The organism is Streptomyces sp. B15, assembly GCF_018070605.1.
Taxonomy (GTDB): domain Bacteria; phylum Actinomycetota; class Actinomycetes; order Streptomycetales; family Streptomycetaceae; genus Streptomyces; species Streptomyces smyrnaeus.
Genome location: NZ_JAGPXJ010000008.1, coordinates 1 through 54,859, shown reverse-complemented (window position 1 = coordinate 54,859; position 54,859 = coordinate 1). Strand labels below are relative to the sequence as shown.

The window sequence follows — 54,859 nt, the reverse complement described above, 5'->3', positions numbered from 1 at the left end:
CCGGAACCACCATTGGCCGTCCAGGGTGTCCACGAGGTGCGGGAAGTCGGCGGCGTAGTCGGGCAGACGGGCGCCCTTCGGCACTTTCGCACCGAGGGCCGCGACGTCCTGCCGTACGAACTCCGTGATCAGCAGCACCGCCGCGCCGAGCGCCTGTGCGAGTCCCGCCGGCCAGCCGACCGTCCAGCCCCGGAGCCGGGCGCCGCCGCGCGCTATGCCGTCCGGGGCGTCATCCGGGGCCTCGCCGCTCGGAGCGTCACCGTCCGTCGCCGTCGCCGTCGTCTCTCCGGTCACCGGGTCGGCTTCCGTCGCCGCACTCCCCACGCCCGAACCGCCCCTCGCTCACCGGTCGTCCGGCCCACCCGGACCGGCCCCGCTCATGATCCGGCGCCGCGAACCCGCCCGCAAGCCCGCAAGCCCGCAAGCCCGCAGCGGCGACAACGCGGAGGCGGGCGCGGGTTCGCGCGGCGGGTCAGTCCTTCTTCGGGAAGGACACCTCGACGCGGCGGTTCTTCGCGCGGCCCTCCTCGGTCCTGTTGTCGGCGACCGGATAGTCCTCGCTGTAACCCCGCACGTTGAAGCTCACCTCGGAACCCAGCCGCTGGGACAGTTCCGTCTGGACGGCCGTGGCACGCTTCTTGGAGAGCGTCTTGCCGTGCTCGTAGGAGCCCAGGTCGTCGGTGAAGCCGAAGACGTTGACCTCGGTGCTCTGCTGCTTGTCGATCTCGTCAGCGATGGTCTTGATGCGTGCCTTCGCCCCGCTGTTGAGCTTGGCGCTGTTCTTGGGGAACAGCACCTCCACCTGGAGGGTGAACTTCGTCTTCGCCGTGCTGTCCTCGCGGCGCTCCTCGCCTCCCAGATCCTCGGTCACGAACTTGATGTCCAGCACCTTGGGCTCGGCCAGCTTCGCTCCGCCGGCCAGCCGCAGCCCGTCCGCCTTCGCGTCCACCTCCACCGGCTCCTCGGTGTCCCCGATGTTGTCCGGCGGCTCGCTGAACCCCGGATCACCCGGCCCCTTCTCCCCGGGGAGGGAGGGCGCCCGACCGGTGGGCAGGCCGGTGGGGTTGTCGGTGGGGTACTGGGTGGCGATGTCGGGGATGGAGGGCGTCGGCCCGGGGCTCGGGTCCTCCGCCCGCGCGGACGGGGCGCACACCCCGAGTACGAGCGCGGCGGAGAAGGACGAGCACGTCACGGCTCTGGTCAGCTGTCGCCTGGTGAAGCCCATCCCTCACTCCCCTCCACCGATCGTGACGTCGGCGGGAGGCATGTCCGCGATCTGGAACTCCACCTTGTCGTTGCCCTTGGGGGGCGCGGGGAACTGCGCGTACCAGGTCTTCGAGTCGCCCGCCTGGATCGGCTGGCCGAACGAGGTGCACAGACACCGGCCCTCGGTGTCCCTGAGGACGAGATAGCGCTTCTTGCCCTTCTGGTCGACGAGTTTGGCGCCGGCGACCGACAGTTTGTTGCGCAGGGCGAGCTCGGACTCGTCGCCCTCCCAGCCGGGCGCCACCCAGGCCTTGCCGCTCCCGTTGGTCACCTTTCCGGTGAGCGTCACGAAGCCGCCCGTCTCGCGGCGGGCCGAGTCGACGGTGAGGGTGATGTCATCGCCTCCTCGCACCTTTGCCAACGGTTCGCCGCCGGTGGAGCCGCCGGACTCCCCGCCGTCCCCGCCGCCCTGGAGGTCGCCTGCCTTCTCGGAGGGCCTGGGCTCCTTGGCGTCGTCGCCGTCGCCGCCCCCGCCGCAGCCCGCGGCCGTGAGGACCAGTCCGGCCGCCAGGGCCACCGCGGTCATACCCCTGCGAGCCCGCAGGACGCGCCGAAGATTCATGGAGTACTCGACTCTCGTTCGTCGTTCGCTCGTCATTCGACCAGCACCACCGAGAAGAGATCCGACGGTTTCAGGTCGCGGCCCTCGTCCTCGGGGTCGATCGTCAGCTCCTCGCCGCCGCAGACCAGCTCGATCTCCTCGGCGGCGTTCGTGGTCTTCTCGGTGCCGTCGGCCTCGCACCGTGGTCTGATCACCGCGGTGGCGGTGGCCTTGGCGGTCTTGTTGTCCGTGCCGGGGATGATCGTGTCGCCCGTGTCGAACCGCGTCTCGATGCTGACGCGGTAGCCGTCGTCGCCCTCGCGGGAGACCGGATCGCAGCTGAGCAGGTCGGAACGGTTGCGGTCGGCGAAATGTGCTGCCGCGCCGCAGCCGTCGCCGCTGAGCGGGGCGACGGCGTCCAGCCACTCCTGCCGGCCCTCCTCGTCGCCGAGTGCGTCCAGGAAGCCGTCGAAGAGCTGTTGCCGGTCGTCCTCGGCGGCGCCGAGGGCCGCCGCGTCGGCCGCCGTCTGGCCGCCGTTGCGCACCGTTCCGGCCTGGGCGACCGCGAAGAAGGCGAAGGCGAGGAAGAGCAGCCCGGCGATCACCGCGCCGTACAGCAGGACCGTCTGCCCGCCGTCACCGGACAGCCGGCGCACGGTCAGCCGCCCAGTACCGCGCTCACCGCGTTGGCGATGGCTCCGGAGATCATCGAGTCGAGCCCCAGCGCGCGGATCGCCAGGATGATGCCGGCGACGAGGATGACGATGCCGGCGTATTCGATCGAGTTGGCGCCCCGATCCCCGGGCCGCCCCCGCGTATGTCCTCGCAGGAGGGCGAGGCGGGCGCGGACGCGCCCGCGCGTGGCGTTCGACATCGGGTTCTCCTCCGTTGCTGGCTGACTCGGTACCCCCACAGGGGTACGCCCCCATGTCTTTCCGGTCGTTCCGGTTCACCCGTCCCGCGTGGCCGCCCTCTTGGGGGCGGCAGCAGCGTGGTGTCACGTCGTGCGCCCCCTCCCGTCGCCACCCCGCGGTGTAGCTAACAGTCGCTGCCCGAATGCAGACTGTGCCACAACTCATTGCGGTGGCGAAGGGGTGGACGGGAACCGGACCGGCAACCGGTGCGGCGGCCGAGGCGGGAACCGGTGCGGTCGTGCGCGTTCCGACCTGCCGTAAGGCGGGGAGTGAGCCGGACATTGACCGACGCCCCTCCTCTCGACGGGTCATGGCGACGGAGCGAGCGGTACGGCGCGTTCCCGGAACGCGCCTGTGGGGCCGGGGTGTTGGGCGGAGCCGGACGGTGGGCGGGGCGCCTCTCACCATAGCGAGCGAGGTGCCGAACGCACCCCTTCCACATCCGGACCGCAGGTGGGACAGAATCATGTATTCTCCCACCAAACGGTCAGATCTCCCGTTACTCGCATCAATCCCCCTCGCCTCCCGCTCACTTCGCAAAGGGAAAGAAGCCGGAGATGGGGTTCGCCGCCGTGAGTCGCCTCACAGGCCGGACGGAAAGAGGGCGTTTCCCCTTTCGTGCCCACCGGCTCACTCTCGGGTATTACCGCAGCGCAACCGCGGAATGCGATCAAGGAATTCGAACCGACCGTGAAATGCGTCGCATTACCGGTCCGATCTCTCGACGATCATTTTCTTGTCCCCCGGAAATATGTGTGTTTAAGGTGCCCGAGCTGTCGCGCCCGACGTGCGGCAGTGCGCAACCAGACGCCGAGTCCTGCCGCTGGTCTGCGAGAACTCCACCGTTGGCAGGAGCGGGGGAACCAGGTAAGTGCCCCGAAGGATCGGTGATCCGACGGGGCTTGGGGTGAAGCCGGGACTGCGCCCGCACAGGGCATGGCAGTTGCGGCCGGGCTACTGCTCCAGCCCGAATCCGACAGCTCACCTCGTAGGCGTAGGAGAGGAACTCCCCTATGTCCGGAAAGCATGCCCGAAAGTCCCAGCGCCGTCTCAGGCGCGGTGCTGTACTCGCGCTGACCGCCGGCGGCGCCGGTGTCGTGCTGCCACTGTTCGCGTCCGGCAACGCCCAGGCCGCCTCCGTCGACACCTGGGAGAAGGTCGCCCAGTGCGAGTCGAGCGGCAACTGGCAGACCAACACCGGCAACGGCTACTACGGCGGCCTGCAGTTCTCGCAGTCCAGCTGGCAGGCGGCCGGCGGTACGAAGTACGCGCCGCGCGCCGACCTGGCCACCAAGGACCAGCAGATCGCCGTCGCCGAGAAGCTGCTGGCCATGCAGGGCCCGGGTGCCTGGGCCTGCGCGGGTGCCGGTGGCCTGACCGCGGGCGGCCCCGCCCCGGACGTCGACCCGGACGGCGGCGGCAACAGCGCCGAGCCGCAGCAGAAGTCGGCGCCCGAGCAGGCGGCCCCCGAGAAGTCCGCTCCGCACAAGTCGCAGCCGTCGCAGAAGTCGCAGCCGTCGCAGTCGTACACCGTCGTCAGCGGCGACACCCTGTACAAGATCGCCACCGCGCACGACGTCTCCGGCGGCTGGAAGACCGTCTACGACGCGAACCGCCAGGTGATCGGTGCCGACCCGGACCTCATCCTGCCCGGGCAGAAGCTGTCGCTGAAGGCGCAGGCCGAGGCCGAGAAGAGCGGCAGCGACTCCGGTGCCGAGGCGCAGGGCAGCAGCGACGAAGGCGCCGCGGCGCAGGGCGGCGCCGAGAAGTCCGCCCCCGAGCCCGCCGCCAAGTCCGAGTCCGCCCAGGGCGGTCACGTCCGGCCGGTGCCGGGCGGCACCAGCACTCCGTACCGGGCCGCCGGTGGCAGCTGGTCGAGCGGCCACCACACCGGTGTGGACTTCTCGGCCGCCAGCGGTACGCCGGTGAAGTCCGTCGCCGCGGGCGAGGTCGTCGCCGCGGGCGACGGCGGCGCGTACGGCAACCAGGTCGTCGTCCGGCACGCCGACGGCAAGTACACCCAGTACGGCCACCTGTCCTCGCTCTCCGTCCAGGTCGGCCAGCAGGTCGGTGCGGGCACCCAGCTGGGGCTGTCCGGCAGCACCGGCAACTCGACCGGGCCGCACCTGCACTTCGAGGTGCGCACGACTCCGAACTACGGCTCGGACGTCGACCCCGTCGCCTATCTGCGGGCACACGGCGTCTCGCTCTGACCCGGCACATATGACCCGGCCACCGGTCCTGCTCCCCTCCGGGACCGGTGGCCGATGCCGGGTGTGCCGTGCAGCCGCGTCAGCCCCCCAGCACGGCGCCGAAGTCGGTGTCCGAGCCCAGGATGAACGTGGCGACGATGAGGATGAGGGTGCCGGGCAGCAGGAAGGCGATCGTCGTCATCGTCGCCTTGGGCACCGTCTTGGCCGCCTTGCGCCGCGCGTTCTGGGCGTCGGTGCGACGCATGTCGGTGGCGATCTGGATCAGCGTCTCGGCGATGGGGGCGCCGAGCTCCTCGCCCTGCTGGAGCGCCGTCACGAACTGGTCGACCTGGTCGCTGGCGTTGCGTCTGCGCAGCTCGTCGAAGGCCTGGCGGCGGCTGACGCCCATGTCCATCTGCCGCAGGGTGATGCGCAGCTCGTCGGCCCACGGCCCCCGGTAACGGTCGGCGACGCGCTCCAGGGCCTGCCGGAAGCCGAGCCCGGCGGAGACCACCACGGCCAGCACGTCGAGGAAGTCGGGCAGGGTGCGTTCGATGACGCGCCGGCGGTCCTTGATCGCCTGCCGGATCGCGAGATCGGCGGCGAACCAGCCGAAGGCCAGCACGAGTACGGTGAAGAACAGGCTGCCGGCCGACAGGCCCACCACGGCCATCAGCGCGCCGAAGATGCCGTAGACGGCGCGGCGCGCCGCGTACCGCTGGAGGGTGAGACCGCCGGGGTTGCCGGCCTGGTCGATCCTGCGGCGTTTGGCGGCGACCTGCTTGGGCCCCATCAGCCGCAGCACCAGCGGTGCCAGGCGCATGCCGAGCCGGTCGACGGCGGCCTCGCCCTTGGTGGTGCGGGTGGCGCCGACCTCCAGCGCAACGGCCAGGTCGGGCGGCAGCCGGGTCTCGGCGCGGTACATCCGGATGCCCGCGAAGGCGCCGTACACGGCCAGGGCGCAGAGGGTGGCCAGTCCGACAGCGATCATGTGCTCACACCTCGATCCGGCCGAGACGGCGGATGACGAGGAACCCCGCGGCGAACAGTCCGACGGCGACGACCATGGCGACCTGCCCCACCGGGCTGCCGGTCACCCGGGTGAGGGCGCCCGGCATCATCGAGTTCATCATCAGCATGGCGCCGAGGCCGAGCAGCGGGATGGTGAAGGCCGTCGCGTTGACCTCGGCGAGCATGGTGCGCACCTCGCGCCGGGTCTCCTTGCGCTCCTCCAGCGTGGTGGTGAGGTTGCGCAGCGAGGCGACGATGGTGCCGCCGGCGCGGTTGGCCAGGACCAGCGTGGTGACCAGGACGACGAGTTCGCGGGAGGGCAGCCGCTCGGCGAGTTCGTTCAACGCGTCGTCGATGGAGCGGCCGACGGCGAGCTGGTCGGTGACCAGCCGCAGTTCGTCCCCGGCGGGGGCCTCCAGTTCTTCGGCCGCCATGCCCAGGGCGGTGCGCAGCGCCAGTCCCGCCGAGGTCGCGTTGGCGAGGATGCGGGCGAGTTCGGGCAGTTGGTTGATGAACTGCTCGGTGCGGCGCTGCCGCTGCTGGTTGAGGAAGGCGTTGGCGGCCAGTACGCCGACGAGTCCGGCTATCGGCCCGAAGAACGGGGCCAGGACGGACGAGGCCAGCATCCACACCACCGCCACCAGGCCCGCCAGGTAGACGACGTACTCGCCGGGCGTCAGGTCGAGTCCGGTGGTGGCCAGCTTCGCCTGGAGGCGGCGGCCCGGTCCGGTGGCGCGCACCCGCCGGTCGACCCCGGTGAAGCGGCGCCGTCTGCCGCCGCTGCCGGGCGGGAGGGCGAGGGCGGGCCCCTCGCTCCGGCTGAGCCGTTCGATCAGGTCCCGGCGGCGGGCACGTCCGGAGGAGTAGAGGAGCACTCCCGCGGTGGCCAGGGCGCAGGCAGCCAGGGCGGCGCCGAGTGCGAACTGCGCAGCGGCTGCGGAGTCCAGCGCCAGGGTCGCGAACCGGTGGGGGGTCTGTGTGCTCACACCGCCTCCCGGGTGGCGAGCTGGTCGTCGGAGCGGGCGACGCCGAACGCGGCGGGCACCGGTTCGCCCGCCAGCTGGAGCCGGTCGGCGGCGCGGCGCGGCAGCGGCAGATGCTCGTAGGTGCCGTGCACCCGGCCGTCGGGGCCCATGGGCCGGGCCGCGAACCGGGAGACCGTCGCGATCTGGAAGGACTCGCGGCCGTGCGAGGCCAGCAGGGCGATCTCCACGATCTTGCGGGAGCCGTCCGCCAGTCGCGCCAGCTGGATGATCACGTCGACGGCGGAGTTGATCTGGTCCTGGAGGGCCTCGAAGGGCACGTCGACCTCGGACATGGAGGCGAGGGTCTGGAGCCGCATCAGGGCGTCCTCGGCGCTGTTGGCGTGCACCGTGGCCAGCGAGCCGTCGTGGCCGGTGGACATGGCCTGGAGCATGTCCAGCGTCTCGCCGCCCCGTACCTCGCCGACGATGATGCGGTCGGGGCGCATGCGCAGCGAGTTGCGGACCAGATCGCGGACGGTCACCTGGCCCTTGCCCTCGACGTTGGGCGGCCGGGTCTCCAGCCGGATCACATGCCGCTGCTGGAGCTGGAGTTCGGCGGCGTCCTCGACGGTGATGATGCGCTCGTGCTCGGGGATGAGCGCGGACTGCGCGTTGAGGAGGGTCGTCTTGCCGCTGCCCGTACCGCCGGAGACGATCACGTTGAAGCGGGCCCTGATGAACCCGGACAGCAGCGAGAGCATGTGTTCGTCCAGCGTGCCCAGGCCGATCAGCTCACCGAGGGTGTAGGCGCGGGGGAAGCGACGGATGGTGAGGGTGGCGCCGGTCAGCGAGAGCGGCGGGATGATGACGTTGACCCGTTCCCCGGAGGGCAGCCTCGCGTCCACCATCGGATTGGACTCGTCCACGCGGCGGTTGACGGTGGAGACGATGCGCTCGATGGTCTGCATCAGCTGCTCTTCGGAGGCGAACCGCACGGGAACCTGTTCGACGCGCCCGCCGCGCTCCACGAAGATGTTGTCGGGCCCGTTGACCATGATCTCGGTGATGGAGCCGTCCTCCAGGAGCGGTTCGAGCACCCCGAGGCCGAGCGCCTCGTCCACCACCCGCCGGATCAGCAGCGCCCGGTCGCCGGTGGCCAGGACGGGACCCTCGCGGCTGATGAGATGGCCGAGTACGCGTTCGAGGCGGGCACGGCGTTCGGCGAGGTCGAGCGCCGACATCTCGGCGAGGTCGATCTCCTCCAGCAGCTTGGTGCGGTAGGCCGCCACCAGGTGCCCGGTGCTGTCGGCGGCGGATCCGGGCGCCCGGGGGTCGCCCGGCGCGGTGCCGCTCTCGTGCGCGGTGATACGGGAGCGCAGGCTCATGGACCGACCTCGCTCATTCGTCTCCCCCTCGTTCGGCGCTGTCGCTGGGCATGGTCGCGGAGCGGGAAGCGGTGCCCATGCTGTCGAGTCCGGGCAGCAGGGAGGGGATGGTCACGGTCGTGGTCACCGTCACCTCGTCACCGCCGTCCGCGAGCGCGAAACTGCTGCGGCGCGCCGTCCAGTCGGACATGGCGGCGCGCCCGCTCGCCGCGTACCGGTCCGCGATCTCCTCCTGGGAGGCCACCCGTGCCGCGGCCCGGGCGCCCGTGCCCGCCTGCTGCACCGCGTAGCCGACGATCCCGAGCTGGATGGCCGCCATCGCGACGAGCAGCAGCAGCGGCAGCATCCCGGCGAACTCCAGCGCGCTGGAGCCGCGGTCGCGTTCGCTCGCGCGGATACGCGCAGCCGTCATACGCCCTCACCCCTCCTCCGCGGCGCCCGCCTCGCCGCCGACCGTGAACGGCAGGCCGGCGGCGCCGGGGAACAGCAGCGGTGTCCGCAGGTCGACGTCCGCCTTCCAGACGGTGCCGCCGCGGGAGCAGCTGACCGAGGCGTCCTGGCGCCACTTGGCGGGCAGGTGCTCGCGCGCCGCCGCCTCGCACGCACCCTGCGGGTCGCCGTGGGCGGCGGCCGCGGTGGCGGCGCGGGCGGCCTCGTCGGCGGAGTTGCCCGCGAGGGAGAAGGTGTAGCCGATCAGTACGCACTGCCACAGCAGCACCAGGGTCACCAGCACGATCGGCGCCATCCCGGCGAACTCCACGGTCAGCGAGCCCCGGTCGCCGCCCTCACGGGCGCCGGGCGGTATCCGACGACGCAGAAACCCGACGGCCCCGCGATCGGAACCGAGTGCCGGCCCGGACGGGGGCCCGGGCTCGGTGCCGGGAGCCGGACCGGGTGCCGGACCGGGTGGCAGGGCGTGCTGTGCGTGGGGAGCTGTCGCGCGTCCGCCCCCGGCCGCATCGCCCGTCCCCGTACCGCCGCCGGACCGCTGCTGCCGCCCCCCGGCCGGGCGGCGTCCGCTCCCCCGGCCCCGGGCGCCCCCGCGCGCGAGCTCGTCCACCGGCGCGGTCGCCAGCCCGAGTTCACCCGCGAGCCCCCACAGCGCCTGACGCACGCTGCCCTTGGCCTCCAGGTCCTGCATCCGTCCGGCGTCCAGCGCGGACTGGAGCTCCTTGAAGCCGGCGGGCACCGTCGTACGGGCCACCGGGCTGCCGGTGATCCGGGCGACGAGCTGCGGCTGGATCTCCGCGTGGCGCGAGGCGCGGTTGACGACGGTGACGGTCTCCTCCGCCTTGCGGATCTGCAGCCGGTCCCACAGCCGCACCATGCGCTTGGCCCCACGCACGGCGATCACATCGGGGGTGGTCAGCAGCAGCGCGAGGTCGGCGGCCTCGATGGCCGCCGCGTTGCCCGCGTGCATCTGGGTGCCGCAGTCGACGACGACGGTCTCGTAGCGGGAACGCAGCGCGGCCACCAGCTGGCGGGCGGCCCGCTCGTCCACCTCCTCGCCGCGCTCGCCCTCCTCCGGCGCCAGCAGCAGGCCGACACCGGTCTCGTGCACATAGACGGCGTCCTGCAGGACGCGCGGTGTCAGGTCCTTGATGCCGGCGAGGTCGACCACGGACCTGCGGAAGCGCACGTCCAGCAGCGAGGCGACGTCCCCGGCCTGGAGGTCCAGATCCACCAGCACGGTGGTACGGCCGGAGGCGCGGGCCGCGAGGGCGAGCTGCACGGCGGTCAAGGTGGTACCGACACCGCCCTTGGCACCGGCGACGGTGACCACGGTGCCGCCGCCCTGCCCGCCGTGGGCGTGCGCTCCCGTGCCGTACCCGGCGTCGGGGCCCTCGTAGCCGCCCAGATGGCGGCGGACCCCGGCGGCCCAGGCCGCGGCGGCCGTGACGCGGGCCGCGAGCTCGTCGTAGCCGAGCGGCAGCCCGGCGACGCCGCGCGCTCCGGCGTCCATGGCCGCCGCGTACAGCGCCGGGCTGGTGTCCCGGGTGGCCAGGACGACGCCGACGGCGGGGAACCGGAGGGCGACCTGGCTGATCAGCTCCAGCGCCGGGACCGGGCCGATCAGCTCGTGGACGAGGACCACTTCGGGCAGTTCGGCGGGTGCCTCGCCGGCCAGCTGGGCGAGGGAGCCCAGCAGCTGGGTGGAGTCGACGGCGGGCGGCACGGGCTCCGCGTCGGGCAGCTGACCGAGCAGGGTGACCAAGGGGCGCGCCGCGTCCGGGTCGCTGACGGCCGGCTGGATGCGAATGACCATCTGGACCTCACTTGTCTCCGGGGAGCGTGTAGATGCGGTCCTCCTCGGGGACCTCGGTGTCGTCACCAGGTGCGACCAGCGCGAGCCTCACATGCTCGGCGAAGGACTCGGCGTAGGCGACGCGCTGTGCGTCCTTCGTGGTGAGCGCGAAGGTGATGGGCACGCCGTCGCGTTCGCGCTGCCGGGTGCGCTCGTCGCGGTCGCCGCCGTCCTTGAGCGGGGTGAGCTTCCCGACGTCGATGACCTTGGCGCGGCTGACGATGACACGGGACTCGGACGGTGCCCTGGTCTCCCCCTCGTCCCCGCCCTTGGCGCCGGGTCGCTGCTCGCCCTCGAAGGTGGCGTAGATGTTGACGCGGTTGCCGGGATTGATCTTCCCGGCGACACCCGTCTCCGCGTCGATCATGATGGCGATCTCCTGCTCGCCCTTCGCGAGTTCGGGACGCTTCGCCATCATGTCGGACTGCAGCAGCGAACCCTTCCTGAGCGGATTGACGGCGATCTTGCGGCGGATGTCGCTCAGATCGGTGACGGCGGTCTTCGGCAGCCACCGCTCGGGCATGGAGACCTCGGTGAACTGCGAGCTGTCCAGCGACTGGTAGGCGGACACGTCCTGCTTCAGCTTGTAGGCCGTCGTCTCGTCCCCCACCTTGGACTCCACGTTCCTGACGACGGTCAGCACCCCGGCGAACGCGGCGAGGGCGCACAGGACCGAGAGGGCCAGCAGGAGGACGCCGCGGCGCTGGCGTGAGTTCATGGACGAATACCTCGGGGATCGGCGACGACGGGCTCGCAGGTGGCGGACGACGGGGGCCCGGCGGGCGGCCCGGACGGCGCGGGCGGAGCCGTCCGGGTGGGCGGAGCCGTCCGGGCAGGTGGGGCGGGCGGCAGCGGTGTGGCGCAGAACGCGCACCGGTCCCCGATGAGTTCGAGGCCGCACCCGGGACACACGTCCCGCCGCACCGAGGCCACCAACTGGTAGAGGACCGAGACGTCCGGGATGGCGGCCACGAACTCCGTCAGCCGGGCGGTCCCCCACCAGGCCGCCGAGTCGCGGGGCAGCGGCACCTCGTGCACCTGGCCGACCCGCCAGCGGGCCGGCAGGGTGTGCGTGGCCCACTCCGAGGCCGGCTGCCCGTGCGCGACGGTCAACCGGGTGGCGAACTGCGGGCCGGTGAGCCCCTTGTCCGCCTCCGGCGTCCCCAGCCGGATCAGCTCGGGCGCGGGCGCGGCGAGCACGGCGAACCGGGAGCCGGGCAGCCAGGAGCGGGCGTGCGAGGTGACATCCACCGGCACCCGCTCCAGCCTGGCGACCGAGCCGAGCACGGCACCGGCGTACAGATAGTGGGTCAGCAACCGGGCCGCCGCAGCCAGCACGCCGGGAGCGAAGTCGCACAGGGACAGCTGCCGCAGTTGCCGTACGAGTATCCCGGTGGCCAGCGGGGGCAGCTCCACCGGCAGCAGCGCGATGCGCCGGCTCTCCAACAGGGAGCGCACGGTGTGCAGCCGGTGCCGGAAGCGGATGGGGAGGGTGGCCGGATAGACGGTGACGAGATAGCCGTGCTGTTCGAGCAGGTCCTGCGTCTGCGCCAGCGCGGCCGCCAGCGGCTGCTCGTCGGGCGGGGAGAGCACATGGGCGCGCGGCGTGTGCCGGTCGGGCGGGGCGAGCAGATGGTCGGGGCTGGTGACCGCTAACGCCGTAGACATGATCGCCTCCCCCGGGCCCGCCACCGGCCTACCACACTAGCCATGGCCCCCCACAGCGTGAACCGTTCGCCGAAACGTCCCCTGTTCCCCGAAACCGGGCCAGCGTGACCACTACCCGCCCCACCCAGGGCCCCAACCCCCGCACGCCCAGCCACCTCAGGAACAGGCGTTCACCCGATCCGGCGAACACGGCGCCTTCCCCGCCCCCGGCCGCACCGATCTTCATACCGTCCGTACATGGTCACCTCCCGCCATGAGGCAGCGCACCGCATCTTCCAGGAGCGCCCCGCCCTGCTGGCCCCCACCTTCCGCCTACTGGGCGTCTCCCTCCCGGAGGACGCCCGCGTCGAGGTCCTCACCCCCGACGCCACCGAACTGGAGCCCATCGAACGGCGTCTCGACAGCGTGCTGCGGCTGAATCCGCGCGACGGCAGCGAGTCCATCATGCTGGCCATCGAGGCCCAAGGCCGACGCGATCCCGACAAGGCCGCCAGCTGGGCCTACTACCTGGCGTTCCTCACCGCGAAGAACAAGTGCCCCGCACTGCTTGTGGTCGTCTGCCAGGACAAGGAGACGGCCGAGTGGGCCATGGGGCCCTTCCACCTGGGCCCGGAGGACTGGCAGCCCCTCACCGTCCGCCCGCTGGTCCTCGGTCCGGGGAACGTCCCCATGATCATCGACCCGGAGGAGGCAGCCGCGGACCTGACGATGGCCGCCTTCGCGGCCCTCACTCATGGCAAGAGCCCCGACAGCACCGCCATACTGAAGGCCCTGGCACACGCCCTCGGACGCACCGACGACGACACCCTCACCTACTACTCGGAACTGGTGGACTCCGGCCTCGGAGACACCCCGGCGCGGCAGACCTGGAGAAAGCTCATGAAGAACGGCAGCTACTTCCCCGGACGCGGCACCCTCGTCGAGGAGACGTTCCTCAAAGGCAAGGCCGAAGGCAAGGCCGAAGGCAAAGCCGAAGGCAAGGCCGAGGGGCAGAGGCGGTCAATCCTTCGGCTGCTGGAGATGCGCGGCATCCCCGTCAGCGACAGCCAGCGCGCCCGGATCAACGGCTGCACCGACCCGCGGACCCTCGACCACTGGCTCGAGCGGGCCTTCAGTGCGACCCACGCCGACGAACTCTTCCGGGGTGAGCCCGCCGCGGGCCAAGAAGACGGCCGCTGACCCGTCGCGGTCGCTGCCCCACCACCGCCGGGCGCCCTGCGGCAGGGGTTTCCGGCGGCAGGGTCCCGGCGGCCGGCCGTTGTCACCAGGGGAGGTCGCGGACCTGTTCGACGCACAGGATGAGGAACAGCACGCAGGAGGCGGCCAGCAGGAAGTTGCTGAGCTTGCCGTTGCGCCACTCGGGCGGGGTGCGGTCGCTGTTGAGGAGCCACAGCAGGGTGGCGGCGAGGAAGGGCATGAAGAAGGCGCCCAGCACGCCGTAGGCGACGACGAGGGCGAAGGGCTGGTCCAGCCAGAGCAGCGCCATCGGGGGGAAGGTCAGCCACAGCAGGTAGCCGCGGAACGGCGTGGAGCGCTCCCGTTCGCCGCGGGTGAGCGGCGCGACGCCGGTTTCGGCGGTCAGGCCGCGGGCGGCCTTCACCCGCTCCACGAAGTCGGCGAACATCAGGCTCACTCCGTGCCACACGCCCACCAGCGAGGAGAACGAGGCGGCGAAGAAGCCGACCAGGAAGAGCGTGGAGGTCGAGCTGCCGAAGCGCTTCTCCAGGATCTTGTCGAGGTCCAGGAGCCCCTTGTCGCCGGAGGCGAGGGCCAGGTGCGAGCTGTGCAGCAGCTCGGCGCCGACGATCAGCATGGCGACCACGAAGATGCCGGTGGTGATGTAGGCGACGCGGTTGTCGAGCCGCATCATCCTCATCCAGCCGCTGTCGGCCCAGCCCTTGGCGTTGATCCAGTAGCCGTAGGCGGCCATGGTGATGGTTCCGCCGACGCCGCCGATCAGGCCCAGCGTGTAGACCATGGAGCCGGACGGCAGCACCGGGAGGAGCCCGGCGAAGGCGTTGCCCAAATCCGGGCTGACGCGGATCGCGACGTACACCACGACCAGGAACATCACCCCGACGAAGGCCATCATGATCTTCTCGACGATGGCGTAGCGGTTGGTCCAGACGAACAGCAGGCCGACCAGTCCGGTGAGGATCGCCCATGCCTTGAGCGGTAGCAGGTCGGGGAAGAGTGCCTGGAGCGGCAGCGCGCTGGAGGACATGGCCGTGGCGCCGTAGACGAAGCCCCAGATGACGACGTACACCGCGAAGTAGACCGTCGTCCAGGTGCCGAGGCTGCGCCAGCCGTCGAAGATGGTGCGGCCGGTGGCCAGGTGCCAGCGGCCGGTGGCCTCGGCGAGGGCGATCTTGACGATGCAGCCGATGACGGCGGCCCACAGCAGTGTGTAGCCGAACTTGCTGCCGGCCACCAGCGTGGCGACCAGGTCCCCGGCGCCGACGCCGGTGGCCGCGACGACGATGCCGGGGCCGATCATCTTCCAACTGGGCTTGCGCACCGGGGGTGCGGCGCCGTCGGCCGTGCCGGGTGTGATGTCCTCCGCTGCCATGACGCCTCCGCCGTACGCGTGCTTCGAGGGTGGACGACCGTGCAGGTCGCAGGCGATGTAACCGTCTGCGGAGGATCAGCACAAGGGGTTGCGGGCCGCGAGGTGTGCCGGTGGGCGACTGCCGGATGCCGCGGGGGTGTTGTCGGATCCCTTGACAACCCTTATTGGTCTGGACCAGGTTGTACGGCGCACCGTGCACCACACACCACGCTCCACGCACCACCAACTTCCCTCTCCCCCCACACCGGAGGCAGTTGTGGCACGTTCCAGACGTCTCTCCTTTCCCCGTGCGCTCGTCGGCCTCGTCGCCTCGGCCCTGGCCGCCGGCGGTCTGTTCGCACTCGGACCGGCCACCGCGCACGCGCAGACCCCCACCGGGCCCGGCCCGCGGGTGGGCGCCTCGCAGGTGCCCGCGCACGCGGTCACCGGCTACTGGCAGAACTTCGACAACGGCGCGACCGTCCAGACCCTCGCCGACGTGCAGAACGAGTACGACATCATCGCCGTCGCCTTCGCCGACGCGACCGGTACTCCCGGCCAGGTCGACTTCACGCTCGACCCGGCGCTGAACTACTCCGAGCAGCAGTTCAAGGCGGACATCGCCGCCAAGCAGGCGGAGGGCAAGTCGGTCATCGTCTCCGTCGGCGGCGAGAAGGGTGCCGTCTCGGTCAACAGCGACGCCTCCGCGGACGCCTTCGCCACCAGCATCGTCTCGCTCATGGACGAGTACGGCTTCGACGGTGTCGACATCGACCTGGAGAACGGCCTCGACTCCACCTACATGACCAAGGCCCTCAACGCGATCCACGCGGCCAAGAGCGATGTCGTGGTGACGATGGCGCCGCAGACGATCGATATGCAGTCGCCGCAGAACGAGTACTTCAAGACGGCGCTCAACATCAAGAGCTTCCTGACCGTCGTCAATATGCAGTACTACAACAGCGGCTCGATGAACGGCTGTGACGGCAAGGTGTACTCCGCCGGCACCGTCGACTTCCTCACCGCGCTCGCCTGCGTCCAGGTCAAGGGCGGCCTGGACCCCTCCCAGGTCGGCATCGGAACCCCCGCCTCGCCGAGGGCCGCCGGCTCCGGCTACGTCGACCCGGGCGTGGTCAACGACGCGCTGGACTGCCTGGCCAGGGGCACCGGCTGCGGCAGCTTCACGCCCGACGAGAAGTGGCCCGGTATCCGGGGTGCGATGACCTGGTCCACGGCGTGGGACGCCGGCAACGGCAACAAGTGGTCCAGCACGGTGGGCCCGCACGTGCACGCCCTGCCGTAGCCACCGCGCCGTTCCCCGCGCCCCGTCAGAGGCGCGGGGAACGGCTCCCTCTAAGCCGCCGGGCGACTACTTCGCCGGCTCGGGCAACGCGCAGCGCCGCGCGTCGAGGTCGAGCTGGTTGCCGCGGCCGAAGCAGGAATTGATCAGATAGGTCTGCTGACCGTAGGCGTTCAGATAGCGGACGGTGACCTTGCCGCTCTTGTCCACCTCGCACGGGTTGTTGAGCGTGCAGCGCTCCCCGTCCTCGTTGTGGGTGTTGTTGACGCCGACGACCTTGCCGGTGCGGTCGTCGATCACCGGGGAACCGGAGGTGCCGCCCTTGGTCTGGCAGGCCATGGTGTAGCGGATGGAGTCCTTCCAGGTCCAGTCGGCTTCCTTGAGCCGGTAGGCGAACCCGTCGACGGCGCAGCTGAAGGTCTCCTTCCAGTAGCCGGAGACGACGGTGATGTCCCGGCCCTGGCGCGGGTGCTTCGCGTCCAGCTTGAGCGCGTCGATGCCGTACTTCTTCTTGATCTCCTTGTACGTGGAGGTCGTCTCGTACAGGGAGATGTCGGTGTCCGTCATCGTCGCGTACGCGATCTTGTCGGAGTGGATCTTCCCCGCGTCGCTGCCGTCCGCGTTCAGCAGTGTGAAGTCGCGGCTGGTCTTCTTGTTGACGACGACCTCGCCCGCTCCGGGCATGCCCTCCTGCAGGCAGTGGCCGTTGGACAGGACGAGCGCCGGGTCACTGGGCTTGGAGTGCTTGAGCTTGACCACGGAGCCCGAGCAGTTGCTGAGCGCGACCGTGCCCTCGAAGGAGGGGGTGCCCTTGCCGTGGTCGGCGGCCACCGCCGGTGCCGCGGCTATGCCCGCGAGTGCGGCGGCGCCGAACAGCGCCGCCGCGAGCGTACTGACGAGGGGCTTTCTCATGTACTCCTCATTCTTCCGGGTAGTGCGACTGGGATGGAACCGCCCCAACGTCCGTACAGCGATGACGCGTTACGGCTTGGGGAGCGTGCAGCCCGCGCGGCTGAGGTCGATCTTGTTCCCCTCGCCCACGCAGGGCGCGATGATGTAGGTCTGCTGGCCGTAGCCGATCCCCGGGTGGACGGTGACCCGCCCGTTCTCGTCCACCTCGCAGGGGTTGTTGAGCGTGCAGCGCGCGCCGTCCTCGTTGCGCGTGTTGTTGACACCGACGACCTTGCCGGTGGCGTTGTCGATGACGGGAGAGCCGGAAGTGCCGCCCTTGGTCCGGCAGTCCGCCGTGTAGCGGATGGAGTCCTTCATCGTCCAGCCGTCTTCCTTGAGCCGGTACGCGAAGCCGTCGACGGCGCACCCGTACTTCTCTTTCCAGTAGCCGGAGACGACGGTGATGTTCCGGCCCTGGGTGGGGTGGGCCGTCTCCACGTCGAGCGCCTTGATGCCGAACCTCGACTCGATCTCCTGATAGGTCGAGCGGACTTCGTAGAGCGAGACGTCGGTGTCGGTCATCGTCGCGTAGGCGATCTTGCTGGCGCGGACGGTGCCCGCGTTGCTGCCGTTCGCCTTCAGGAGGGTGAAGGAGCGGCTGGACGGCTGGTCCTTGACGACCTGGCCCGGCCGGGGCATGCCCGTCTCCAGGCAGTGGCCGTTGGACAGGACGAGCGCGCGGTCGCCGGGCCGGGAGTTGGGCATCTTGACGACGGAGCCCGAGCAGTTGCTGAGCGCCACGGTTCCCTCGAAGGAGGGGGCCGCCTGCTTGGCCGGGCCGGGTGCGGGCGCCGGGGCGGCCGCCGCGGGTGCCGCGGAGACGCCGGTGAGCGCCGCGGCACCGACGAAGGCCGTGGACAGGGAGAGTGCGAGAGGTCTGTTCACAGGTGGGGGTTCCTCTCTTGATACCGAAGGTTCGTTCGGTCTTGACGCCGTGCATTCTTGGGCCAGTTGCCGCCCACCACAAGAGCGCCCCCGGAATCGGGAGAAGAGATTCCGGGGGCGCGACGCACGCGGGCGGCCGAACGGCCGTACGGCTAGACGAAGATGCTCACCACCGCCGCCACCACGAAGCCGGCGATCGACAGCACGGACTCCAGCACCGTCCACGACGCGAGCGTGTCCCGCTCGGAGATGCCGAAGTACTTCGAGACCATCCAGAACCCGCCGTCGTTGACGTGCGAGGCGAAGATCGACCCCGCCGAGATCGCCATGATGACCAGCGCGAGGTGCGCCTGCGAGGGGTCGCTCTGAGCCAGCAGCGGCGCCACGATGCCCGCGGTGGTGACGATGGCGACCGTCGCCGAACCCTGCGCCACCCGCAGCACCAGCGAGATCAGATACGCCAGCACGATCACCGGCAGCCCCGCGTCCCCGAACACGTCGGCGAGGGCCTGCGCGACGCCGGAGCCCTGCAGGACGGCGCCGAAGACACCACCCGCACCGACGACCAGCAGGATGTTGCCGACCGGCTTGAGCGAGGCGGTGGAGACCGTCTCCAGGGACTTGCGGCTCCAGCCCTGGCGCAGCCCCAGCAGGTAGTACGACAGCAGCAGTGCGACGGTCAGCGCCACGAACGGGTGTCCGACGAACTCGATGACGGAGCGGAGCGTCGAGGGATCCAGCGCGAGGGAGGAGAAGGTGGCCGCCAGAATCAGTATCAGCGGCGTACCGATGATGGTCAGCACCGTCCCGAGGGCGACGGGCCTGGCCTCCCCGTCGGTCCCGAGCGTCCGCTTCTCGGCCGCGACGGCACGCTTGGCCTCCTCAGCGGCCTCCAGCATGTCCTGCGGCACCTCGACGAAGAGCCGGTTGCCGATCCAGGCCGCGTACGCCCAGGCGGCGAGGACGGCGGGGATGCCGCAGACGACGCCCATCAGGATGACCCAGCCCAGCTCCACGTCCAGCAGCCCGGCCGCGGCCACCGGGCCCGGGTGCGGGGGCAGGAACGCGTGCGTCATCGACAGTCCCGCCAGCATCGGCATGCAGTACAGGAGGATCGACTTGCCGCTGCGCTTGGCCGCCGCGTAGATGATGGGCGCCAGCACGAAGATGCCGACGTCGAAGAAGACGGGGATACCGAAGATCAGACCGGTCAGCCCCATGGCGAGCGGTGCACGCCGCTCGCCGAACAGTCCCAGCAGCCGCGCCGACAGCGCCTCGGCACCACCGCTGACCTCCAGGATCGCTCCCAGCATGGTGCCCAGGCCGATGATGATGGCGACGTGCCCGAGAATGCCGCCCATCCCCGACTCGATCATCGAGACGGCGTCGGACTTCTGGACGGTGCCGAACAGTTCGGTGACGGACAGACCCGCTCCCAGCCCCACCGCGATGGAGACGGCGAGCAGCGCGACGAACGGCTGGAGGCGGACCTTGATGATCAGTACGAGCAGCAGGACGATACCGAGGGCCGCCACGGTGAGCAGGCCCCCGGTCCCGGGTATGAGCGCGAGCAGGCCGCCCGTATGGGGCGGTGCCGCCTTGTCGGCGAGCAGCATGGGAACTCCGTTGTTCGGTGCTGGGAGGGGGCCCGGACCCTCCCCCGGGCACAGCGGCCCCTGGGGGGAGGGGGGCGGAGGAAGGGCTCAGCCGAGGACGGCGAGCGCGTCGATCTCGACCAGAAGGCCGGCGGGAAGGCCGACGTACACCGTCGTACGGGCGGCCGGAGCCTCCTGGAGGGAGGCGAAGTACTCGTTGTAGATCTCGTTGAACTCCGCGAAGTGCGCGGTGTCCGTCAGATAGACGCGAAGCATCATCGCGTCCTCCCAGCTCGCGCCGCCCTCCTTGAGGATGGCCTCCACGTTGGCGAGGGTCTGCAGGGTCTGCTCCCGCAGCCCGGGGCCGACCGGCCTCGGGGCCTGGCCCTCGACCGCGGGGCCGAACCCGACCTGCCCGGCGACCTGGAGGATGTTCCCCTTGCGCACGCCGTGCGAGAACTTCGCGGGCGGCGTGGTGTGCGTGGCCGGGGTGAGGGCGGTCTTGGCAAGCTTCTCGCTCATGGTGCGGCTCTCTTGTTTCTCGGTTGCTGTGGTGGGTGCTGGGGGCGGGCCGGTTGTCCCGTGTACTCGGCGCTGATGGCCTCAGCGGTCCGGCGTACGCGGGGCAGCAGGGAAAGGAGTTCGTCGGCGGAGACGACCACGTTCGGTGCGGAGACCGACATGGCCGCCACCACCCGCCCCTCGGCGCCGCGGACGGGCGCCGCGACGCAGTTGATGGACTCCTCGTGGCCACCGAGATCGGTGGCCCAGCCCTGCTCGCGCACCTTGGCCAGCTCCGCGAGGAACGCGGTGGCGTCGGGTGTCGAGCGGGACGTGTACCGGGGGTAGTCGAGCCGTTCGGCGACGGCGCGCCGTTCCGGCTCGGGCAGGTCGGCGAGCAGCAGTTTGGCCACGGCGGCGACGGTGATGGCGACCGGCTTGCCGATGCGCGAGTACATCCGTACCGGGTAGCGGCTCTCGACCTTGTCGATGTAGAGGACCTCGCCCTCCTCGTGGACGGCGAGGTGCACGGTGTGCCCGCAGGCCGCGTTGAGTTCGGCCAGGTGCGGGTGGGCGATCTCGCGGATGTCGAGGTTCTCCATGGCCTGCTGCGCGAGTGCGAACAGCCGGGCGCCGAGCCGGTAGCGCTGGTCGGCCTGGCGGTAGACCATGCCGTGCTCGTGCAGGGTGCGCAGCAGCCGCAGCGCCGTCGACTTGTGCACGTCCAGGCGGGCCGCGACCTGCTCCAGATTGGCGGGCCCCTCTGCCAGCAGCGGCAGAATGCTCAGCGCCCGATCGACGGTCTGACTCATACGGAACGTACCTCCGGCTCCTGTTCGCCGGGCCGGCCGGCCCGCCCGGCGACCGCGGTCTGCGGCCCACCTGCCGTCCAGCCGGGGCCCAGCCGCAGTCTCCCCCAGCTCTCGTCGTCGAGGGCCGCCAGCCGGTCGGCGACCTCGCGGGCCGGCGGCGCGGCGAGGTCGCCGGCGTCCGTGAGCGCCGCGGCGGCCATCAGGTGCCCGTGCCGCAGCCGTTCGCGTACCGGCAGCCCGCGCAGGGTCCCGGCCAGGAAGCCGGCGGCGAAGGCGTCACCCGCGCCCACGGGGGAGACGACATCCACCTTCAGCGCGGGCGCGAAGACGGCGGCAGTGTCCTCGGCGGCCTCGGCGTCCCCGGCGGCACCGGCGGCACCGGCGGCACCGGCGGCCCCGACGAACGCGGTGGCTCCGGCGTCGCCCTGCTTGACGACGAGTACCGAGGGCTCGTGCAGCGCCTCCCGTACGGCCTCCGGACCGCCCGTCACCCCCCAGGCGGCGGCTGCCTCGTCCTCGCCGACGAAGACGATGTCGCTGTGCCGGGCGAGTTCGCGCAGGACCTCGGCCCCGGAAGTGCCGGGCTCCCCGGGGGCGCCGGACCGGGCAGCGGTGCGCCACAGCTCGACGCGGTAGTTGACGTCGAAGGAGACCAGGGGCCGGGGGGTGCCGCCGGCGCCGGTGGGGGTGCGGTCGGAGGTGAGGGCCCGCATCAGGGCGAGGCAGTCGGCGGAGAGGGCCGCGGTGATCCCGGTCAGGTGCAGCACCTGTCCGGCGTGGACGGCACGGGAGGGGACGTTGGCCGGGGACATGGCGGAGGCGGCCGATCCGGCGCGGTAGTAGAGCACTTCGGAGGGTGCGCAGGGGCCGGGCGCGACGCTGTCGGCACCGGTGGCGCGCTCGCCGTCGGTGCGGAAGTAGATGCCGGTGGGCCGCACGGGATCGCGTTCGACGGCCGTGGTGTCCACGCCGTGCGCGGCGATCTCGCGGACCAGGTGGTCGCCGAAGCCGTCGGTGCCCACCCGGCTGACCCAGCGGGCGCGGTGTCCGGCGCGGGCCAGCGTGCACGCGACGTTCGACTCCGCGCCGCCGATCGCGCGGTCGAAGGAGGGCACGTCGGCGAGGGGTCCCGGGCGGGAGGGCAGGAAGGTGACCATGGACTCGCCCAGGCAGACGACGTCGGTGTCGGGGGTGGTGGTCACGACGGGTCCGGCTCCTCGCTGCCGCTCGTACGTCGGCTCATCGGCTGCTGTTCCGGATCGGCAGATGCCCGGATCCTCGGATGTCCGGTTCCATTGACCGGCCGTTCCGCGGGATGCTAGACAGCGGTAAGCGTCATACGCAATGGACGTTGCAACATATGCAACACCTTCTTCTACGGATCTTCCACGGAGACCGCATGGCAGCCCCCGCTCCCTCCCCCGACCAGGGCAACGACCTCGCGCACGCCGCCACGGCGGCGGTCGCCCGCCTCGCCGACGAGCCCGTCGACCACCGCTTCAAGGGGCTGCCCCTCGACATCGCCCCGGGCACCACACTCGGCGAGCTGGCCGCCGAGCGCCGCTCCCTGTTCACCGGCGGTTTCAGCACACCGGTCCTCGCGCTGTCGGCCGAGCGCCTGGAGCACAACCTCGTCGCGCTCGCCGACTACTCCGCACGCCACGGCCTCGCCTTCGCGCCGCACGGCAAGACCTCCATGGCGCCGCAGCTGTTCGCCCGCCAGCTCCAGCACGGCGCCTGGGGCATCACACTGGCCGTACCGCACCAGGTGCGGGTGGCCAGGGCACACGGCATCGCTCGGATCTTCCTCGCCAACGAGGTGGTGGACGCGGCGGCGCTGCGCTGGCTCGCCACCGAACTCGACGCCGACCCCGACTTCCGCGTCATCTGCTACGTCGACTCCCCGCGCGGTGTCGCCCTCATGGACGAGGCCCTGCGCGCAGCCGGCGCCCGGCGCCGGCTGGAGGTCGTGGTGGAGCTCGGCGCCGGAGACGGCGCACGCACTGGAGCGCGTACCGAGGCCGAGTGCGCCGCCGTCGCCGACGCGGTGGCCGCCACCGGCACGCTGCGGCTGGTGGGCGTCGCCGGCTACGAGGGCGAGGTACCCGACGCCGATCTGGCGGCGGTACGCGGGTGGCTGCGGCGCCTGACCGACCTGGCCGTCGCCTTCGACGCGGAGGGGCGCTTCGCGGGGCTCGACGAGATCGTCGTCAGCGCGGGCGGCAGCGCATGGTTCGACGCGGTCGCCGAAGCCTTCACCGCACTGCCCGAACTGTCGGCCCCCGCCCTCAAGCTGCTGCGCTCGGGCGCCTATGTCTCCCACGACGACGGCCACTACCGCCGGCTGACGCCGTTCAACCGGCAGCCCGACGAGGGGGCGCTGCAGGCCGCCTTCACGCTGTGGACGCAGGTCGTCTCCCGGCCCGAGCCCGGGCAGGCGTTCCTCAACGCGGGCAAGCGGGACGCCGCCTTCGATCTGGAGCTCCCCGAGGCGCAGTTGGTGCGGGGCACCGGGGGAGAGTCCGTGCGCTCGGCCGCCGGGCTCACCGTGACCGGGCTGAACGACCAGCATGCGCGGCTGCGGGTGGACGAAGGGGTCGATCTGGAGGTCGGCGACTGGGTGGGCCTGGGGATGTCCCACCCCTGCACCATCTTCGACAAGTGGCAGGTGATCCCCGTCGTCGACGCCGACGGCACGGTCACCGAACTGATCCGTACCTTCTTCTGAGGCCGGTGCCCACCATGGATCTGGTCATCCGCGACGCCCGTGTCGTCGACGGGACGGGCGCCCCCGCCTTCCGGGCGGACGTCGTCGTCAGCGAGGGCCGCATCGTACGGCTCTCCCCCGAGGGCGAGCCACGCCCGAGCGCCCCGCGCACCAGCACGGTCGACGCCGACGGCCTCGCCCTGGCGCCGGGCTTCATCGATATGCACGCCCATTCGGACCTGGCCGTCCTACGGGACCCGGAGCACACCGCGAAGGTGGCCCAGGGGGTCACCCTGGAGGTGCTGGGCCAGGACGGGCTCTCCTACGCGCCCGTCGACGAGACGACCCTGGCGGCGATCCGGGAGGCCATCACCGGCTGGAACGGCGACGGCAGCGACATCGACTTCGACTGGCGCACCGTCGGCGGCTATCTGGACCGGATCGACCGGCAGGGCACGGCCGTCAACGCCGCGTATCTGATCCCGCAGGGCAGCGTCCGGATGCTGGCCATGGGCTGGGACGACCGCCCGGCCACCGCGGACGAGCTCGCCACCATGAAGCGCCTGATCTCCGAGGGGATGGCACAGGGCGCGGTGGGCATGTCGTCAGGGCTGACGTACACCCCCGGGATGTACGCCTCGGACGCGGAGCTGACCGAGCTGTGCCGGGTGGTGGCCGCCTACGACGGCTACTACTGCCCCCACCACCGCTCCTACGGCGCCGGTGCGCTGGAGGCGTACACGGAGATGGTGGCGCTCACCCGCGAGGCGGGCTGCGCGCTCCATCTGGCGCACGCCACCATGAATTTCGGCGTCAACCGGGGCCGGGCACCCGAGCTGCTGGCCCTTCTCGACGAGGCGCTGGCGGACGGTGCCGACATCACTCTCGACACCTACCCCTACACCCCGGGCTGCACCACGCTGGCCGCCATGCTGCCGAGCTGGGCCAACGAGGGCGGCCCCGAGGCGACGCTGGCGCGGCTGGCCGACCCTGCGACGGCGGCCCGGATCCGGCACGTCATGGAGGTGGAGGGCGCCGACGGCTGCCACGGGGTGCCGATCGAGTGGGACACCATCGAGATCTCCGGCGTCAGCGATCACGCGCTGGCCGACCATGTGGGCCGTACGGTCGCTCGGTCCGCGGCGCTGCGCGGGGAGGAGCCGTGGGAGACGGCGCTGCGGCTGCTGACCGAGGACCGGCTCGGCTCGACGATCCTGCAGCACGTCGGCCACGAGGAGAACGTGCGGGCCATCATGCGGCACCGGGTGCACACCGGCGGCAGCGACGGCATCCTCCAGGGCGCCAAGCCCCACCCGCGGGCCTACGGCACCTTTCCGCAGTATCTGGGCCGGTATGTACGTGAGTTGGGCATTCTCTCCCTGGAGGAGTGCGTCGCCCACCTCACCGGCCGCCCGGCGGCCCGCCTCCGCCTCCCCGACCGGGGGGTGGTGCGCGAGGGGTACGTCGCGGACCTGGTGCTCTTCGACCCGGAGACGGTCGCGGCCACGGCCACGTTCGCCGAGCCCCGCTCCCTCCCGGCCGGCATCCCCTACGTCTTCGTCGCCGGGCAGCCGGTCATCGAGGAGGGCCGCCGCACCGACGCCCTGCCGGGCCGGTCGATCCGTCGCACAGCGTGAGGCGTGAGGCGTGAGGCGTGAGGGCTAGTCGCGTACGGGGAACTCGGAGGTGTCGATCTCGATCCGCTCGCCGGTGCTGAGGGTCAGCGTGAGGGGCTCCCCGTAAGGGATCTCCTGGACCTTGGCGTATTCCGTGGCGTGCGGCTCGGTCATCAGCGTGCAGAGCTGCTTGAACGGGTCGGCGATCAGGTAGAGCTCGATCCCGAAGCGTGCGTACTTGGCGACGTTGCGGACGTAGTCCTTGTCGTCGTCGGGCCGGGAGGGCACTTCGGCAACAGCGAGGACTTCGTTGCAGGGGTAGCCGTTACCGAGACGCTCCGCTCCCTGAGCGAGAATCGTGAGGTCTGGTGCCGCGTCGTTCTCACCGGGAAATCTCACCAGGACGTCGCTGAATACGCGATCCCGGCCGATTTCCGTCTGCCACACCGCGTAACGCGCCACGGCCACAGTCACATCCTGCTCCGGACTCCGCGGAGTCATGATCACTTCCCCGTCGAAGATCTCGACCTTGTAACCCTCGGGAATGGCTCCGCGCTCGAGCAGGTCATCCATTACCGTCACGGCCGCTCACCTCCTGCGCTCATTATGCGTGATCGCGACTCCCCCGGAGGGGCTACGCGTGCTGGTAGGCGACCAGCGAGATCCCCACGTAGTGGACGGCGAACGCGGCCAGCGTGAAGGAGTGGAACACCTCGTGGAAGCCGAACCAGCGGGGTGACGGGTTCGGCCGCTTGATGCCGTAGATGACGCCGCCCGCGCTGTAGAGGACGCCGCCCACGATGACGCACACCATCACCCCGATCCCGCCCTGCCGCATGAAGTCGGGCAGGAAGAAGACGGCGGCCCAGCCCATGGCGATGTAGCAGGGCGTGTAGAGCCAGCGCGGGGCGCCCACCCAGAAGACCCGGAAGGCGATACCGAGCCCGGCGGCTATCCAGATGCCCCACAGCAGCACGTCACGGCGTCCGTCGGGCAGCAGCAGGATCGTCAGCGGGGTGTAGGTGCCGGCGATGATCAAAAAGATGTTGGCGTGATCGAGACGCCGCAGCACGGCGTTGACACGGGGGCTCCAGTCGCCGCGGTGGTACAGCGCGCTGACCCCGAAGAGCAGGCAGGCCGTCAACGTGTAGATGGCGCAGGCGACTCGGCCGCGGGTGCTGTCGGCGAGAGCGGTCAGGAACATGCCGGAGACCAGCACGGCGGGGAACATGCCCAGATGCAGCCAGCCCCGCAGTTTGGGCTTGATGGCCTCCGCCGCGGAGTGCGCCGAGGCGGACAGCCGGGCGGCGGCCGAGTGCGGAGGGGAGGAGGTGGCGGCGGCCGTGGGGGAGGCCGCAGCGGAGTCGTGCGAGGGGGAGTCGTGCGAGGACGGTGCGCTGGAGGGTGGGGAGGTCACAGCGGCAGGCTCCGAAGACGGGGACGCGGAGTCGGTCATCAGGCCATCGTACCCACGACATATGTGCGACCTACGCTCCCGTAGGTTACGGGTCGCCGCCAGTCGGAATGACCCTGTGTGCCGCCTGGGAAGACCCTACGTGTCGACGGACACACACACCCCGTCTGGACAGACAACCATTCGCATCGCATGATCAGATGAGCACAAGCGGCACCGGATGAGCGACGAGACAAACCGCCACGAAAGCATCCGGGTCGCGGCCCCCAAGGGGCGCGCTGCAAGTCGAAACAAAACCCTCAAACGTCTGGAGCGATCGTGGCGCGCAGTTCTGCGGCTCCCCTCACCTCAACCTCGTCCACCTCGACTTCCGGGGACGCCCCCACCAACCACCAGGAGCTGCTCTCCTGGGTCGACGGCATCGCCGAGCTGACCCAGCCGGACCGCGTCGTGTGGTGCGACGGCTCCGAGGCCGAGTACGACCGCTTGTGCGAAGAGCTGGTCGCCAGGGGCACGTTCAAGAAGCTCGACCCGGTCAAACGCCCCAACTCCTACTACGCCGCCTCCGACCCGTCCGACGTCGCCCGGGTCGAGGACCGTACGTTCATCTGCTCCGAGAAGGAGGAGGACGCGGGCCCCACGAACCACTGGAAGGCCCCCGCGGAGATGAAGGCCGTCTTCATGGGAGACAAGGGGGGCTTCGCCGGGGAACAGGGCATCTTCCGCGGTTCGATGCGCGGCCGCACGATGTACGTCGTCCCGTTCTGCATGGGCCCGCTGGGCTCCCCGCTCTCCGCACTCGGCGTGGAGATCACCGACTCCGCCTACGTCGCCGTCTCCATGCGTACCATGACCCGCATGGGCAGCGCCGTGTTGGAAGAGCTCGGCGAGGAAGGCCGGTTCGTGAAGGCCGTGCACACCGTGGGCGCCCCGCTCGCCGACGGCGAGCAGGACGTGCCGTGGCCCTGCAACCCGACCAAGTACATCTCCCACTTCCCCGAGACCCGCGAGATCTGGTCCTACGGATCGGGCTACGGCGGCAACGCGCTGCTCGGCAAGAAGTGCTACGCGCTGCGCATCGCCTCGGTGATGGCCCGCGACGAGGGCTGGCTGGCCGAGCACATGCTGGTGCTCAAGCTGACGCCGCCGCGCGGGGAGGCCAAGTACGTGGCCGCCGCGTTCCCGTCGGCCTGCGGCAAGACCAACCTGGCCATGCTGCAGCCCACCGTCCCCGGCTGGACGGTGGAGACGATCGGTGACGACATCGCCTGGATGCGGTTCGGCGAGGACGGCCGCCTCTACGCCATCAACCCGGAGGCGGGCTTCTTCGGGGTGGCCCCCGGCACCGGCGAGGACACCAACGCCAACGCGATGAAGACCCTGTGGGGCAACGCGATCTTCACCAACGTCGCCCTCACCGACGACAACGACGTGTGGTGGGAGGGCATGACCGAGGAGCCCCCCGCACACCTCACCGATTGGAAGGGCAACGACTGGACGCCGGAGTCCGGCACCCCCGCCGCACACCCCAACGCGCGGTTCACCGTCCCCGCCGGACAGTGCCCGATCATCGCCCCCGAGTGGGAGGACCCGCGCGGCGTGCCGATCTCGGCCATCCTCTTCGGCGGCCGGCGCGCCACCGCCGTCCCGCTGGTGACCGAGTCCTTCGACTGGCAGCACGGCGTCTTCCTCGGTGCCAACGTCGCCAGCGAGAAGACCGCCGCCGCCGAGGGCAAGGTCGGTGAGCTGCGCCGCGACCCGTTCGCGATGCTGCCCTTCTGCGGCTACAACATGGGCGACTACTTCGGCCACTGGCTGGAGGTCGGCGAGCAGGCCGACCCCGCCAAGCTGCCGAAGATCTACTACGTCAACTGGTTCAAGAAGGACGAGAACGGCTCGTTCGTCTGGCCCGGCTTCGGCGAGAACAGCCGCGTGCTCAAGTGGATCGTCCAGCGGCTGAACGGTCAGGTCGAGGGGGTCGAGACCCCCATCGGCATCCTGCCGCGCAAGGAGGACCTGGACACCGAGGGGCTGGGTCTCTCGGAGTCGGAGCTGGACTTCATCCTGGCGGTCGACAAGGACGTCTGGCGCGACGAAGCGGCACTGATCCCCGAGCACCTGAACACCTTCGGCGACCACACGCCGCGCGCCCTGTGGGACGAGTACCGCGCACTTGTACAGCGCCTGAAGTGACGCCGCGCCCCCCTGCCGCCCCTGGGCGGTCTGCTCCCCCAGCCTTCGGCCGGGGGGCGCCCCCGGGGACACCCCTTGCTCGAAGAGCCTGAGGGAGCAGGGTGGGCAGGCGCAGCACCGGCCACCGGGCCGCACCCGCGCGACGGCTCACGCCGCGGGCGCGGGGTGCGTCCGTCGCGCGGGTGCGGCACCTACACCAGTACGCCCTCGGCGCCGGCGTGGGCCTCGATGCGGGCCGTCATCAGTGCGGTGACCGCCTCGTCGCCGCGAGAGGTGGCGACCGCGAGCGCGTTACCGGCGAGGGTGCGCGCCCGCGCGTGGAGGGAGGCCACATGCGCGGCGTCGGCCCGCAGGGCCGAAGGCTCGGCACGCAGCGGTGCCCGCCCGCCGGACAGGCGAGCCGCGTGGGCGGCGAGCTGCTGCGCGGCGGCATCCAGCGAAGCGCTCGGCGTCAGCGCCCGCAGCTCGTCCGTCACCGTCAGCAGCGCGGTCAGGTGCCCGGCCAGACGGATGTCCAGCTCTTCCTCGCGAGTGCGGCGCGGCAGCCCGGCGTGGGTGCTGTCGGCCACGGTGTGGACCGACTTGGTGCGGATCGGTTCGTACATGGATGGCCTCCTGATGCTTTCCGGAGACCATCCTAACTTGGACACCGTCTAAAGTTGGCCCGCATTCATCGCGCAAGCTCCAGGTGCTCACGACCGGTTACGGCTGGCTGTAACCGTCCAGGAAATGACCGATCCTGGTTACGGCGTCGCGCAGTTCGGTGACACCGGGCAGGTTGACGATCCGGAAGTGATCGGGCTCGGGCCAGTTGAACCCGGTCCCGTGCACAATCATGATCTTCTCCGCGCGCAGCAGGTCGATCACCATCTGCCGGTCGTCCTTGATCTTGTAGACCTTCGGATCCAGCCGGGGGAAAGCGTAGATCGCACCCTTGGGCCGCACACAGGTGACACCCGGAATCCGGGTCAGCAGTTCGTAGGCCGCGTCACGCTGCTCGCACAGCCGGCCGCCCGGCAGCACCAGGTCCTCGATCGACTGCCGCCCGCCCAGCGCCGCGGCCACCGCGTGCTGGGCCGGCACGTTCGCGCACAGCCGCATGTTGGCGAGGATCGTCAGTCCCTCGATATAGCTCGCGGCGTGCGCCTTGGGACCGCAGACCGCGAGCCAGCCGCTGCGGTAGCCGGCGACCCGGTACGACTTGGACAGGCCGTTGAAGGTGAGCGTCAGCAGGTCGGGCGCGACCAGCGTGGTCGGGGTGTGCGTGGCGCCGTCGTAGAGGATCTTGTCGTAGATCTCGTCGGAGCACACGGTCAGGTGGTGACGGCGGGCGATGTCGGTGAGCTCGCGCAGGACCTCCTCGCCGTAGACCGCGCCGGTGGGGTTGTTCGGATTGATGATCACCAGCGCCTTGGTGCGGTCGGTGATCTTGCGCTCGATGTCCGCCGGATCGGGCATCCAGTCGGACTGCTCGTCACAGCGGTAGTGCACCGCGGTGCCACCCGCCAGCGAGACCGAGGCGGTCCACAGCGGGTAGTCGGGCGCGGGGACCAGCACCTCGTCGCCGTCGTCCAGCAGCGCCTGCATCGACATCTGGATCAGCTCGGAGACCCCGTTGCCCAGGTAGATGTCGTCGACCGACAGCTCGATGCCCTGGTTCTGGTAGTGCTGCATCACCGCCCGCCGGGCGGACAGCAGCCCCTTCGCGTCGCCGTAACCGTGCGCGGTGCCGACGTTGCGGAGCATGTCCTCGAGGATCTCGGGCGGGCAGTCGAAGCCGAACGCCGCCGGATTCCCGGTGTTCAGCTTGAGGATCTGGTGCCCTGCCGCCTCCAGCCGCGTCGCCTCCTCCAGGACCGGGCCCCGGATCTCGTAACAGACGTTGGCGAGCTTCGTCGACTGGATGACCTGCATAGCGCCACCTTACGGGCGCCGTTGACAGGGCGCCCTATGTTTTCCCTCACCTCGGGGACCCCTCGCCCCACCGCGCGGAGGAACTCCCTGGGCTCCACCCCCTCCCCCTGCATTGACAGCGACTCCCAGTTGAGAGTTACTGTCAAAACATTCGGGTCAGAAGGAAGGGGCTCCCATGACCACCGCACCCCAGAGCCCGGCACGCCGCTGGTGGGCGCTGGGCGCCCTCGGCGCCTGCATGCTCACCCTCGGCTTCGACCTGACGATCCTGAACGTCGCACTGCCCGAGATGGCCTCCCAACTGCATGCCGACACCGGCGACATGCAGTGGATCGTCGACGCGTACGTCGTCGTCTTCGCCGCGACGATGCTGCCCGCCGGCCTGCTCGGCGACCGCTACGGCCGCCGACTGCTGCTGATGGCGGGACTGGCCGTCTTCCTCGTCGGCTCGCTGCTGGGCACCCTCGCGGACCGGCCCGGCTGGGTGATCGCGGCCCGCGCCGGAATGGGACTCGGAGCGGCCCTGGTCTCCCCCCTGGTGCTGGCCGTGCTGCCGTCGCTCTTCCCCGACGAGAAGGAGCGCACCAAGGCCATCGGGGTGGTCACCGCGGCCGTCGCGGGCGGCATGCCGCTCGGGCCGATCATCGGTGGCTGGCTGCTGGACCACTACTGGTGGGGCTCGATCTTCCTCGTCAACGTTCCGCTCGCGGCGCTCGGCATCCTCGCCTGCCTGCTGCTCCTGCCCGAGTCCCGCGACCCGTCCGCCACCCGCGTCGACCCGCTGAGCGGCGTACTGGGTGTGGCCGGACTCGCCCTGCTCGTCTTCGCGATCATCGAGGGCCCGACGCGCGGCTGGAGCGATCCGCTGATCATGGGGCTCCTCCCCGGCTCGGTGCTGCTGCTGGTGTGGCTGCTGCTGCGCGAGCGGCGCACCGAGCAGCGCGGTGCCCGGCCCATGCTCGACCTCGCGCTGCTGCGCGCCCCCGGATTCCGCTGGAGCGCCCTGGCGGTGACGCTGGTGACGCTGGTGCTGGCCGGGCTGCTGTTCATCGTTCCGCAGTACCTCCAGACGGTCCTGGGCAACGACGCGCTCGGCACCGGTGTGCGCCTGCTGCCGATGATGGCCGGGATCGTGGTCGCCGCCCGGGCCGCCGGCCCGCTGACCGCACGGCTGGGGCCGCGGCCGGTGATCAGTGCGGGCCTCACGGCACTCGCGTTCGCCGCGTTCCTCGGTGCCCGTACCGGCACCGCCGACGGGTACGCCCTGGCCGCCACCTGGCTGACGGTCACCGGGCTCGGTGCCGGGCTGGCCATGGTGCCCGCCATGGACGCCGCCCTCGCCACACTCCCCGCCGACCGCACCGGCAGCGGCTCCGGGCTGCTGATGACGGTGCGACAGGTGGGCACGGCACTGGGCATCGCCCTGCTGGGCAGCCTGCTCGCCCAGACGTACGCCACCCGGCTGGATGCGGATCCCCGGGCGGCGGGCGGTCGGGCCGCCGCGGCCGTACCGGAGGCGGAGGAATCCGTCGTCACCGCGCACGAGATCGCCGACCGGCTCGGTCTGCCGCAGCTCGCCCACGCCGCGGACAAGGCCTTCCTGGCCGGGATGAGCCAGGTGCTGCTGGTGTGCGGCGCCGCGGCCGTGGCGGGCGCGCTGCTGCTGGCGACCGCGCCCGGCGCACTGCCGCGCCGACACCGCGAGGACACCGGCAGTGTCCCGGACATGGCCCTGCCAGGGGACGATGGCCGACAATGAGATGTATGGCCCCCGCACGTACAGAATCCGCCGACGACACCGCGGCGGACACCGACCTTCCCCCAGCCAAGCCGAGTCTGCGCGAGCGCAAGAAGATCCAGACCCGGCAGGCCATCCGGCGGACCGCATACCGCCTCTTCGAGGAACAGGGGTACGACGCCACGCCCGTCGACCAGATCGCCGAGGAGGCGGAGGTCTCCCCCAGCACCGTCTTCCGCTACTTCCCCACCAAGGAAGACATCGTGCTGACCGACGAGTACGACCCCTTGATCGAGGAGACGCTGCGGCAGCGCCCGCCGAACGAGCCCCCGGTCGCCGCACTGCGCGAAGCCCTGTACTCCTCGATCGCCCGTATCTACCAGGCCGACGCCGCCGAGACCCTGCAGCGCGTCCGTCTCATCCGGGAGGTGCCCGCACTGCGCGGCCGGATGAGCGAGCACTCGGCGGAGACGGCATGGCTGCTGCGCCGCGCCCTCGCCGAGCGCACCGGCCGCGCCGAGGACGACCTCGAACTGCGCATCGTGACCGGCGCCATGCTCGGGGCCCTCATGGAGGCCATGTACTCCTGGGTGGACACCGGCACGGCGGGCACCCTGGAGGACCTGCGCGCTCTGGTGACCCGCGCCCTGGGCGTACTGGAACGCGGGCTGACGCTGTAGCCTCCCGCGGCGGCGCGGCCCGGGACTCCCTCCGCCCCTCAGTCGCGCAGGGCCGCCTCCAGCGCCTCCACGTCCGTTACCGGCGCGGCGCACACGAAGCCACGGCACACATAGGCGGCGGGGCGGCCCTCGACCAGCCCCCGGTCCCGCAGCAGCGGTACCTCGGCGGTGTCCGGCGCACCCACGGCCACCACGGCGCCGGGTGCGCCGGCCAGCAGGGCGGCCCGGTGCAGTGGGGCGGCCTCCTCGCCGCCCACCACGGCGACCTCTCGCGGACCGTCCAGCAGCGCCTCGCCGACGGCCAGCCCCCAGCCGATGAAGCGGGGTGCCCGTGCGGCGAGTTCCCGTACGACGCCGAGCGCCTGCTCGGCGGCTTCCCGGTAGCGGTGGTCGCCCGTGTAGGCGCCGTAGGTCAGCAGCGCACCGGCAGCCGCGTTCCATCCGGAGGGCACGGCGTTGTCGGTGGGGTCCTGGGGGCGCCGGATCAGCTGCTCGGCGTCGTCGGCCGTGTCGTACAGGGTGCCGTCCTCGCCGGCGAACCGTTCCAGCACCGTGTCCAGGAGGGTTCCCGCACGCGTCAGCCACTCGGCGCCGCCGGTCACCGCGTACAGCGTCAGATAGCCCTCCGCGGTGTCGGCGTAGTCCTCCAGTACGCCCGCGCTGCTGCCGGGTACCCCGTTGCGCGAGGTACGCACCAGGCGGCGCCCCTCGTCGAACGAGTGCACCTCGGCGAGCAGACGTGCGGCACGGACGGCTGCTTCCACCAGATCGGGCCGTTCGAAATAGGCGCCCGTCTCGGCGAGCGCCGCGACGGCCAGCCCGTTCCAGGCCGTCACGACCTTGTCGTCGCGCTCGGGCCGCGGCCGCTGCGAACGCGCCTCGAACAGCCTGCGCCGTACGGACTCGAAGCGGGCCGCGTCCATCAGCGGCGAGGCCCGGTCCGGGAGCTGCAGCACGGACGCGCCGCCCTCGAACGTGCCCTCCTGCGTGACACGGAAGCAGTCGGCCGCCGACCGGGCGTCGTCCTCCCCCAGCACCTCGGCGAGCTGCTGCGGGGTCCATACGTAGTAGGCGCCCTCGGCGTGGCGGCCGTGCCCGTCGTCGCTGTCGGCGTCCAGCGCGGAGGCGAAGCCGCCCTCGGCGGTGCCGAGCTCGCGGACCAGGAAGTCCGCCGTCTCCAAAGCGACGCGGCGGGCCCGCTCCGCCCCGGTGGAACGCCACAGATGCGCGTACACGCGACACAGCAGCGCGTTGTCGTAGAGCATCTTCTCGAAGTGCGGAACGATCCATTCCGCATCGACGGAGTAGCGGGCGAAACCGCCCCCCAACTGGTCGTAGATCCCGCCCCTGGCCATCGCCTCGCACGTCGCCTCGACCATCTGCAGCGCACCCTCGGAGCCGGTGCGCGCATGATGCCGCAGCAGGAACTCCAGCACCATCGACGGCGGGAACTTCGGCGCCCCGCCGAACCCTCCGTGCCGGGCGTCGAAGTCCTTGGTCAGCCCGAGCAGCGCGGCTCCCATCTCCTCACCGCCGGGCGCCTGCGGCGCACCCAGCCGGATGCTGCGCCCGGCCAGGTCCGCGCTGATCCGGGAGGCGACATCGGCCACCTCCTCGCGCCGGTCCTGCCACGCGGTCCGTACGCCCTCCAGGATCTGCCGGAAGGAGGGCATGCCGTGCCGCGGCTCGGGCGGGAAGTACGTCCCGAAGTAGAACGGCTCGGCGCCGGGCGTCAGAAACACCGTCATCGGCCAGCCGCCCTGCCCGGTCGCCGCCTGCACGGCCTCCATGTAGACGGCGTCCACGTCCGGCCGCTCCTCGCGGTCCACCTTCACGCTGACGAAGTGCGCGTTCATCAGCTGCGCCGTCGCCTCGTCCTCGAAGCTCTCGTGCGCCATCACATGGCACCAGTGGCAGCTCGCGTACCCCACGCTCAGCAGCACCGGCACCCCGCGCCGCCGCGCCTCCTCGAAGGCCCCCTCACCCCAGGGCCACCAGTCGACGGGGTTCTCCGCGTGCTGGAGCAGGTACGGAGAGGTCTCATCCGCGAGTCGATTCGCCATACGGCCATGGTGACGCACCGCGCACGGCGGGACGCACTCCGGTTGGGCCGCAGGCGGCCGACCGCCGTCAGTGCGAGCCCGCCGGAGCCGACGGGGAGGGCCCTGTCGGCTCCTTTGCGAACCGGGCGCCCCGGCACCACACGACAGTAGGCTGAGCCCAGCAGCGCCGGAACTGCCGAGGCTCCTCGAGGAGGTACAGCATGGCCGCCGAGATGGTCGCGCCCGCGTGGATGCACACGCAGATCAGCGCGGAGCAGTACGACTCCTGGTCCGAGGAGCAGTGCGCCGGCATCGAGATCGTGGACGGAATGGTCGTCGTGAGCCCGAGCGCGTCCAAGCGGCACAACCGGCTGGCCCGGATCTTGGCCAACGCCCTGGACACCGCCGCGGGCCCGGACTGGAACGCCGACACGGACTTCGACGTCCGCCTGCAGGACGTTCCGCTCACCAACCGGCGTCCGGATGTCATCGTGTACCGGGCGGAGACGCTCGACCTGACGCCCACACGTCCGGAGCATGTGCTCCTCGTGGTGGAGGTCGTGTCGCCGGGCTCGGAGACCACCGACCGGATCGTGAAGGTGGACCAGTACGCAAAAGCGGGAATCTGCTTCTACTGGCGGATCGAACAGGCCGCCACCGGTGTCCCGATCGTCTACACCTATGTTCTCGATCCCGCTACCAGGACGTACAGGGACGGCGAGGTGTTCACCGGCGTCATCAAGGCCACCGCGCCCTTCTCCGTCACTGTCGATCTGGGAACCCTCTGACAGCGCCGAAGCTCATACCGAAGCTCATTCCCTCATGACCGATCACAAGGGAAAGCGGTAGCTCCGGGGAACGGGAACGCGGAAACGTCTCCGGCCATGGTGACGCACCGCGCACGGCGGGACGCACTCCGGTTGGGCCGCAGGCGGCCGACCGCCGTCAGTGCGAGGCCCGTGCGCCGCCCGTCGCCTCCCAGCCGGCCACCGCGAGGGCACGGTAGGCGGCGTAGGCGGCGGCGGGGTCGCCCTCGTCGACCCATGGGACGGCGCCGACGTGCCCGTCGACGGCGGCGAGGGCTTCCATGGCCTCCCCGTAGCGTTCGGCGCGGACGAGGAACCAGACGAGCAGATGGAGCACGTGCGGGCGGACCGGGTGGTCGTCCTCGACCTGGTCGACCGCGTACTCGGCGGCCTCGACAGCCTTGCTGATCTCCTCGCTCCGGTAGAGGCCGCGGACCATGTTCACCTCGGGCAGGTGGTCGTAGGCGGCGAACAGCGGGAGCGCGGGGAGCAGGGTGCCCTCGGGGGCGTGCGCCGCGGCGGTGCGGGCGAAGTCGTCGGCCTGCTGCTTGGACCCCACGGCCTTGGCCGACCAGTAGGGCAGCGCCGCGAGATGGGCGCCCATGTGTGTGGGCGCCAGTCGCCGGACGGTGGCCCACAGGGACTCGAAATCGGCCTCGCGGTAGCCGAGGTGGCGGGCGATGAACAGCTCGGTGATGTACGGCGTCGGGTCGGTGGGGGCCAGCTTCGCGGCGTCGCGCGCCACCTCGCGGGCCTCCTCCAGGATGATGCGGTAGGCGCTGGAGTTGGCGTCGGCCAGCGCTTGGAAGACCAGGAACTGCGCGTACACCTGCGCGCCCCCGTGGTCGTGCGGCTGCTGGGCGCGCCACTCCCGCAGCCAGCGGGCGTCCGGAAGCGCGCCGGGCCGGTCCTTGCTGAAGGACACGCCCGCGGCACCGGCGTCGGGCGGCCCCTCGGCTTCCGCCGCCTTGCCGCCCGCTTCCTCGGCGTACGCCCGGGAGCTCGCGAGCTCCATCGCCGCCGCGCCCGCCAGCGACTGCACCCGCTGCCAGCGCAGCTCGTACTCGTCACCGGTGAAGGCCAGCAGCCGTGCCACCGGCTGATAGTCCTGGGTGCGCTGGGTCTCCTCCAGCGCCTCGACCAGCTCCCGGTCGGGGCCGGGCAGCCGTACGTCGAGCTCGTCGGCGGGGACGAAGCCGTATCCGGCACTCGGATCGACCGCCCGGAGCGGCCCCGCGCCGCCCTGTCCGAGGCTTTGCCGCAGCCGCCTGCGGCGCATCACCGGATAGACGGCCACACCGAAGATGGCGACGAGTGCGATCAGGAGGAGCAGGGCTTCCATGACGTCGGATCTCCACGCTGTGACGGGCTTGGGCATCTCCCGGCCGGAGTCCCCCGGCTACCGCTGGGAGGCGCCCCCCGGGGGGAAGGCTGGGTCGGGACCGTGCGGAGGGGCCGGGCTCGGCCTGAGCCCGCCCCACTCCACCGTACGGCCCACTAGTCTCGCCTCCATGAGTGAGCAGCGCGACAACGGCATCGGCAGCGGGGCCGACGACACCCCGACGACCCCGCAGACACCGCAGGGCTTCGAGACCCTCGCCATCCACGCGGGCCAGGCCGCCGACGAGGGCACGGGGGCGGTGGTACCGCCCATCCACCAGGTCTCCACCTACAAACAGGACGGCGTCGGGGGGCTGCGCGGCGGCTACGAGTACAGCCGCTCGGCGAACCCGACCCGCACCGCATTGGAGGAGAATCTGGCCGCGCTGGAGGGCGGCAGGCGCGGCCTCGCCTTCGCCTCGGGGCTGGCCGCCGAGGACTGCCTGCTGCGCACCCTGCTCACCCCCGGCGACCATGTGGTCATCCCCGACGACGCGTACGGCGGCACCTTCCGGCTCTTCGCGCGGGTCGCCGAGCGGTGGGGGGTGCAGTGGTCGGTGGCCGACTCCTCCGACCCGGCCGCCGTACAGGCCGTGCTGCGCGAGCGCACCAAGGCGGTGTGGGTGGAGACCCCCTCCAACCCGCTGCTGGGCATCACCGACATCGCGGCGGTCGCCGAGGTGGCGCACGGCGCGGGCGCGCGGCTGGTCGTCGACAACACCTTCGCCAGCCCCTATCTGCAGCAGCCGCTCGCGCTCGGCGCCGATGTCGTCGTGCACTCGACGACCAAGTACATGGGCGGCCACTCCGACGTGGTGGGCGGCGCGCTGGTCGTCGCCGATCCCGCGCTCGGTGACGAGCTGGCCTTCCACCAGAACGCGATGGGCGGCATCGCCGGGCCCTTCGACTCCTGGCTGGTGATGCGCGGCATCAAGACGCTGGGCGTCCGGATGGACCGGCACGGGGAGAACGCGGCCCGCGTGGTGCAGCTGCTGACCGCGCACCCGAAGGTGACCGAGGTCTTCTACCCCGGGCTGCCCACCCACCCCGGGCACGAGATCGCGGCCAAGCAGATGCGCGGCTTCGGCGGGATGGTGTCCTTCCGGGTCGAGGGCGGCGAGGAGGCCGCGGTGCGGGTGTGCGACCGGGCGCAGCTGTTCACCCTGGGCGAGTCGCTGGGAGGAGTGGAGTCGCTGATCGAGCACCCGGGGCGGATGACGCACGCCTCGGCGGCGGGCTCCGCGCTGGAGGTACCGGCCGATCTGGTCCGCCTCTCGGTGGGCATCGAATCGGCCGACGATCTGCTGGCGGACCTGACCCGGGCCCTGGGGTAGGCACTCCGCAGGGGTGTGGCGGGCGGGTCACCAGCCCCCGGCGGGCGGAGTCGTCGTCGGGGGCGGGTCCGACCAGGGCTGGATGACGAGGCTCCACACGGCCAGTGCCAGCAGTCCCGCCAACACCCCTGTCCACAGCGCCGTCCGCAGGACCCGACGCCACCGCAGCAGGCGGGCCCCCTCCGCGAGGGCCCGCTCCGCGAGGTCGGCGGGCACGGGTTCGGCGGTGCGCTGCTCCAGCAGGCGCCGTACCTCGGCCTCCTTGCGGTCAGGCAGGCTCATGCGCCGCCTCCGCTTCCTCGCGCGGGCCGCTCCTGCTGCGCCTGCTGGGCCCGCTGTCCGGGCCGTTCCGGCTGTGCCCGCCGCTGTGCGGGGCCTCAGGCGGGCGGCTGAGCAGCGTGGCCATGGCGCGGGTGTGCAGCGCGCGCACCCGTTCGACGGGGAGCCCCAGCCCGGCGGCGACCTGCTCCTCGGCCACCCCCTCGTACAGCCGCAGCACCAGCACCAGCCGTTCCTGCGGGGGCAGCACGCCCAGCAGTCCGCCGCGCGGGCGGCGGTGCCGCCGGCCGATGTGGGCGAAGCGTGCGGCCAGCGTCTGCCGGGTGCGCTCGTAGGGATCCTCGCCGCGCAACCGGCTCCAGTCGGCGCGGGTCCGCGCGAGCGCCCGCACCAGCAGTCGTTCCGCCTCGGGTGCGGCACCGGGCGGTTCGGCGGTCAGCAGTGTGGCGGCATGCAGCAATCGGCCACCCGCGCCCGCGACGAACGCCTCGAACTCCCGGGCGCGGAGGCGCTCCTGCCGTGCCTGACGCTCTCGCACGCCGCCTCCCGTGCCGCCTATAGGACGGCAGGGCTGCAGATCAAATCAAGAGGCGCGTCAAGGGCTTTCGGGAGCTCAGGAGTCGGCGCTGGGAGGCTGCGCGAGGCTGCTCGGGTTCAGTTCGAGCATCGCCTTGTTGAAGCGGGTGAGAAGTTTGCAGAACGTGCCGCGCTCCTCTTCCGACCAGTCCTTGGTGATGAGCTGCATCAGATTGCGTCGCGAGGAGCGGACCTCCTCCAGCCGCGCCTCGCCGCGCGGCGAGAGCTGGAGGACGACCGCGCGCCCGTCCTCGGGGTGCGAGGTGCGCTTGACCAGGCCCGACTCGACCAGCGGGGCGACCTGCCTGGTCACCGTCGAGGAGTCGATGCCCATGCCGGCGGCGAGCGCCTTGACGCCCATGGGGCCCTCCTGGTCGAGGCGGTTGAGCAGGAGGTAGGCCGCGCGGTCCATCGAGTTGCGGGCCTGGCCGAGCCCGCCGAGCCTGGTCTGCTCCGCACGCCGCGCGTACACGGCCAGCTGGTGCTGCATGGCTTCCAGTACGGCGGCTCCGGAGGCGGGCTTGGCAGCGGCTTCGGAGGCGGCACCGTGGTCGGCAGGCACCGCGGGTTCTTCGTCCGGCGCGTCGGGGGTGTCTGTCGTCATGTCCGGGTGCGTGGGCATGGCAGGTGCGCTCACTTCGTCGATCTGCGGGATTTTTTGTGGAGTTTTGACAGTTTTGGGGTGGTCTGTTGGGTGCATCGACCTGAGGTGGTGGCCACAGAGTACGCGGAGCGGGCCGGTGACGTACCTCCAGTGCACAAACCAGTGACGCGGACCACGCGGACCACCCCGCACCCGAGCCGGGCACGCCCTCGCCGCCCCCACCCCCGGCGGCCGCCTGCCCGGCGGCCCGCCCACCGGCCGGCCGACTGCCAGACTGGCGGAATGGTCACCAGTGCAACCCCCGCTGCCACCTCCCACCACCGCGAACTGCCCGTCTCGCTGGACGATGTACGCCTCGCCCACAAGACCCTCGCGGGCGTCGCCCGCACGACGGCCGTGGAGGGCACCCGGCACCTCTCCTCACTGGTCGGCTCCCCCGTCCACCTCAAGTGCGAGAACCTCCAGCGCACCGGGTCGTTCAAACTGCGCGGCGCCTATGTGCGGATCGCGGGGCTCGCACCCGAGGAGCGGCGGCGCGGGGTGGTCGCGGCGAGCGCCGGCAACCACGCCCAGGGTGTCGCACTGGCGGCCTCACTGCTGGGGGTGACCTCCACGGTCTTCATGCCGGTGGGTGCCCCGCTGCCGAAGGTCGCCGCCACCCGCGAGTACGGGGCGCGGGTGCGGATGCACGGCCAGGTCGTGGACGAGACGCTGGAGGCCGCCAAGGAGTACGCGCACGCCACCGGCGCCGTCCTCATCCACCCCTTCGACCACCCGCACGTGGTGGCGGGCCAGGGGACGCTGGGCCTGGAACTGCTGGAGCAGTGCCCCGAGGTGCGCACCGTCGTGGTGGGTGTCGGCGGCGGCGGGCTGCTCGCCGGGATGGCCGTCGCCATCAAGTCGCTGCGCCCCGACGTGCGGCTGATCGGAGTGCAGGCCGAGGGGTCGGCCGCGTATCCGCCGTCGCTGCGGGCCGGGCGCCCGGTGGCGCTGGACTCGGTCTCGACGATGGCGGACGGCATCAAGGTCGGCAAGCCGGGAGAGGTGCCGTTCGAGATCATCCGCACCCTGGTCGACGACATCCGCACGGTCTCCGAAGACGCCCTCTCCAGCGCCCTGTTGCTCTGCCTGGAGCGGGCCAAGCTCGTGGTGGAGCCCGCGGGGGCGAGCTCGGTCGCGGCACTGCTGTCGGCGCCGCACAGCTTCGAGGGGCCGGTCGCGGCGGTGCTCTCGGGCGGGAACGTCGACCCCCTTGTGATGCAGCGGACGCTGCGCCACGGCATGGCGGCGGCAGGGCGCTACCTCTCGCTGCGGCTGCGGCTGTCGGACCGGCCCGGAGCGCTCGCGGCGCTGCTGGGCGAGCTGTCGGTGATGGACGCCAACGTGCTGGACGTGAGCCATGTGCGGACCGACCCGCGGCTCGGCCTGGACGAGGTGGAGGTCGAGCTGCACCTGGAGACCAAGGGCCCCGAGCACTGCGTGGAGGTGGCCTCCGGACTGCGTGCGGCGGGGTACACGGTGATGAGCTGACCCGGTCCTCGGGTGCGACGGCGGCCAGAGCCGCGGGAGCCACGGGAATACGCGAACACCCGCGACGGACGCGGACTATCGCGTATCGCTTGACGCGATACATCGCGTCCTTTCATACTGCTGTGCGGCGGGCTGAAGCTCGTCGCGTATCCGTACATGCCGGAACTGTCCGGCGGATCTAGCATCTTCTTAGAGCGTCACGCTCCACACTCTGGGAGTCCATCCATGCCAGGTGCCATTTACGCCGAGGGGCTGGTGAAGACCTTCGGCGAGGTGAGGGCTCTGGACGGCGTCGATCTCGACGTCCCCGAATCCACCGTGCTCGGCCTGCTGGGGCCCAACGGCGCGGGCAAGACCACCACCGTCCGGGTGCTGACCACCCTCCTGCGGCCCGACGCGGGCCGGGCCGTCGTCGCCGGGATCGACGTGCTCAAGAACCCCACGGCGGTGCGCCGCTCGATCGGCCTCTCGGGCCAGTTCGCCGCCGTCGACGAGTATCTGACCGGCCGCGAGAACCTGCAGATGGTCGGGCAGCTCTACCAGATGTCCGCACGCGACGCGAAGAAGCGGGCCACCGAACTGCTGGAGCGCTTCAACCTGGCCGACGCCGCCGACCGTACGACCAAGACGTACTCGGGCGGCATGCGCCGCCGGCTCGACCTCGCCGCCGCGCTGGTCGTCAGCCCGCCCGTGATGTTCATGGACGAGCCGACCACCGGTCTCGACCCGCGCAACCGGCAGCAGTTGTGGGAGGTCATCGAGGAACTGGTCGCGGGCGGCACGACGCTGCTGCTGACCACGCAGTACCTGGAGGAGGCCGACCGGCTCGCGCACGACATCGCCGTGGTGGATCACGGCACGGTCATCGCCCGCGGCACCTCCGACCAGCTCAAGGCCCAGACCGGCGGCGAGCGCATCGAGGTCGTCGTCCACGAGCGCGAGGACATCCCCGCGGCCCAGGAGGTCCTCAACAGCCACGGGATGCGCGGCACGGCGTGCGAGGGCTGCACCGTCGAGCAGCACACCCGCAAGCTGACCGTCCCGGTCACCGGCGGGGCCAAGCTGCTCGCCGAGGTCATCAGGGAGCTGGACACCCGGGGCATCGAGATCGACGACATCGGCCTGCGCCGCCCCACCCTCGACGACGTCTTCATCTCCCTGACCGGCCACGCCGCCGAAGGCGAGCGGCAGCCGAAGGCAGCCGAGCAGAACGCGACCGAAGACACGCCCGAGCCCCAGGAGGCCACCAAGTGACGGCCACAGCACAGGCCGCGTCGCCCACCACCCCCCGTGGCCGGGGCGGGATCACACAGTCGATAACCGACTCACTCGTGATGGCCAAGCGCAACCTGATACGCATGGTGCGCATCCCCGAGGTCGTCATCTTCGGACTGATCCAGCCGATCATGTTCGTGGTGCTGTTCAGCTATGTCTTCGGCGGCTCCATCAAGGTCCCCGGCGCCGGGACGGACGCCGGCTCCTATCGTGAGTTCCTGATGGCCGGTATCTTCGCGCAGACCGTCACCTTCGCGACGGCGGGCGCCAGCGCCGGTATCGCCGAGGACATGCACAAGGGCCTCGTCGACCGGTTCCGCTCGCTGCCGATGACCCGCGGCGCCGTACTGACCGGGCGCACCATCGCCGACCTCGTGCAGACGGCGCTGACCCTGGTCGTTCTCGCCATCGTCGCGGCGCTCGTCGGCTGGGCCCCGCACCACGGGCTCCTCGACGCCCTCGCCGGCTTCGGTCTGCTGTTGCTGCTCGGGTACGCGTTCACCTGGATCGGCGCCCTGATCGGACTGTCCGTACGCACTCCGGAGGCGGCCACCTCCGGCGGGTTGATCTGGCTGTTCCCGCTGACCTTCATCTCCGTCGCGTTCGTGCCCTCGCAGAACATGCCCGCCTTCCTGCAGCACGTCGCGGAGTGGAACCCGTTCAGCGCAACGGTGGTGGCCTGCCGCGAACTGTTCGGCAACCTGCCGCCCGGCTACCCGGTCCCGGACGCCTGGCCGATGCAGCACCCGGCCTGGGCCTCGCTGCTGTGGTCGGTCGCCATCATCGTGGTCTTCCGCACCCTGGCGGTCCGCAAATACCGCTCGGCGACGGGGTGAGCCCACCCAGCACGCCGCACGACCCACGGACGAACGGCGGACGGCCCGCGCCGCAGCGCGGGCCGTCCGCCGGTCGTGGTCGCAAGGGGCCCCTCCGGCCCAGGGCGCGGAGGTTCCGCCGTCAGCCCCGGTAGGGCTTGGCCTCCAGGATGCGCACGGAGGCCATCTTGCCGTTCGGCAGCTCGTACTCGGCGTCCTGGCCGACCTTCTTGCCCATCACACCGGAGCCCAGGGGCGATTGCGGAGAGTAGGTCTCGATCTCCGAGCTGGCGTACTCGCGGGACGCCAGCAGAAAGGTGATGGTGTCGTCCTCGTCGCCGTCGAAGGCGATCTTGACCACCATGCCGGGCTCGACCACACCGTCGTCCGCCGGAGCCTCACCGACCTTCGCGTTCTCCAGGAGCTGCTGAAGCTGCCGGATCCGCAGCTCCTGCTTGCCCTGCTCCTCCTTGGCCGCGTGGTACCCGCCGTTCTCGCGGAGGTCGCCCTCTTCGCGAGCCGCCTCGATCTTCTTGGAGATCTCGGTGCGTGCAGGACCCGACAGGTACTCCAGCTCGGCCTTGAGCTGGGAGTACGCCTCCTGGGTCAGCCAGGTGACGTTGTCGCTGGTCTGGGTCACAGGTGCTCCTCGTCGGTACTGGGATATCAGCTGATGCAGCAAACGCCCTACCAGAAAGGGTGCGCCTTCACTGGTGGGCGAAACCACGAGCTTAACAATTTCGGCGGAAAAGGGAAGAAGGCCCTGTCTCCGTCGCAGGTCAGCGAGGCCCGCGGAGCCTGCCACCCAACCGGGCCGCAGCCAGGTCGGAACCGGGCCGCACCCGGGTCGCAGCCGGGCTATCTCTTCTCGCAGCCCACCAGCTCGGCGGTGGTGGCGCGGTCCGTGACCCGCATCGCGAAGACCCTGTCGACGCGGGAGCTTCCCGAGGGGAACTCGACCTGCTTCCGGCCGACCTCGCTACCGTCCTCCGCACGGGCACGCAGCGTGCACACGCCCTCGGCACCGGCGTCCTTGCGCACCTCCAGGTGCACCTCGACCGCGCTGTCGGAGACGGCCTTCCACTTGATCAGCTCACCGCTCACATCCTGGCCCGAGATGTAGGAGATCCCGATCCAGCCGATCAGCGCGAGCATCAGCACACCGAGCACACCGCCGGTGATCTTCAATCGACGGTCCGTGCGCGCCTCGGCGTCCGCGCTCCCGCCCGCCGAGCGGCCCGCCGTACGCCCGTAACGCCCTTCGGGGACCTGTTGGCGCAGGTCAACCATGGTCCGTTCCTCTCGGCACATGCTCCGGCGGCGTACTGCGGACCCGGCCGGAGCTGAGCGGGGTCCTACCGGGAATACATCGCGGTGCTGATTCGGTCACTATAGAAGCCGCTCGCGAAACCGCTGAAGGCGGGCCGGGCCGATGGCGGAGCCGCTTTGACCTATGAGGATTGAGTTGTGACTGAGCAACTGCGACTGATGGCTGTGCACGCGCACCCCGACGACGAGTCGAGCAAGGGCGCGGCCACCATGGCGAAGTACGTCGACGAGGGGGTGGACGTGCTCGTCGCGACGTGCACGGGGGGTGAGCGGGGCTCCATTCTCAACCCGAAGCTCCAGGGCGACACCTACGTCGAGGAGCACATCCACGAGGTGCGCCGCAAGGAGATGGACGAGGCCAGGGAGATCCTGGGCGTGAAGCAGGCGTGGCTTGGCTTCGTCGACTCGGGCCTGCCCGAGGGCGACCCGCTGCCGCCGCTGCCGGAGGGCTGCTTCGCCCTGCAGGACGTGGACGAGGCCGCCGGCGCGCTGGTGCGGCTCATCCGCGAGTTCCGCCCGCAGGTGATCACCACCTACGACGAGAACGGCGGTTACCCGCACCCCGACCACATCATGACCCACAAGATCTCGATGGTCGCCTTCGAGCACGCCGCGGACACCGAGAAGTACCCCGAGGCGGAGTTCGGCCCGGCCTGGCAGCCGCAGAAGCTCTACTACAACCAGGGCTTCAACCGGCAGCGCACCGAGGCGATGCACAACGCGATGCTGGAGCGCGGGCTGGAGTCGCCGTACACGGAGTGGCTGGAGCGCTGGGAGAAGATGGGGATCAAGGAGCGCCAGATCACCACCTACGTACCCTGCGGCGACTTCTTCGAGATCCGCGACAAGGCGCTGATCGCGCACGCCACCCAGATCGACCCCGACGGCGGCTGGTTCCGCGTTCCGTTGGAGATCCAGCGGGACGTGTGGCCGACCGAGGAGTACGAACTGGCGAAGTCGCGCGTGGCCACCTCCCTCCCCGAGGACGACCTCTTCGCGGGGATCCGCGAGAATTGATGGTATGAGCCCGACGCAGACAACGCTCGTCCAGGTCCTCCCGCTGGCGAAGGACCTGGACGAGAACAAGGTGACCCCCGGTGTGCTCGGCTTCATCGTCTTCGCGGTGATCGGCGCCGCCGTGTGGATGCTGATGAAGTCGATGAACAAGCACATGAAGCGCGTGGACTTCGAGGAGCAGCCTGCCCAGGAGCAGCCCGCGCCGGGGGACGGCCCCGAGAAGACCGGGGCGGACGACGACACCCCCGCCGAGACCGCCGCCTCGGCACCCCCGAAGCGAACGGGCTGAACCCGGCGGCCCGCACACCCCGGCGCACCACTCCCGCCCGTCGCCTGCGACCTGAGTCCGTCTGGAGGACGACATGCTGTTCGGCAGGTTCAAAAACCGTGTCCCCACCGCCGAGGAGGCCCTGGCGGGCCGCCCGGAACCGGCGTACGCGGTGCCCGAGCGTCACACAGTGCTCGGCACGGCTCTGCAGGGCCCGTACCCGGAGGGCCTGGAGGTCGCCGACTTCGGTATGGGCTGCTTCTGGGGCGCCGAGCGCGTCTTCTGGACGGCGGAGGGCGTCTGGACGACCCTCGTCGGCTACCAGGGCGGCTCCACCCCCAACCCGACGTACGAGGAGGTCTGCTCGGGCCTCACCGGCCACGCCGAGGTCGTACGGGTCGTCTTCGACCCGGCGAAGGTCTCCTACGAAGCCCTGCTCAAGCGCTTCTGGGAGGCCCACGACCCGACCCAGGGCTTCCGCCAGGGCAACGACACCGGCACCCAGTACCGCTCGGCGGTCTACACCCACTCCCCCGCGCAGGCTGCCGCCGCCGAAGCCTCCCGCGCCGCCTACCAGCAGGTCCTCACCGCCTCCGGCCACGGCGACATCACCACGGAGCTCCTCCCCGCCGAGGACCGGCCCTTCTACCCGGCCGAGGGCTACCACCAGCAGTACCTGGACAAGAACCCGGCCGGCTACTGCGGGATCGGTGGGACGGGCGTGAGCTGCCCCACTGGGATCGCCCCGGCTGGAAGCTGAAGGACCGCCTTCTCACTCGTTCGGGCGACGTGGTCGGTCCCGCACTCGATACGCTGCTCCCAGGGATCAGAATCTCGCCCATGGGAGCAGCAATGACCACCTCCAGCGCCGGGCAGCCACTCATCCCTCAGCCGCCTGCCACCGTCACGGCCCTCCGCCAGGCCATCGCGCAGATCGCGCCTGCCGCCCTGCCGGCCTTCACCCGGGAACTGGATCAGGCCGCCGATCAGTCCCGTCAGGCTTCCGACCTCACTCCCCTCCAGCGGTTCATCGCGCAGTGGGCCGTCCACGTCCACATTCAGCGGCAGCCGGGTCTCGCGGAAGAGTTCCGTCGCTGGGAGGACACCGCGCAGACCGGTGACGCGCCGCAGGCCCGACGCGCCGCGTCCGCCATCGGCAAGATCCTCGACGACGCACACGCCGCGCTCGGCCTGCCACCCCGGTGAGCACCGACTGGCGCTGGGAGTACGACCCCGATCACGCGCACGTGGCAGGTGGCATCCCCGCTCACGTGGTGACCGAAGTGGAGCGTCTCGCGGGGGAACTGGCCGACCTGGCCAGGATGGGGGTCGACGTCAGCGACTTCGGCAACGGCCCGCGACCGGGCGGTCTGCGTCGCATGGACGCGGCCGGCGGCTGGTTCTACTTCCTGGTATCACCCAGAGACCATTTGATCGTGATCGTCCGCATCATGCCGCCGTTCCCCGAAATCTAGACCGACCCGCCACCGTCGCACGGCGGACGGGGCACCTGGCAGCGCACCCTCGTTGGCACGGGCGTGAGCTGCCCGGTGGGTGTGGCGCCGACCGACGCCTGAGCCGACGGGCCTCTTCGACGGCGCGGCAGCGCTCGTCGAGGCGCTCCTCCCTCCCGGTGCGCCGGGCCGGGAGGGCTGTCGTCGGTCCGGTGCGCGCAGTGGGCGTATCGCGAGGTCACGCCCCACGTAACCTCTTCCTGTGCCAGCCTCCCGCCTGCGTCGCGTCGCCGTACTCGTTCTCGAGGGTGCGAAGCCGCTCGATGTCGGAATTCCCGCGCAGGTCTTCACGACCCGCGCGAGCATGCCGTACGAGGTGCGGGTGTGCGGGGCGGCACCCGGCCTGGTGACCGGCGGCGACGGCCTCGCGTACGACGTGGGCCACGGTCTCGACGCGGTCGCGTGGGCCGATATCGTCTTCGTCCCCGGCTACCGGTTCCCGGACCGCGACGACCCGCCGCAGGCCGTCATCGACGCACTGGTCACCGCCCACGACCGGGGTGCGCGGCTCGCCGCCATCTCGACGGGCGCCTTCGCGCTCGCCGCCACGGGCCTGCTCGACGGCAGACGCGCCACGACGCACTGGCATTACACGCGGGCACTCGCTGCCAGGCACCCGCTCGTCCAGGTCGACGAGAACGTGCTGTTCGTCGACGAGGGCAGCGTGCTCACCTCCGCCGGGGCCGCCTCCGGGATCGATCTGTGCCTGCACATCCTGCGCGGCGACCTGGGGGTGGCCGCGTCGAACCACGCGGCCCGGCGGCTGGTCGCGGCCCCCTACCGCAGCGGCGGCCAGGCCCAGTACGTGCCGCGCAGCGTCCCCGAGCCGCTGGGCGAGCGGTTCTCCGCCACCCGCGAGTGGGCGCTGCACCGGCTCGGCGAACCCCTCACCCTCGACATACTGGCGCGGCAGGCGGGGGTCTCGCCGCGCACGTTCTCCCGGCGGTTCGTCGAGGAGACCGGCTATACGCCGATGCAGTGGGTGATGCGCGCCCGCATAGACCTGGCCCGCGAGCTGCTGGAGCGCTCGCAGCGCAGCGTCGAGCAGATCGCGGCCGACGTCGGGCTCGGCACCGGCGCGAATCTTCGCCTGCACTTCCAGCGGATCCTCGGCACCACACCGAGCGAGTACCGGCACACCTTCACCCGGGGCGAGTGACCCGCCCGGTACCGCCGGAGCGGCCCGCCCGGCACCGGGCGACCAGGTGGCGGGATCCTTGTGAACCCTGGCGATACCGCCACTGTCAGCGGTGCCGACCGCGCAGGAGCCTGGTGGCGAAGGGAAGGGACCTCACTCATGACTCGCATCGCCATCAACGGATTCGGCCGCATCGGACGCAATGTGCTGCGCGCGCTGCTGGAGCGCGACAGCGACCTTGAGGTCGTCGCCGTCAACGATCTGACGGAGCCCGCCACACTCGCCCGGCTGCTCGCCTACGACAGCACGGCCGGCCGGCTCGGGCGCCCGGTGACCGCCGACGGGGACGCCCTGGTCGTCGACGGCCGCCGGATCACGGTGTCGGCCGAGCGCGAACCGGCGCAGCTGCCGTGGGCCGAACTCGGTGTCGACCTCGTCCTGGAAGCCACCGGCCGCTTCACCTCCGCCAAGGCCGCCCGCGCCCACCTCGACGCGGGCGCGCGGAAGGTGCTCGTCAGCGCGCCGTCGGACGGCGCCGACGTCACGCTCGCGTTCGGGGTCAACACCGAGGCCTACGACCCGGCCGTGCACACGATCGTCTCGAACGCCTCGTGCACCACCAACGCGCTCGCGCCGCTGGCCGCGGTCCTCGACGAACTCGCCGTCATCGAGCACGGGTTCATGACGACGGTGCACGCCTACACGCAGGAGCAGAACCTGCAGGACGGTCCACACCGCGACGCCCGTCGTGCCCGGGCGGCCGGCGTGAACATCGTGCCGACCACGACGGGCGCCGCCAAGGCGATCGGCCTGGTGTTGCCGGGTCTCGACGGCAAGCTGTCGGGCGACTCGATCCGCGTACCGGTGCCGGTGGGCTCGATCGTCGAACTCAACACGACCGTCGCCCGTGACGTGACGCGCGACGATGTGCTGGCGGCGTACCGCGCCGCGGCGGAGGGGCCGCTCGCCGGCATCCTCGAGTACTCGGAGGAGCCGCTGGTCTCGTCCGACATCACGGGCAATCCCGCCTCGTCGATCTTCGACTCGGCCCTCACCCGCGTCGACGGCCGCCGTGTGAAGGTGGTCGCGTGGTACGACAACGAGTGGGGCTTCTCGAACCGCGTGATCGACACGCTGGAACTCCTCGCCGCCCACTGACCGGCGCCGGGGCGGGTGCCCCGCCTCCGGCGACCGCGCCGGCCGGCAGCTGCTTCATGAGCAGCTGCCTCATGAGCAACTGCCTCATGTCATCTCCCGCTCCGCGAAGGTACGGAAGCTGCGCGGTGGGCGGCCGGTGAGGCGTTGGACGGTGTCGGTGGTGCGGTCCTCGGCCCCCTCGGCGATGGCGCGGTCCAGGCCGGCGAGCAGCGCGGCGAACTCGGCGGGCAGCGAGGCGGCCAGGCGGTCGCGCAACTGCTCGTAGGTCAGCTGCCGGTGGGTGACGGTCCGGCCCGTGACCTCGGTGAGGACGGCGGCGACGTCCGCGTAACTCAGCGCCTGCGGCCCGGTGATGACCAGGTCGGTGTTCGGGGCCTGGGCGCTGGTCAGGGCGTGCACGGCGACGGAGGCGATGTCGTCGGCGTCGACGAATCCGACCCGGCCCTCGCCGGTGGCGGTCAGCAGGGTCCCGTCCGCTCGTATGCTCCGGGCGTGCGGGTGGCCGCAGGAGAAGTTCTGCATGAACCACGAGGGCCGCAGCACCGCCCAGGCGTCGAACAGGCCGGGCAGGGCCTGGTGGACCTGTCCGGTGGCCGGGCCGCCGGCGGGGATCGCCGAGGAGCTGAGCAGCACCGCGCGGCGCACCCCGGCCGCGCGGGCCTGTCTGAGGAAGGGCACCATGACGACGGCCGGCTCCGGGGAGCCGGGCGGTGGGACGAGATACATCCGGTCCGTGCCGTCGAGGGCTTCGGTGAACGTCGCGGGGTCGTTCCAGTCGAAGCGGACGGCCCGGGTGCCGGCCACGGCGGTGGCGCGCCGGCCGGCGGACCTGACGCGGTGCCCGCCGGCGGCGAGTTGGGAAGCGAGGCGGCTGCCGGTGGTGCCGGTGGCCCCGATGACCAGGGTCGTGCCGGGAGTACTCATCGGCTCCTCCTCGTGAAGTCGCTCGCGGGATCCTGGACAACCGCGAGGGGGTTCCAGTAGTCGCGGTAGCGGGTGAAGCGGCCGTCGTCGACGGTCACCACGGCGATATAGGTCATCTCGAAGGGGCTGTCGGTCGCCACCAGGCGACCCACGCCGCGCATCTCGACCACGATGGTCTGCGCGGCCGTGGTCCGGTGGATCTCCACCTGGGGGAAGTCGTGGAGGTCGATGTGGTCGGGGTAGTCGCGCATGTAGTCGGCTATCGCCGCCTTGCCTTCCAGCCGGGTGGGCCAGCCGTCGGGCGCGAAGGGGAACTCGAAGACTCCGTCGTCGTCCCACAGGTCGACCCAGGCGGGGATGTTCTTGTCCAGCAGCAGTCGCAGGCCGTGGCGGAACAGCTCCGCCGGTGCCGTGTTCGTGGGCATGGGTACTCCGTCCCATAGAATGCGGACCGAGGGTCCGTTTCGTGGATGACAATACGGACCCCGGGTCCGCTTTGCAAATGGAGAATCCGCATGCCCGAGCGCAAGCCACGCAAGGACGCAGCCCGCAACCGGGCGGCCGTCCTGGCGGCGGCCGACGATCTCTTCGCCGGTTGCGAGAGCCCGGAAGCCGTCACCATGGCCGACATCGCGGCAGCGGCCGGCGTCGGCAAAGCGACGCTCTTCCGTGCCTTCGGCGATCGCACCGGCCTGATCCACACGCTGTACGAAGCACGACTCGAACCGATCAGAAACGCCGTCGAACAGGGCCCGCCGCCCCTGGGGCCCACCGCCCCGCCGCTCCAGCGCGTACCCGCCCTGCTCGACGCCGCCCTGTGCTTCAAGCTCGACAACCGCCACCTCGCCCTGGCCCTGGAGGGAACCGGCGGCGACAGCCCCTACCAGGCCGAGCACTACGACCGGTGGCACAGCACACTCCGGGCCGTACTGGACCGGATCCCCCATCTCACCGACGCCGACTTCACCGCCCACGCGCTGCTCGCCACCATCCGCGCCGACCTCGTCGAACACCTCGTCGGCCGGCGGCACGTCCCCCGCGAGCAGTTGCGGGCACACCTGGCGGCCTTCACCGCCAGAATCCTGGAGCCGCGTGCCCCGCTGAGCTGAGCACGGAGGGCCGGTCACGCGGGGCGCGGTGCGGCGGTACGGCGATGCGCCAGCCCGGGTTGTAGGTGTCGGGCACGGAATGCAGGCGCCAGCCCGCCCGTGCTGCCCAGTCGGGGAGCGGGGCGTCGCGCAGCACGAGGGCGTGCGGGCGGCCTCCGGGGGCGGGCCGGCAGCCGGCGGTGTGCGCGACGGGGACGGTGGAGCTGTTCCCGTCCAGCACGCAGGGCGGGCGCACCCCGTGGGCGCGCAGGACGCGTTCCATGCGCTGCCAGTCGTGCCGGGCCGCCGCCTGGATACCGGAGTGGAGCTCCAGCTGGTGCAGTTGGAGGACGAGGTGCAGCAGCGCCACGGCGGTGCCCGCCGGGACGAGCACCCGCAGCCGGCGCGCCCCGCGCGCCCTTCGCACGACGCTGCCCGCCCCCAGCGCCACCACCGGTGCCAGCAGCGCATAGCTGGGCAGCAGGAAGCGCGGGGCCGCGTAGTCCATGAAGAACAGGTACGGGACGGCCACGGAACCGGCCGCGGCGGTGGGCAGCAAGGCGAGCGCCGTACGGCCGTCCTTGCGTGCCGCGTCGATGCCCAGCGCGACCAGCGGCGGGATCAGCAGCCACCACCCGGCGGAAGCCCACTCGACCGTCGCGCCCTCGCAGGGGCGGCACAGCAGGGGCCCGTCGAGGGCCGCGGCGTGCCGGCGCACGGTGTCCAGGGAGAGGTGGAGGCGCATCCCTCCCTGGATCTCACCGGCGGCGCGTACCCGCTCCAGTACGCCGCCGAAGCGGAGCCGGGCCTCCACGGCCCAGGGAAGCAGACCGAGGGCGACCCCGCCGGCGAGCGCCGCGGCGGCCCGCAGGGCCCGGGCCTTCGACAGCCTGCCCTTGATGCGGGCGCCCAGCACCGCCGCGAGCAGTACGGCCACGGGCCACACGGTGTCGTTGGGCCGCATCAGGGTGGCGGCGGCGAGCGCCGCCGCGGCGGCCGCGTAGGTACGCGCCCGGGGCGGGGCCGAGGCGGGGCCGCGTACGCAGCAGCCGACGGCGCCCACCAGGCCCATCGCCACATAGTGGTTGGGCATCGCGGCGCCCGCGTAGAACAGCGCGAACCACACGCTGCTGTACAGCGCCGCGGCCAGCGGGACCACGCCGCGCCGCGCGACCGCCCGCAGCCACGGCAGATACCCCAGGTACAGGGCGAGCGAGGCGGCCGCGGTCAGATAGCAGCGCAGCAGCACCACGGAGTCACCGACGGCCGCCACGGGCGCGATCAGCAGGGGAACGCCACGCGTCCTGGGCGCACTGAACGGCGTTTCGGGCCCGTAGGGGCCGAAGCGGCTGGCGTAGACGAGTTCATCCCAGCCGAGCGGCAGCCCGGGGTGGACGACGGTCAGCGAGAGCACGGCGAAGATCCCGCAGACCCCGGCCAGCCACCACCGATCGACTCGCTCGGCATTCCGCACAGAAGAGGACATAGGCGGCATCTTCTCGCCGCGGCCGCCCCGGTCGGCGCAAGCGCCGCCCGCGCGCCGAGCAGCACGGTCCCGCGACGTACAGTGCTCGGGTGGAGGACTGGGTGGCACGCGTGGGCGCACTGCGGCAGTGGACTTCGGGGCACGAACGCGCCCCGCACAAGCCGCTGTTGCTGCTGTACGCACTCGGCCGGTTCCAGGCCGCGCCGCAGAGCGAACTGCGGTACACCGAGATCGAGAAGGACCTGGCCCATCTGCTGCGCGAGTACGGTCCGCCGCGCAGGACGTCGCCGAGCTACCCGTTCCACCATCTGGTGCGCGACGGCGTGTGGGAGGTGCGCACCGACTCCGGCCCCGGCAGCCCCGGTTCGGCCGTCCGGGAACTGCGCGCCGGCGGCGCGGCCGGCCGGCTGGCGCCCCCGCTGCGCCGGGCCCTGAGCGCCGACCCCGCCTTGCTGCCCGCCCTCGCCCACACCCTCCTCGATCTGCACTTCCCGCCTTCCCTGCACGCGGACATCGCCGCCGACGCCGGGCTCGACCTGGAGACGGCGGACGTGGCACGGGTGCCGGTCCGCCGCCTGGTACGGGACCCGCAGACCGCCGCCCGGCTCCGCGCGCGGGTGCTGGAGGCGTACGGCAACCGCTGCGCGTTCTGCGGCTTCGACGGCGCGCTGGGCGGCCGTCCGGTGGGGCTGGAGGCGGCGCACGTCCGCTGGTGGGCCTTCAAGGGGCCGGATCACCTGTCGAACGCGCTGTGCCTGTGCTCCTTGCACCACAAGCTGTTCGACAAGGGAGTGCTCGGCCTCGACCCCGCTCTGCGCATCACCGTCTCCCGCCGGTTCACCGGCGCGGGGGCGGCGGCCCGCAGCCAGGTGCGGGAGTTGGCCGGCCGCCCGGTGGCGGAGCCGGACGACGACGCAGCGGCACCGGTCGCCGAGAGCCACGCGCGCTGGCACTCGACCCAGGTCTTCCGCGGCTAGCGGCCGGCGGCCGGCAGCCCGGGGCATCAGCCGCTACGGGGCGCTCCCGGCCTCGGGCGCGGTGGCGCCCCACTCCCACATCGACTGCAGGACGGGCCCCAGGGCCCGGCCGCGCCCGGTCAGCCGGTAGCGCACGGTGGTGGGCCAGCCCGGGGAGCGGTCCCGGTGCACGACGCCGGCCTCGGCGAGTTGACGCAGCCGCTCGGTGAGGATCTTCG

56 protein-coding genes, 3 pseudogenes and 1 riboswitch (1 of these 60 cut by a window edge) are annotated in these 54,859 nt (G+C 71.4%); of the genes and pseudogenes, 24 read left to right on the top strand and 35 right to left on the bottom strand.

The features are described from left to right. The 5 genes from KBY19_RS06185 to KBY19_RS06165 form a co-directional block, all read right to left on the bottom strand. On the bottom strand, positions 1-294 hold the 5' portion of the coding sequence (locus KBY19_RS06185; RefSeq protein ID WP_185018019.1) for a hypothetical protein. Its footprint begins 285 nt before the window's first position; 294 of the gene's 579 nt are visible here — the first part of the coding sequence; it begins with the start codon at positions 292-294; the stop codon falls past the left edge of the window. Positions 295-472: 178 nt separating this feature from the next. Continuing rightward, positions 473-1,225: an OmpA family protein gene (locus tag KBY19_RS06180; RefSeq protein ID WP_247690656.1), complete on the bottom strand. Its 753-nt coding sequence runs from the start codon at positions 1,223-1,225 to the stop codon at positions 473-475. Between the two features lie 3 nt (positions 1,226-1,228). Continuing rightward, the gene (locus KBY19_RS06175) at positions 1,229-1,828 is read right to left on the bottom strand and encodes a hypothetical protein (RefSeq protein ID WP_210965324.1); all 600 of its coding nucleotides are present in this window, start codon (positions 1,826-1,828) and stop codon (positions 1,229-1,231) included. 32 nt (positions 1,829-1,860) lie between these two features. Then, on the bottom strand, positions 1,861-2,463 hold the full coding sequence (locus KBY19_RS06170; protein ID WP_307843445.1) for a hypothetical protein: 603 nt from the start codon (positions 2,461-2,463) through the stop codon (positions 1,861-1,863). Between the two features lie 2 nt (positions 2,464-2,465). After that, on the bottom strand, positions 2,466-2,681 hold the full coding sequence (locus KBY19_RS06165; protein ID WP_099883690.1) for a hypothetical protein: 216 nt from the start codon (positions 2,679-2,681) through the stop codon (positions 2,466-2,468). Positions 2,682-3,519: 838 nt separating this feature from the next. After that, positions 3,520-3,729: riboswitch (cyclic di-AMP (ydaO/yuaA leader) on the top strand. A 5-nt stretch (positions 3,730-3,734) separates the two neighbouring features. Between KBY19_RS06165 and KBY19_RS37715 the strand changes: the two are divergent. After that, positions 3,735-4,067, top strand: a pseudogene (locus KBY19_RS37715) (transglycosylase family protein); the annotation flags it as partial. Positions 4,068-4,189: 122 nt separating this feature from the next. Here KBY19_RS37715 and KBY19_RS37710 read toward each other — a convergent pair. Continuing rightward, positions 4,190-4,252: pseudogene (locus KBY19_RS37710) on the bottom strand (hypothetical protein); the annotation flags it as partial. 7 nt (positions 4,253-4,259) lie between these two features. On the opposite strand from KBY19_RS37710, the pseudogene KBY19_RS37705 reads away from it, so the two are divergent. Together KBY19_RS37705 and KBY19_RS37700 are read left to right on the top strand one after the other, a co-directional pair. Further along, a pseudogene (locus KBY19_RS37705) lies at positions 4,260-4,379 on the top strand (LysM peptidoglycan-binding domain-containing protein); the annotation flags it as partial. 168 nt (positions 4,380-4,547) lie between these two features. Next, the gene (locus KBY19_RS37700; RefSeq protein ID WP_368860585.1) at positions 4,548-4,934 is read left to right on the top strand and encodes a M23 family metallopeptidase; all 387 of its coding nucleotides are present in this window, start codon (positions 4,548-4,550) and stop codon (positions 4,932-4,934) included. A gap of 79 nt (positions 4,935-5,013) precedes the next feature. On the opposite strand, the gene KBY19_RS06155 is transcribed toward KBY19_RS37700, so the two are convergent. Genes KBY19_RS06155 through KBY19_RS06125 form a run of 7 tightly spaced genes read right to left on the bottom strand, consistent with a single transcriptional unit; the run spans position 5,014 to position 12,247 of the window. Next, the gene (locus KBY19_RS06155) at positions 5,014-5,904 is read right to left on the bottom strand and encodes a DUF5936 domain-containing protein (protein WP_099883686.1); all 891 of its coding nucleotides are present in this window, start codon (positions 5,902-5,904) and stop codon (positions 5,014-5,016) included. Between the two features lie 4 nt (positions 5,905-5,908). Continuing rightward, the gene (locus KBY19_RS06150; RefSeq protein ID WP_185019498.1) at positions 5,909-6,877 is read right to left on the bottom strand and encodes a type II secretion system F family protein; all 969 of its coding nucleotides are present in this window, start codon (positions 6,875-6,877) and stop codon (positions 5,909-5,911) included. 29 nt (positions 6,878-6,906) lie between these two features. Further along, positions 6,907-8,274: a CpaF family protein gene (locus tag KBY19_RS06145; RefSeq protein ID WP_099883684.1), complete on the bottom strand. Its 1,368-nt coding sequence runs from the start codon at positions 8,272-8,274 to the stop codon at positions 6,907-6,909. Between the two features lie 13 nt (positions 8,275-8,287). After that, on the bottom strand, positions 8,288-8,686 hold the full coding sequence (locus tag KBY19_RS06140; protein ID WP_185018014.1) for a TadE family protein: 399 nt from the start codon (positions 8,684-8,686) through the stop codon (positions 8,288-8,290). Between the two features lie 6 nt (positions 8,687-8,692). Further along, positions 8,693-10,540 (bottom strand): AAA family ATPase, encoded by a 1,848-nt coding sequence (locus tag KBY19_RS06135; protein ID WP_210965323.1) that lies wholly within the window; start codon positions 10,538-10,540, stop codon positions 8,693-8,695. A 7-nt stretch (positions 10,541-10,547) separates the two neighbouring features. Further along, positions 10,548-11,297 (bottom strand): Flp pilus assembly protein CpaB, encoded by a 750-nt coding sequence (gene cpaB, locus KBY19_RS06130; RefSeq protein ID WP_210957463.1) that lies wholly within the window; start codon positions 11,295-11,297, stop codon positions 10,548-10,550. Next, on the bottom strand, positions 11,294-12,247 hold the full coding sequence (locus KBY19_RS06125) for a hypothetical protein (RefSeq protein WP_210965322.1): 954 nt from the start codon (positions 12,245-12,247) through the stop codon (positions 11,294-11,296). The genes cpaB and KBY19_RS06125 overlap by 4 nt, the downstream gene beginning before the upstream one ends. A gap of 237 nt (positions 12,248-12,484) precedes the next feature. Here KBY19_RS06125 and KBY19_RS06120 point away from each other — a divergent pair, with 237 nt between their 5' ends. Then, a complete protein-coding gene (locus tag KBY19_RS06120; RefSeq protein WP_210965321.1) occupies positions 12,485-13,426 on the top strand; it encodes a hypothetical protein in 942 nt (313 codons plus the stop codon). Positions 13,427-13,508: 82 nt separating this feature from the next. Here KBY19_RS06120 and KBY19_RS06115 read toward each other — a convergent pair whose 3' ends face one another. Next, entirely contained in the window at positions 13,509-14,816 is a 1,308-nt protein-coding gene (locus KBY19_RS06115) for an Nramp family divalent metal transporter (protein WP_210957460.1), read from the bottom strand. Between the two features lie 256 nt (positions 14,817-15,072). On the opposite strand from KBY19_RS06115, the gene KBY19_RS06110 reads away from it, so the two are divergent. Continuing rightward, positions 15,073-16,098 carry a chitinase gene (locus tag KBY19_RS06110; RefSeq protein WP_210965320.1) on the top strand — a complete coding sequence of 342 codons (1,026 nt, stop codon included), beginning with the start codon at positions 15,073-15,075 and terminating at the stop codon, positions 16,096-16,098. A gap of 66 nt (positions 16,099-16,164) precedes the next feature. Here KBY19_RS06110 and KBY19_RS06105 read toward each other — a convergent pair whose 3' ends face one another. From KBY19_RS06105 to KBY19_RS06080, 6 genes are all read right to left on the bottom strand, one after another. After that, positions 16,165-17,007: a serine protease gene (locus KBY19_RS06105; RefSeq protein WP_099883673.1), complete on the bottom strand. Its 843-nt coding sequence runs from the start codon at positions 17,005-17,007 to the stop codon at positions 16,165-16,167. Between the two features lie 69 nt (positions 17,008-17,076). Beyond that, positions 17,077-17,931 (bottom strand): serine protease, encoded by an 855-nt coding sequence (locus tag KBY19_RS06100; RefSeq protein WP_210965319.1) that lies wholly within the window; start codon positions 17,929-17,931, stop codon positions 17,077-17,079. 152 nt (positions 17,932-18,083) lie between these two features. Beyond that, on the bottom strand, positions 18,084-19,547 hold the full coding sequence (locus KBY19_RS06095; protein ID WP_099883671.1) for a GntP family permease: 1,464 nt from the start codon (positions 19,545-19,547) through the stop codon (positions 18,084-18,086). Between the two features lie 87 nt (positions 19,548-19,634). After that, a complete protein-coding gene (locus tag KBY19_RS06090) occupies positions 19,635-20,048 on the bottom strand; it encodes a RidA family protein (RefSeq protein WP_210965318.1) in 414 nt (137 codons plus the stop codon). Beyond that, positions 20,045-20,839, bottom strand: a complete 795-nt coding sequence (locus KBY19_RS06085) for an IclR family transcriptional regulator (protein ID WP_209213920.1) — start codon at positions 20,837-20,839, stop codon at positions 20,045-20,047. Before KBY19_RS06085 ends, KBY19_RS06090 begins: the two co-directional genes overlap by 4 nt. Beyond that, positions 20,836-22,041, bottom strand: coding sequence for a sugar kinase (locus KBY19_RS06080; RefSeq protein WP_210965317.1), 1,206 nt, complete (start codon positions 22,039-22,041; stop codon positions 20,836-20,838). The genes KBY19_RS06085 and KBY19_RS06080 overlap by 4 nt, the downstream gene beginning before the upstream one ends. Before the next feature lie 197 nt (positions 22,042-22,238). On the opposite strand from KBY19_RS06080, the gene KBY19_RS06075 reads away from it, so the two are divergent. Further along, positions 22,239-23,567, top strand: coding sequence for an alanine racemase (locus tag KBY19_RS06075; RefSeq protein WP_210965316.1), 1,329 nt, complete (start codon positions 22,239-22,241; stop codon positions 23,565-23,567). Between the two features lie 14 nt (positions 23,568-23,581). After that, entirely contained in the window at positions 23,582-25,183 is a 1,602-nt protein-coding gene (locus KBY19_RS06070; RefSeq protein WP_210965350.1) for an amidohydrolase family protein, read from the top strand. A 24-nt stretch (positions 25,184-25,207) separates the two neighbouring features. On the opposite strand, the gene KBY19_RS06065 is transcribed toward KBY19_RS06070, so the two are convergent. Then, positions 25,208-25,735, bottom strand: a complete 528-nt coding sequence (locus KBY19_RS06065) for a Uma2 family endonuclease (RefSeq protein WP_210965349.1) — start codon at positions 25,733-25,735, stop codon at positions 25,208-25,210. A gap of 61 nt (positions 25,736-25,796) precedes the next feature. Then, positions 25,797-26,618, bottom strand: a complete 822-nt coding sequence (locus tag KBY19_RS06060) for a hemolysin III family protein (RefSeq protein WP_221506032.1) — start codon at positions 26,616-26,618, stop codon at positions 25,797-25,799. Between the two features lie 276 nt (positions 26,619-26,894). On the opposite strand from KBY19_RS06060, the gene KBY19_RS06055 reads away from it, so the two are divergent. After that, positions 26,895-28,769: a phosphoenolpyruvate carboxykinase (GTP) gene (locus tag KBY19_RS06055; protein WP_099883663.1), complete on the top strand. Its 1,875-nt coding sequence runs from the start codon at positions 26,895-26,897 to the stop codon at positions 28,767-28,769. Positions 28,770-28,960: 191 nt separating this feature from the next. On the opposite strand, the gene KBY19_RS06050 is transcribed toward KBY19_RS06055, so the two are convergent. Both KBY19_RS06050 and KBY19_RS06045 read right to left on the bottom strand, forming a co-directional pair. Beyond that, positions 28,961-29,374, bottom strand: a complete 414-nt coding sequence (locus tag KBY19_RS06050; RefSeq protein WP_099883662.1) for a hypothetical protein — start codon at positions 29,372-29,374, stop codon at positions 28,961-28,963. Positions 29,375-29,471: 97 nt separating this feature from the next. After that, a complete protein-coding gene (locus KBY19_RS06045) occupies positions 29,472-30,683 on the bottom strand; it encodes a pyridoxal phosphate-dependent aminotransferase (RefSeq protein WP_210965315.1) in 1,212 nt (403 codons plus the stop codon). A gap of 175 nt (positions 30,684-30,858) precedes the next feature. On the opposite strand from KBY19_RS06045, the gene KBY19_RS06040 reads away from it, so the two are divergent. After that, positions 30,859-32,442, top strand: a complete 1,584-nt coding sequence (locus KBY19_RS06040) for an MFS transporter (RefSeq protein ID WP_247690655.1) — start codon at positions 30,859-30,861, stop codon at positions 32,440-32,442. 5 nt (positions 32,443-32,447) lie between these two features. Then, a complete protein-coding gene (locus KBY19_RS06035) occupies positions 32,448-33,101 on the top strand; it encodes a TetR/AcrR family transcriptional regulator (protein ID WP_099883661.1) in 654 nt (217 codons plus the stop codon). Positions 33,102-33,139: 38 nt separating this feature from the next. On the opposite strand, the gene KBY19_RS06030 is transcribed toward KBY19_RS06035, so the two are convergent. Continuing rightward, a complete protein-coding gene (locus KBY19_RS06030; protein ID WP_185018004.1) occupies positions 33,140-35,164 on the bottom strand; it encodes a thioredoxin domain-containing protein in 2,025 nt (674 codons plus the stop codon). A 200-nt stretch (positions 35,165-35,364) separates the two neighbouring features. Here KBY19_RS06030 and KBY19_RS06025 point away from each other — a divergent pair, with 200 nt between their 5' ends. Further along, positions 35,365-35,931 (top strand): Uma2 family endonuclease, encoded by a 567-nt coding sequence (locus tag KBY19_RS06025; RefSeq protein WP_099883659.1) that lies wholly within the window; start codon positions 35,365-35,367, stop codon positions 35,929-35,931. Between the two features lie 157 nt (positions 35,932-36,088). Here the strand turns inward: KBY19_RS06025 and KBY19_RS06020 are convergent, their stop codons facing one another. Next, complete coding sequence (locus tag KBY19_RS06020; protein WP_210965314.1) at positions 36,089-37,291, bottom strand: hypothetical protein; 1,203 nt, start codon at positions 37,289-37,291, stop codon at positions 36,089-36,091. Between the two features lie 169 nt (positions 37,292-37,460). Here KBY19_RS06020 and KBY19_RS06015 point away from each other — a divergent pair, with 169 nt between their 5' ends. Further along, positions 37,461-38,663 carry a cystathionine gamma-synthase gene (locus tag KBY19_RS06015; protein WP_247690654.1) on the top strand — a complete coding sequence of 401 codons (1,203 nt, stop codon included), beginning with the start codon at positions 37,461-37,463 and terminating at the stop codon, positions 38,661-38,663. 27 nt (positions 38,664-38,690) lie between these two features. Here the strand turns inward: KBY19_RS06015 and KBY19_RS06010 are convergent, their stop codons facing one another. The 3 genes from KBY19_RS06010 to KBY19_RS06000 all read right to left on the bottom strand — a co-directional run bounded on the left by KBY19_RS06010 (position 38,691) and on the right by KBY19_RS06000 (position 40,008). Then, entirely contained in the window at positions 38,691-38,945 is a 255-nt protein-coding gene (locus tag KBY19_RS06010; RefSeq protein WP_099883657.1) for a hypothetical protein, read from the bottom strand. Further along, positions 38,932-39,480 (bottom strand): sigma factor-like helix-turn-helix DNA-binding protein, encoded by a 549-nt coding sequence (locus tag KBY19_RS06005; RefSeq protein ID WP_210965313.1) that lies wholly within the window; start codon positions 39,478-39,480, stop codon positions 38,932-38,934. Before KBY19_RS06005 ends, KBY19_RS06010 begins: the two co-directional genes overlap by 14 nt. A gap of 75 nt (positions 39,481-39,555) precedes the next feature. Then, complete coding sequence (locus KBY19_RS06000; protein ID WP_247690662.1) at positions 39,556-40,008, bottom strand: MarR family winged helix-turn-helix transcriptional regulator; 453 nt, start codon at positions 40,006-40,008, stop codon at positions 39,556-39,558. A 396-nt stretch (positions 40,009-40,404) separates the two neighbouring features. On the opposite strand from KBY19_RS06000, the gene ilvA reads away from it, so the two are divergent. The 3 genes from ilvA to KBY19_RS05985 all read left to right on the top strand — a co-directional run bounded on the left by ilvA (position 40,405) and on the right by KBY19_RS05985 (position 43,763). After that, entirely contained in the window at positions 40,405-41,652 is a 1,248-nt protein-coding gene (gene ilvA / locus KBY19_RS05995; protein ID WP_185018001.1) for a threonine ammonia-lyase, read from the top strand. Between the two features lie 225 nt (positions 41,653-41,877). Beyond that, a complete protein-coding gene (locus KBY19_RS05990) occupies positions 41,878-42,906 on the top strand; it encodes an ATP-binding cassette domain-containing protein (protein ID WP_247690653.1) in 1,029 nt (342 codons plus the stop codon). Beyond that, positions 42,903-43,763: an ABC transporter permease gene (locus KBY19_RS05985; RefSeq protein WP_099883653.1), complete on the top strand. Its 861-nt coding sequence runs from the start codon at positions 42,903-42,905 to the stop codon at positions 43,761-43,763. Before KBY19_RS05990 ends, KBY19_RS05985 begins: the two co-directional genes overlap by 4 nt. 121 nt (positions 43,764-43,884) lie before the next feature. Here the strand turns inward: KBY19_RS05985 and greA are convergent, their stop codons facing one another. Together greA and KBY19_RS05975 are read right to left on the bottom strand one after the other, a co-directional pair. After that, positions 43,885-44,382, bottom strand: coding sequence for a transcription elongation factor GreA (greA, locus tag KBY19_RS05980; RefSeq protein ID WP_099883652.1), 498 nt, complete (start codon positions 44,380-44,382; stop codon positions 43,885-43,887). A gap of 218 nt (positions 44,383-44,600) precedes the next feature. After that, positions 44,601-45,032 carry a DUF4307 domain-containing protein gene (locus KBY19_RS05975; RefSeq protein ID WP_099883651.1) on the bottom strand — a complete coding sequence of 144 codons (432 nt, stop codon included), beginning with the start codon at positions 45,030-45,032 and terminating at the stop codon, positions 44,601-44,603. 177 nt (positions 45,033-45,209) lie between these two features. Here KBY19_RS05975 and mca point away from each other — a divergent pair, with 177 nt between their 5' ends. From mca to gap, 7 genes are all read left to right on the top strand, one after another. Further along, positions 45,210-46,088 carry a mycothiol conjugate amidase Mca gene (gene mca, locus KBY19_RS05970; RefSeq protein WP_099883650.1) on the top strand — a complete coding sequence of 293 codons (879 nt, stop codon included), beginning with the start codon at positions 45,210-45,212 and terminating at the stop codon, positions 46,086-46,088. A 4-nt stretch (positions 46,089-46,092) separates the two neighbouring features. Beyond that, positions 46,093-46,377, top strand: coding sequence for a hypothetical protein (locus tag KBY19_RS05965; RefSeq protein ID WP_099883649.1), 285 nt, complete (start codon positions 46,093-46,095; stop codon positions 46,375-46,377). Positions 46,378-46,450: 73 nt separating this feature from the next. After that, positions 46,451-47,116: a peptide-methionine (S)-S-oxide reductase MsrA gene (gene msrA, locus KBY19_RS05960; protein ID WP_210965312.1), complete on the top strand. Its 666-nt coding sequence runs from the start codon at positions 46,451-46,453 to the stop codon at positions 47,114-47,116. Positions 47,117-47,208: 92 nt separating this feature from the next. Then, positions 47,209-47,562 (top strand): DUF6247 family protein, encoded by a 354-nt coding sequence (locus KBY19_RS05955; protein WP_210965346.1) that lies wholly within the window; start codon positions 47,209-47,211, stop codon positions 47,560-47,562. Continuing rightward, positions 47,559-47,831 carry a hypothetical protein gene (locus KBY19_RS05950; RefSeq protein WP_210965311.1) on the top strand — a complete coding sequence of 91 codons (273 nt, stop codon included), beginning with the start codon at positions 47,559-47,561 and terminating at the stop codon, positions 47,829-47,831. The genes KBY19_RS05955 and KBY19_RS05950 overlap by 4 nt, the downstream gene beginning before the upstream one ends. A gap of 241 nt (positions 47,832-48,072) precedes the next feature. Continuing rightward, complete coding sequence (locus KBY19_RS05945; protein WP_210957442.1) at positions 48,073-49,029, top strand: GlxA family transcriptional regulator; 957 nt, start codon at positions 48,073-48,075, stop codon at positions 49,027-49,029. 138 nt (positions 49,030-49,167) lie between these two features. After that, the gene (gene gap, locus KBY19_RS05940; RefSeq protein ID WP_185017995.1) at positions 49,168-50,166 is read left to right on the top strand and encodes a type I glyceraldehyde-3-phosphate dehydrogenase; all 999 of its coding nucleotides are present in this window, start codon (positions 49,168-49,170) and stop codon (positions 50,164-50,166) included. A gap of 84 nt (positions 50,167-50,250) precedes the next feature. Here gap and KBY19_RS05935 read toward each other — a convergent pair whose 3' ends face one another. Continuing rightward, positions 50,251-51,090: an NAD(P)H-binding protein gene (locus KBY19_RS05935; protein WP_210965310.1), complete on the bottom strand. Its 840-nt coding sequence runs from the start codon at positions 51,088-51,090 to the stop codon at positions 50,251-50,253. Then, positions 51,087-51,515 carry a nuclear transport factor 2 family protein gene (locus KBY19_RS05930; protein WP_185017993.1) on the bottom strand — a complete coding sequence of 143 codons (429 nt, stop codon included), beginning with the start codon at positions 51,513-51,515 and terminating at the stop codon, positions 51,087-51,089. The genes KBY19_RS05935 and KBY19_RS05930 overlap by 4 nt, the downstream gene beginning before the upstream one ends. A 90-nt stretch (positions 51,516-51,605) precedes the next feature. On the opposite strand from KBY19_RS05930, the gene KBY19_RS05925 reads away from it, so the two are divergent. Next, positions 51,606-52,199, top strand: a complete 594-nt coding sequence (locus KBY19_RS05925; protein ID WP_099883643.1) for a TetR/AcrR family transcriptional regulator — start codon at positions 51,606-51,608, stop codon at positions 52,197-52,199. Here KBY19_RS05925 and KBY19_RS05920 read toward each other — a convergent pair. Continuing rightward, positions 52,159-53,664 (bottom strand): hypothetical protein, encoded by a 1,506-nt coding sequence (locus KBY19_RS05920; protein ID WP_247690652.1) that lies wholly within the window; start codon positions 53,662-53,664, stop codon positions 52,159-52,161. The two genes, KBY19_RS05925 and KBY19_RS05920, sit on opposite strands and share 41 nt — an antisense overlap. 89 nt (positions 53,665-53,753) lie before the next feature. On the opposite strand from KBY19_RS05920, the gene KBY19_RS05915 reads away from it, so the two are divergent. After that, complete coding sequence (locus tag KBY19_RS05915; protein ID WP_210965309.1) at positions 53,754-54,641, top strand: phosphorothioated DNA-binding restriction endonuclease; 888 nt, start codon at positions 53,754-53,756, stop codon at positions 54,639-54,641. Positions 54,642-54,674: 33 nt separating this feature from the next. Here the strand turns inward: KBY19_RS05915 and KBY19_RS05910 are convergent. Beyond that, the coding region (locus KBY19_RS05910; protein WP_210965308.1) for a helix-turn-helix domain-containing protein at positions 54,675-54,859 on the bottom strand (185 nt) is incomplete at its 5' end.

Bases quoted from the DNA above. Each gene is read 5' to 3' on its own strand.
- KBY19_RS06180 (WP_247690656.1), bottom strand. From the start codon at position 1,225: ATGGGCTTCACCAGGCGACAGCTGACCAGAGCCGTGACGTGCTCGTCC.
- KBY19_RS06175 (WP_210965324.1), bottom strand. From the start codon at position 1,828: ATGAATCTTCGGCGCGTCCTGCGGGCTCGCAGGGGTATGACCGCGGTG.
- KBY19_RS06165 (WP_099883690.1), bottom strand. From the start codon at position 2,681: ATGTCGAACGCCACGCGCGGGCGCGTCCGCGCCCGCCTCGCCCTCCTG.
- KBY19_RS06155 (WP_099883686.1), bottom strand. From the start codon at position 5,904: ATGATCGCTGTCGGACTGGCCACCCTCTGCGCCCTGGCCGTGTACGGC.
- KBY19_RS06145 (WP_099883684.1), bottom strand. From the start codon at position 8,274: ATGAGCCTGCGCTCCCGTATCACCGCGCACGAGAGCGGCACCGCGCCG.
- KBY19_RS06140 (WP_185018014.1), bottom strand. From the start codon at position 8,686: ATGACGGCTGCGCGTATCCGCGCGAGCGAACGCGACCGCGGCTCCAGC.
- KBY19_RS06135 (WP_210965323.1), bottom strand. From the start codon at position 10,540: ATGGTCATTCGCATCCAGCCGGCCGTCAGCGACCCGGACGCGGCGCGC.
- cpaB (WP_210957463.1), bottom strand. From the start codon at position 11,297: ATGAACTCACGCCAGCGCCGCGGCGTCCTCCTGCTGGCCCTCTCGGTC.
- KBY19_RS06125 (WP_210965322.1), bottom strand. From the start codon at position 12,247: ATGTCTACGGCGTTAGCGGTCACCAGCCCCGACCATCTGCTCGCCCCG.
- KBY19_RS06120 (WP_210965321.1), top strand. From the start codon at position 12,485: ATGGTCACCTCCCGCCATGAGGCAGCGCACCGCATCTTCCAGGAGCGC.
- KBY19_RS06115 (WP_210957460.1), bottom strand. From the start codon at position 14,816: ATGGCAGCGGAGGACATCACACCCGGCACGGCCGACGGCGCCGCACCC.
- KBY19_RS06105 (WP_099883673.1), bottom strand. From the start codon at position 17,007: ATGAGAAAGCCCCTCGTCAGTACGCTCGCGGCGGCGCTGTTCGGCGCC.
- KBY19_RS06095 (WP_099883671.1), bottom strand. From the start codon at position 19,547: ATGCTGCTCGCCGACAAGGCGGCACCGCCCCATACGGGCGGCCTGCTC.
- KBY19_RS06090 (WP_210965318.1), bottom strand. From the start codon at position 20,048: ATGAGCGAGAAGCTTGCCAAGACCGCCCTCACCCCGGCCACGCACACC.
- KBY19_RS06085 (WP_209213920.1), bottom strand. From the start codon at position 20,839: ATGAGTCAGACCGTCGATCGGGCGCTGAGCATTCTGCCGCTGCTGGCA.
- KBY19_RS06075 (WP_210965316.1), top strand. From the start codon at position 22,239: ATGGCAGCCCCCGCTCCCTCCCCCGACCAGGGCAACGACCTCGCGCAC.
- KBY19_RS06070 (WP_210965350.1), top strand. From the start codon at position 23,582: ATGGATCTGGTCATCCGCGACGCCCGTGTCGTCGACGGGACGGGCGCC.
- KBY19_RS06065 (WP_210965349.1), bottom strand. From the start codon at position 25,735: ATGGATGACCTGCTCGAGCGCGGAGCCATTCCCGAGGGTTACAAGGTC.
- KBY19_RS06060 (WP_221506032.1), bottom strand. From the start codon at position 26,618: ATGACCGACTCCGCGTCCCCGTCTTCGGAGCCTGCCGCTGTGACCTCC.
- KBY19_RS06050 (WP_099883662.1), bottom strand. From the start codon at position 29,374: ATGTACGAACCGATCCGCACCAAGTCGGTCCACACCGTGGCCGACAGC.
- KBY19_RS06045 (WP_210965315.1), bottom strand. From the start codon at position 30,683: ATGCAGGTCATCCAGTCGACGAAGCTCGCCAACGTCTGTTACGAGATC.
- KBY19_RS06040 (WP_247690655.1), top strand. From the start codon at position 30,859: ATGACCACCGCACCCCAGAGCCCGGCACGCCGCTGGTGGGCGCTGGGC.
- KBY19_RS06035 (WP_099883661.1), top strand. From the start codon at position 32,448: ATGGCCCCCGCACGTACAGAATCCGCCGACGACACCGCGGCGGACACC.
- KBY19_RS06030 (WP_185018004.1), bottom strand. From the start codon at position 35,164: ATGGCGAATCGACTCGCGGATGAGACCTCTCCGTACCTGCTCCAGCAC.
- KBY19_RS06025 (WP_099883659.1), top strand. From the start codon at position 35,365: ATGGCCGCCGAGATGGTCGCGCCCGCGTGGATGCACACGCAGATCAGC.
- KBY19_RS06020 (WP_210965314.1), bottom strand. From the start codon at position 37,291: ATGGAAGCCCTGCTCCTCCTGATCGCACTCGTCGCCATCTTCGGTGTG.
- KBY19_RS06015 (WP_247690654.1), top strand. From the start codon at position 37,461: ATGAGTGAGCAGCGCGACAACGGCATCGGCAGCGGGGCCGACGACACC.
- KBY19_RS06010 (WP_099883657.1), bottom strand. From the start codon at position 38,945: ATGAGCCTGCCTGACCGCAAGGAGGCCGAGGTACGGCGCCTGCTGGAG.
- KBY19_RS06000 (WP_247690662.1), bottom strand. From the start codon at position 40,008: ATGCAGCACCAGCTGGCCGTGTACGCGCGGCGTGCGGAGCAGACCAGG.
- ilvA (WP_185018001.1), top strand. From the start codon at position 40,405: ATGGTCACCAGTGCAACCCCCGCTGCCACCTCCCACCACCGCGAACTG.
- KBY19_RS05990 (WP_247690653.1), top strand. From the start codon at position 41,878: ATGCCAGGTGCCATTTACGCCGAGGGGCTGGTGAAGACCTTCGGCGAG.
- KBY19_RS05975 (WP_099883651.1), bottom strand. From the start codon at position 45,032: ATGGTTGACCTGCGCCAACAGGTCCCCGAAGGGCGTTACGGGCGTACG.
- KBY19_RS05965 (WP_099883649.1), top strand. From the start codon at position 46,093: ATGAGCCCGACGCAGACAACGCTCGTCCAGGTCCTCCCGCTGGCGAAG.
- msrA (WP_210965312.1), top strand. From the start codon at position 46,451: ATGCTGTTCGGCAGGTTCAAAAACCGTGTCCCCACCGCCGAGGAGGCC.
- KBY19_RS05955 (WP_210965346.1), top strand. From the start codon at position 47,209: ATGACCACCTCCAGCGCCGGGCAGCCACTCATCCCTCAGCCGCCTGCC.
- gap (WP_185017995.1), top strand. From the start codon at position 49,168: ATGACTCGCATCGCCATCAACGGATTCGGCCGCATCGGACGCAATGTG.
- KBY19_RS05935 (WP_210965310.1), bottom strand. From the start codon at position 51,090: ATGAGTACTCCCGGCACGACCCTGGTCATCGGGGCCACCGGCACCACC.
- KBY19_RS05930 (WP_185017993.1), bottom strand. From the start codon at position 51,515: ATGCCCACGAACACGGCACCGGCGGAGCTGTTCCGCCACGGCCTGCGA.
- KBY19_RS05925 (WP_099883643.1), top strand. From the start codon at position 51,606: ATGCCCGAGCGCAAGCCACGCAAGGACGCAGCCCGCAACCGGGCGGCC.
- KBY19_RS05920 (WP_247690652.1), bottom strand. From the start codon at position 53,664: ATGTCCTCTTCTGTGCGGAATGCCGAGCGAGTCGATCGGTGGTGGCTG.